The sequence below is a fragment of the Kitasatospora sp. NPDC038210 genome, assembly GCF_055600605.1.
On sequence record NZ_JBVJYK010000007.1, the window covers coordinates 250757 to 308427 of the forward strand.

General features: G+C 72.5%; 41 protein-coding genes and 1 pseudogene (2 of these 42 running past the window's edge). 29 read left to right on the forward strand and 13 right to left on the reverse strand.

Annotated elements, in window-relative coordinates:
• On the reverse strand, window positions 1-183 hold the 5' end (the start) of the coding sequence (locus tag ACZ7KX_RS17360) for a sensor histidine kinase (protein WP_470327151.1). Its footprint begins 1314 nt before the window's first position; 183 of the gene's 1497 nt are visible here — the first part of the coding sequence; the start codon lies at window positions 181-183; its stop codon lies off the left edge, out of view.
• An 8-nt stretch (window positions 184-191) separates the two neighbouring features.
• Window positions 192-944, reverse strand: a complete 753-nt coding sequence (locus ACZ7KX_RS17365; RefSeq protein ID WP_470327152.1) for a response regulator transcription factor — start codon at window positions 942-944, stop codon at window positions 192-194.
• A gap of 159 nt (window positions 945-1103) precedes the next feature.
• Here ACZ7KX_RS17365 and ACZ7KX_RS17370 point away from each other — a divergent pair, with 159 nt between their 5' ends.
• Together ACZ7KX_RS17370 and ACZ7KX_RS17375 are read left to right on the forward strand one after the other, a co-directional pair.
• Window positions 1104-1538, forward strand: a complete 435-nt coding sequence (locus ACZ7KX_RS17370) for an SRPBCC family protein (RefSeq protein WP_350525806.1) — start codon at window positions 1104-1106, stop codon at window positions 1536-1538.
• Between the two features lie 255 nt (window positions 1539-1793).
• Window positions 1794-2189, forward strand: coding sequence for an SsgA family sporulation/cell division regulator (locus ACZ7KX_RS17375; protein WP_350525807.1), 396 nt, complete (start codon window positions 1794-1796; stop codon window positions 2187-2189).
• A 67-nt stretch (window positions 2190-2256) separates the two neighbouring features.
• Here the strand turns inward: ACZ7KX_RS17375 and ACZ7KX_RS17380 are convergent, their stop codons facing one another.
• Window positions 2257-3141: a winged helix-turn-helix transcriptional regulator gene (locus tag ACZ7KX_RS17380; RefSeq protein WP_470327153.1), complete on the reverse strand. Its 885-nt coding sequence runs from the start codon at window positions 3139-3141 to the stop codon at window positions 2257-2259.
• 133 nt (window positions 3142-3274) lie between these two features.
• Here ACZ7KX_RS17380 and ACZ7KX_RS17385 point away from each other — a divergent pair, with 133 nt between their 5' ends.
• Entirely contained in the window at window positions 3275-4576 is a 1302-nt protein-coding gene (locus ACZ7KX_RS17385; protein ID WP_470327154.1) for an MFS transporter, read from the forward strand.
• Between the two features lie 115 nt (window positions 4577-4691).
• Here ACZ7KX_RS17385 and ACZ7KX_RS17390 read toward each other — a convergent pair whose 3' ends face one another.
• Window positions 4692-5354 carry a response regulator transcription factor gene (locus ACZ7KX_RS17390; RefSeq protein WP_470327155.1) on the reverse strand — a complete coding sequence of 221 codons (663 nt, stop codon included), beginning with the start codon at window positions 5352-5354 and terminating at the stop codon, window positions 4692-4694.
• Window positions 5342-6739: a sensor histidine kinase gene (locus ACZ7KX_RS17395; protein WP_470327156.1), complete on the reverse strand. Its 1398-nt coding sequence runs from the start codon at window positions 6737-6739 to the stop codon at window positions 5342-5344. The genes ACZ7KX_RS17390 and ACZ7KX_RS17395 overlap by 13 nt, the downstream gene beginning before the upstream one ends.
• Window positions 6740-7068: 329 nt before the next feature.
• Here ACZ7KX_RS17395 and ACZ7KX_RS17400 point away from each other — a divergent pair, with 329 nt between their 5' ends.
• The 8 genes from ACZ7KX_RS17400 to ACZ7KX_RS17435 all read left to right on the forward strand — a co-directional run bounded on the left by ACZ7KX_RS17400 (window position 7069) and on the right by ACZ7KX_RS17435 (window position 28783).
• Window positions 7069-8490 (forward strand): glycosyltransferase 87 family protein, encoded by a 1422-nt coding sequence (locus ACZ7KX_RS17400; protein WP_470327157.1) that lies wholly within the window; start codon window positions 7069-7071, stop codon window positions 8488-8490.
• 128 nt (window positions 8491-8618) lie between these two features.
• Entirely contained in the window at window positions 8619-9860 is a 1242-nt protein-coding gene (locus tag ACZ7KX_RS17405; protein ID WP_470327158.1) for a glycosyltransferase family 4 protein, read from the forward strand.
• A gap of 133 nt (window positions 9861-9993) precedes the next feature.
• On the forward strand, window positions 9994-12540 hold the full coding sequence (locus ACZ7KX_RS17410; RefSeq protein WP_470327159.1) for a hypothetical protein: 2547 nt from the start codon (window positions 9994-9996) through the stop codon (window positions 12538-12540).
• Window positions 12533-17227, forward strand: coding sequence for a DUF6603 domain-containing protein (locus ACZ7KX_RS17415; RefSeq protein WP_470327160.1), 4695 nt, complete (start codon window positions 12533-12535; stop codon window positions 17225-17227). The genes ACZ7KX_RS17410 and ACZ7KX_RS17415 overlap by 8 nt, the downstream gene beginning before the upstream one ends.
• Window positions 17228-17246: 19 nt before the next feature.
• Complete coding sequence (locus ACZ7KX_RS17420; protein WP_470327161.1) at window positions 17247-18419, forward strand: Kelch repeat-containing protein; 1173 nt, start codon at window positions 17247-17249, stop codon at window positions 18417-18419.
• Window positions 18416-21685 (forward strand): hypothetical protein, encoded by a 3270-nt coding sequence (locus tag ACZ7KX_RS17425; protein ID WP_470327162.1) that lies wholly within the window; start codon window positions 18416-18418, stop codon window positions 21683-21685. Before ACZ7KX_RS17420 ends, ACZ7KX_RS17425 begins: the two co-directional genes overlap by 4 nt.
• Window positions 21667-26952: a hypothetical protein gene (locus ACZ7KX_RS17430; RefSeq protein ID WP_470327163.1), complete on the forward strand. Its 5286-nt coding sequence runs from the start codon at window positions 21667-21669 to the stop codon at window positions 26950-26952. Before ACZ7KX_RS17425 ends, ACZ7KX_RS17430 begins: the two co-directional genes overlap by 19 nt.
• Window positions 26945-28783, forward strand: a complete 1839-nt coding sequence (locus ACZ7KX_RS17435) for a hypothetical protein (RefSeq protein WP_470327164.1) — start codon at window positions 26945-26947, stop codon at window positions 28781-28783. The genes ACZ7KX_RS17430 and ACZ7KX_RS17435 overlap by 8 nt, the downstream gene beginning before the upstream one ends.
• Window positions 28784-28898: 115 nt before the next feature.
• Here ACZ7KX_RS17435 and ACZ7KX_RS17440 read toward each other — a convergent pair whose 3' ends face one another.
• Window positions 28899-30059 (reverse strand): iron-containing alcohol dehydrogenase, encoded by a 1161-nt coding sequence (locus tag ACZ7KX_RS17440; RefSeq protein WP_470327165.1) that lies wholly within the window; start codon window positions 30057-30059, stop codon window positions 28899-28901.
• A 135-nt stretch (window positions 30060-30194) separates the two neighbouring features.
• On the opposite strand from ACZ7KX_RS17440, the gene ACZ7KX_RS17445 reads away from it, so the two are divergent.
• The gene (locus ACZ7KX_RS17445) at window positions 30195-31163 is read left to right on the forward strand and encodes a LysR family transcriptional regulator (RefSeq protein ID WP_470327166.1); all 969 of its coding nucleotides are present in this window, start codon (window positions 30195-30197) and stop codon (window positions 31161-31163) included.
• A 79-nt stretch (window positions 31164-31242) separates the two neighbouring features.
• On the opposite strand, the gene ACZ7KX_RS17450 is transcribed toward ACZ7KX_RS17445, so the two are convergent.
• The gene (locus ACZ7KX_RS17450; RefSeq protein WP_470327268.1) at window positions 31243-33171 is read right to left on the reverse strand and encodes a putative Ig domain-containing protein; all 1929 of its coding nucleotides are present in this window, start codon (window positions 33169-33171) and stop codon (window positions 31243-31245) included.
• A gap of 1157 nt (window positions 33172-34328) precedes the next feature.
• Between ACZ7KX_RS17450 and ACZ7KX_RS17455 the strand changes: the two genes are divergently transcribed.
• The 4 genes and pseudogenes from ACZ7KX_RS17455 (at window position 34329) to ACZ7KX_RS17470 (ending at window position 39090) form a co-directional block, all read left to right on the forward strand.
• A complete protein-coding gene (locus tag ACZ7KX_RS17455; protein ID WP_470327167.1) occupies window positions 34329-34724 on the forward strand; it encodes a hypothetical protein in 396 nt (131 codons plus the stop codon).
• A 633-nt stretch (window positions 34725-35357) separates the two neighbouring features.
• Complete coding sequence (locus tag ACZ7KX_RS17460) at window positions 35358-36119, forward strand: bestrophin-like domain (protein WP_470327168.1); 762 nt, start codon at window positions 35358-35360, stop codon at window positions 36117-36119.
• Window positions 36120-36184: 65 nt separating this feature from the next.
• A pseudogene (locus ACZ7KX_RS17465) lies at window positions 36185-37438 on the forward strand (GH1 family beta-glucosidase); the annotation flags it as partial.
• Between the two features lie 65 nt (window positions 37439-37503).
• On the forward strand, window positions 37504-39090 hold the full coding sequence (locus tag ACZ7KX_RS17470) for a recombinase family protein (RefSeq protein WP_470327169.1): 1587 nt from the start codon (window positions 37504-37506) through the stop codon (window positions 39088-39090).
• Between the two features lie 855 nt (window positions 39091-39945).
• On the opposite strand, the gene ACZ7KX_RS17475 is transcribed toward ACZ7KX_RS17470, so the two are convergent.
• The 3 genes from ACZ7KX_RS17475 to ACZ7KX_RS17485 form a co-directional block, all read right to left on the reverse strand.
• Window positions 39946-40098, reverse strand: coding sequence for a hypothetical protein (locus ACZ7KX_RS17475; protein ID WP_470327170.1), 153 nt, complete (start codon window positions 40096-40098; stop codon window positions 39946-39948).
• A gap of 95 nt (window positions 40099-40193) precedes the next feature.
• Entirely contained in the window at window positions 40194-40730 is a 537-nt protein-coding gene (locus ACZ7KX_RS17480; protein ID WP_470327171.1) for a GNAT family N-acetyltransferase, read from the reverse strand.
• A complete protein-coding gene (locus ACZ7KX_RS17485) occupies window positions 40727-41989 on the reverse strand; it encodes a helix-turn-helix domain-containing protein (RefSeq protein ID WP_470327172.1) in 1263 nt (420 codons plus the stop codon). Before ACZ7KX_RS17485 ends, ACZ7KX_RS17480 begins: the two co-directional genes overlap by 4 nt.
• A gap of 216 nt (window positions 41990-42205) precedes the next feature.
• Here ACZ7KX_RS17485 and ACZ7KX_RS17490 point away from each other — a divergent pair, with 216 nt between their 5' ends.
• From ACZ7KX_RS17490 to ACZ7KX_RS17530, 9 genes are all read left to right on the forward strand, one after another.
• Window positions 42206-43201, forward strand: a complete 996-nt coding sequence (locus ACZ7KX_RS17490; RefSeq protein WP_470327173.1) for an NAD-dependent epimerase/dehydratase family protein — start codon at window positions 42206-42208, stop codon at window positions 43199-43201.
• A 32-nt stretch (window positions 43202-43233) separates the two neighbouring features.
• Window positions 43234-44202, forward strand: a complete 969-nt coding sequence (locus tag ACZ7KX_RS17495; RefSeq protein ID WP_470327174.1) for a thymidylate synthase — start codon at window positions 43234-43236, stop codon at window positions 44200-44202.
• 5 nt (window positions 44203-44207) lie between these two features.
• On the forward strand, window positions 44208-45926 hold the full coding sequence (locus ACZ7KX_RS17500) for a carbamoyltransferase family protein (RefSeq protein WP_470327175.1): 1719 nt from the start codon (window positions 44208-44210) through the stop codon (window positions 45924-45926).
• Window positions 45923-46978: a glycosyltransferase family protein gene (locus ACZ7KX_RS17505; protein WP_470327176.1), complete on the forward strand. Its 1056-nt coding sequence runs from the start codon at window positions 45923-45925 to the stop codon at window positions 46976-46978. The genes ACZ7KX_RS17500 and ACZ7KX_RS17505 overlap by 4 nt, the downstream gene beginning before the upstream one ends.
• Entirely contained in the window at window positions 46975-47817 is an 843-nt protein-coding gene (locus tag ACZ7KX_RS17510) for a radical SAM protein (protein ID WP_470327177.1), read from the forward strand. The genes ACZ7KX_RS17505 and ACZ7KX_RS17510 overlap by 4 nt, the downstream gene beginning before the upstream one ends.
• A gap of 83 nt (window positions 47818-47900) precedes the next feature.
• Window positions 47901-48410 carry a P-loop NTPase family protein gene (locus tag ACZ7KX_RS17515; protein ID WP_380390594.1) on the forward strand — a complete coding sequence of 170 codons (510 nt, stop codon included), beginning with the start codon at window positions 47901-47903 and terminating at the stop codon, window positions 48408-48410.
• Between the two features lie 34 nt (window positions 48411-48444).
• Window positions 48445-49245 carry a class I SAM-dependent methyltransferase gene (locus tag ACZ7KX_RS17520; protein ID WP_470327178.1) on the forward strand — a complete coding sequence of 267 codons (801 nt, stop codon included), beginning with the start codon at window positions 48445-48447 and terminating at the stop codon, window positions 49243-49245.
• On the forward strand, window positions 49242-50024 hold the full coding sequence (locus ACZ7KX_RS17525) for a phosphotransferase (RefSeq protein WP_470327179.1): 783 nt from the start codon (window positions 49242-49244) through the stop codon (window positions 50022-50024). The genes ACZ7KX_RS17520 and ACZ7KX_RS17525 overlap by 4 nt, the downstream gene beginning before the upstream one ends.
• Window positions 50021-50479 (forward strand): NUDIX domain-containing protein, encoded by a 459-nt coding sequence (locus tag ACZ7KX_RS17530; protein WP_470327180.1) that lies wholly within the window; start codon window positions 50021-50023, stop codon window positions 50477-50479. The genes ACZ7KX_RS17525 and ACZ7KX_RS17530 overlap by 4 nt, the downstream gene beginning before the upstream one ends.
• Here ACZ7KX_RS17530 and ACZ7KX_RS17535 read toward each other — a convergent pair.
• Entirely contained in the window at window positions 50443-50658 is a 216-nt protein-coding gene (locus tag ACZ7KX_RS17535; RefSeq protein ID WP_470327181.1) for a hypothetical protein, read from the reverse strand. The two genes, ACZ7KX_RS17530 and ACZ7KX_RS17535, sit on opposite strands and share 37 nt — an antisense overlap.
• Before the next feature lie 595 nt (window positions 50659-51253).
• Here ACZ7KX_RS17535 and ACZ7KX_RS17540 point away from each other — a divergent pair.
• From ACZ7KX_RS17540 to ACZ7KX_RS17550, 3 genes are all read left to right on the forward strand, one after another.
• Window positions 51254-51520, forward strand: coding sequence for a hypothetical protein (locus ACZ7KX_RS17540; protein WP_470327182.1), 267 nt, complete (start codon window positions 51254-51256; stop codon window positions 51518-51520).
• A gap of 336 nt (window positions 51521-51856) precedes the next feature.
• Window positions 51857-51985, forward strand: coding sequence for a hypothetical protein (locus ACZ7KX_RS17545; protein ID WP_470327183.1), 129 nt, complete (start codon window positions 51857-51859; stop codon window positions 51983-51985).
• Window positions 51986-52067: 82 nt separating this feature from the next.
• A complete protein-coding gene (locus ACZ7KX_RS17550; RefSeq protein ID WP_470327184.1) occupies window positions 52068-52292 on the forward strand; it encodes a hypothetical protein in 225 nt (74 codons plus the stop codon).
• Window positions 52293-52793: 501 nt separating this feature from the next.
• Here the strand turns inward: ACZ7KX_RS17550 and ACZ7KX_RS17555 are convergent.
• Window positions 52794-54440, reverse strand: a complete 1647-nt coding sequence (locus ACZ7KX_RS17555; RefSeq protein ID WP_470327185.1) for a hypothetical protein — start codon at window positions 54438-54440, stop codon at window positions 52794-52796.
• A gap of 497 nt (window positions 54441-54937) precedes the next feature.
• Between ACZ7KX_RS17555 and ACZ7KX_RS17560 the strand changes: the two genes are divergently transcribed.
• On the forward strand, window positions 54938-55129 hold the full coding sequence (locus ACZ7KX_RS17560) for a hypothetical protein (protein WP_470327186.1): 192 nt from the start codon (window positions 54938-54940) through the stop codon (window positions 55127-55129).
• Window positions 55130-55291: 162 nt separating this feature from the next.
• Here ACZ7KX_RS17560 and ACZ7KX_RS17565 read toward each other — a convergent pair whose 3' ends face one another.
• Window positions 55292-57671, reverse strand: partial view of an NACHT domain-containing protein gene (locus ACZ7KX_RS17565; RefSeq protein ID WP_470327187.1) — the 3' portion only. It continues 77 nt past the right edge of the window; 2380 of the gene's 2457 nt are visible here — the last part of the coding sequence; its start codon lies beyond the right edge, outside the window; it ends in the stop codon at window positions 55292-55294.

Genomic DNA, 57671 nt, shown 5'->3' on the forward strand with positions numbered 1-57671 from the left:
GGTGTCGGCGGCGACCAGTGCGCGCACGCTCGGCAGGACGGCGGTGGCCCGGTCGGCCAGCCGGGCGTCCTGCTGGTGGCGCAGGTCCCGGCCGACCAGCGGCAGCAGCAGGAGTCCGGCCAGCACCACCAGCAGCGGCACCACGGCGGCGGCCCACAGGGCGATCCGGGTGGAGAGCTTCACGGCGGCCGCTACCCGTTCGCGCCGGGCAGGCGCAGCACGAAGCCGACGCCCCGGACGGTGTGGATCAGCCGGGGCCGGCCGTCGGCCTCCAGCTTGCGCCGCAGGTAGCTGACGAAGGTGTCCACGGCGTCGCTGCGCACCTCGAAGTCGTACCCCCAGACCCGTTCCAGCAGCAGCTCGCGGGAGAGCACGATGCCCTGGTTCCGGGCGAGCTGGGTGAGCAGCTCGAACTCCCGCCGGGTGAGCCGGAGTTCGCGTCCGTCGAGGCGGGCCTCCCGGGTGGCCGGGTCGATCGCCAGCGGCCCGGCCAGCACGCGGTCGGTGGGCAGCGGCGGGCGGCGGCGCAGCAGGGCGCGCAGCCGGAGCACCAACTCCTCCAGGGCGAAGGGCTTCACCAGGTAGTCGTCCGCCCCGGCCTGGAGCCCGGCCACCCGGTCGGCGGGTTCGTCCAGCGCCGAGAGCATCAGGACCGGGACGTCGTCGCCCCGGGCGCGCAGGGTCCGGCAGACCTCGGCGCCGCTGAGGCCGGGCATCGAGACGTCGAGCACCAGGACGTCCGTCGCGGCGGGCGGCGGGGCGTCCGGGTCGGCGGGCAGCAGACGGGCGAGCGCCGTCTCGCCGTCCTCGGCCAGCGCGACGGTGAACCCGCTCAGTCGCAGGCCGCGTTCCAGGGTGCGCCGGATCGCCGCGTCGTCGTCCACCACCAGGACCCGGCCGCCGCCGGCGGGGCCGTCGCCGCCCGCGGACCCGTTCCCGTTCATCGGCTCCTCCTCGTGTTCGGCCGCCGACTCTCTCACACCTCCGGATTCCGGTCTCCGCGGGGGCCGCGAGGACGTGTGCATGCCCGGCGGGGATCGGGGCACGCGGTCACCACGGGCCGCCGCCGGGCGTGGCGGGGCCGGGGAGGACGAGGAGGAGCGATGGGACGGATCGAGGAGTCGGTCGAGGTGCTGGCCCCGCTGGCCACGGTGTACGAGCAGTGGATCCGGTGCGAGGAGTTCCCGCACTTCATGCGCGGCGTGGTGAGCGTCGACCGGGACGCCCCGGGCAGCAGCAGCTGGGTGGTGAGTACGGCGGCCGGCCGGCGCGGGTTCGAGGCGGTGACCACGGAGGTGGTCGAGGGCGAGCGGGTGGCCTGGGACGGCGGGGACGGGTCGGTGAAGCACTCCGGCGTGGTCACCTTCCACCAGGTGGACGACCGGACCACCCGGGTGATGCTCCAGCTGGAGGTCGAGCCGCACGGGCTCTGGGAGCACCTGGCCGGCGCGCTCGGTTTCGTCGACCGGCGGGTCATCGACGACCTGGCCGACTTCAAGCGCCACGTCGAGGCCAGCGCCGGGCCGCCGGTCGACTGAGCCTCCGTCGGGGCGCTTCCCGTGGACCGACACGCGGGCGGGTTCGCGCAACGGCCCACCGGGACGGGAGACTCGTCACGACGTGCACGCGAGAGCGGAGGTACGGGGACGAGGGCGCGGAACGCCGGGCGCGGCGCGGCACGGCACGGAACGCACGGCACGGTACGGCGGCGCCCGGCACGGCACGGAACGCACGGCACGGTACGGCGGCGCCCGGGGCGCCGCGACGAACGCCCGAGGAAGGGGACCCGCTCGATGGAACGTCTCACCGCCCGGATCGGCATGCGGCTGATGACCGGCGACGAACACAGCCGGGACCTGGACGTCGACTGGTCCTACCGGCCCGACGACCCCTACGCGATAGACCTGGACTTCAGCGCCTTCCAGGCGGGCACGGTGTGGACGATCTCGCGCGACCTGCTGACCGCCGGCATCCACGCGCCCGTGGGCGAGGGCGACGTCCACGTCGCACCCTTCGACGACACCCGCCTGCTCATCGCGCTGGCCGGGAGCGAGGGCGTCGCCCTGCTCGCGACCTCCGCCGCGGAGGTCGACCGGTTCGTGGGTGCCACGGCCGAGCTCGTGCCGGCGGGCTCGGAGCACACCCGGATCGACTGGGGCGACGGCCTGGAGGACCTGTTGACCTCCTGACGTGGCTGCCCCCTGACCCCCTGACCCCCTGGCCTGCTGGCCTGCTGTCCGCCCGTCGGCCGGGCGGTTACGCGCCGGCGAGCCGGTCGAGGAGGGTGAGGGCGTCCTCGACGGAGCCGGCCGGGTCGACGACGGGGTAGAGGACGCCCCGTACGGTGCGGGTGGCGTCGAGGACGAGGGTGAGCCGCTTGAGCCGGTCCACGCCGGCGGCCCGGAAGGTGGGCAGGCGCAGCGTGGCGGCCAACTGCAGCTCGGCGTCGGAGAGCAGCGGGAACGGGATGCGCGCGTGCTCGGCGAACGCGGCCAGTTGGTCGGGGCGTTGGGTGCTGACGCCGTAGACGCCGGCGTCGCGGGCGGTGAACTCGGCCATCCGGTCGCGGTAGGTGCTGGACTCCAGGGTGCAGCCGGCGGCGCCGGGAATGGTGCCCCAGCCGGGCGGGTAGTCGTGGCCGCCGGGCGGGTAGGCGCCGGGGTAGCAGTAGAGCACCGTCCAGGCGGCGCCGGCCGCGACCGGGTCGACGGGCTCGCCGGCGGCGGAGGCGAGTTCCAGCGGTGGCAGCCGGTGGCCGGCCAGGGCGTGGACGCGGCGGGTCTCGGCGGAGTCGGCGGGGCTGGTGGCCGAGAGTGATCCGTCGCCCAGGACGTAGCGCCCGCCCCAGTCCTGCAGGGCGACCAGGACGGGCAGCAGGCCGCGGCCGGTCGCCGTCAGGTGGTACTCGTAGCGCGGCGGGTGCGGGTGGTAGAGCCGCTTCTCCAGGATCCCGTCCTCGACGAGCGCCTTGAGCCGTTCGGTGAGCACCCGGCGGCTGATCCCGAGCGCGGTGCGCAGGCCGTCGAAGTGGTGGGTGCCGCCGGCGATGTCCCTGATCAGCAGCAGGGTCCAGGTGTCGCCGACCACGGTCAGGGCCTGGGAGATCGCGCAGTCGGGGTCAGCCGCTTCGGTGTGCCGCATGAGTATCGATTATAGTGAGTTCCAAAATGAGACTCACTCGCCGGACTGCTCGCCGGCGCACCCGCCGGATCGGCCTGCCGGAACGGCGCACGGGGGCGGTCGCGGCGGGAGCGGCGGACGGGAAGGGGTGGACGTGGCGACGCGCACAGCGGTTGCGACGGGACGCGGGACGGAACGGGGGAGCGGGCACGGGCCGGAGGAGGGCAGTCGGCGCGGGGCGGAACGCGAGGGCGGGGCGGGGGTGTTCTGGCGCTACTGGAGCGCCTCGACCGTCAGCCGTTTCGGGGACGAAGTCACCCGGGTGGCCCTGCCGCTGATCGCCGTCGTCACCCTGCACGCCACGGCGCTGCAGGTCGGTCTGATCACCGGAGCGGCCTACGTCGCCTGGCTGCTGGTCGGACTGCCGGCCGGCGTCCTGGTCCACCGGCTGCCGCTGCGCGGCACGCAGGTCGCGATGGACCTGGTCCGCGCGGCGGCCGTGGCCTCGGTGCCGCTGGCGGCCGCCTTCGGGGTACTCGGGCTGCCGCAGCTCGTGGCGGTGGCACTGGTCATCGGCCTCGCCAGCGTGGTCTTCGACGTCGGCAACTCCACCTTCCTGCCCTCGATCGTCGCCAAGGAACAGCTGACCGCCCGCAACAGCCTGCTCTCCGGCACCTCCGCCGCGACCGAGCTGGCCGGCCCCTCGCTCGGTGGCGTGCTGGTCCAACTCCTCGGCGGTGCCGCCTCGATGGTGCTGGACACGGTCAGCTACCTGGCCTCGGCCGTGCTGCTGGGCAGCCTGCCCCGCGCGGAACAGCCGACCGCACGGACCCCCGGGGCGGGCATGCGCGAGCAGATCCGCGAGGGCTGGCGCTACGTCACCCGGCACCCGGTCATCGGGCCGTGCGCCGCCGACGCCACCGCCGTCAACTTCGTCTGCGGCGGCCTGATGACCCTCACCCCGGTGTTCCTGGTCCGCACCCTCGACGCGCCGGTCGCCGCAGTGGGCGCCCTGATGGCCACCGGTGGGCTGGGCAGCCTGCTCGGCGCCGCCGTCACGCCCCGTCTGGTCGCCCGGATCGGCAGCGGCGGCGCACTGCGGTGGGCGGCGCTGTTCGCCGCGCTGTTCGCCTTCCTCCTCCCGGCGGCCGGCTCCGGCTGGGCGACGCTGGTCTTCGCCGTCGGCAACGCCGGCTTCTCGGCGGGCGTCGTGGTCACCAGCATCGTCACCCGCACCCACCGTCAGACCCAGACCCCGCCCGACCTGCTCCCCAGGGTGATGGCCACCGTCCGCTTCGTCTCCTGGGGAGCCATCCCCGTCGGCGCCCTCGCCGCCGGTGCCGCCTCCACCGCCTGGGGCCCCCGCACCGCTCTGCTCCTGCTGGCGGTCGCCAGCCTGGCCAGCCCCGCGATCCTCATGGCCGGCCCGATCCGCCGGCTGCGCGAACTTGCCTGACACGGCGGGCGGATGCGCCGGGGCGGCCGGGGGACGGGGGTCTCCGGCGGCCCCGGCCACTCCGGCCACTTCGGCCGCCACGGTCGGCCCCGTGCGGCCGGTGCGGGCCGTCGGATCAGCCCGCGCCGCCCCGCAGGTGCGCCAGCACCGCCAGGACCCGGCGGTTGCCCTCCGCCGGATCGAGGTCCAGCTTCATGAAGATGTTGCCGGCGTGCTTGACCACCGACGCCTCGGTGACGCCCAACCGGGTCCCGATCGACTGGTTGGTGCAACCCTCGGCCATCAGCCCGAGCACCTCGCGCTCGCGCGGAGTGAGCCGGCTCAACGGCCGCGCCGCCGTCTGCTGGGCCAGCAGCACCCGCACCACCTCCGGGTCGATGACGGTCTGCCCGTCGGCGACCCGGCGCAGCGTGTCCAGGAACTCGGAGACCTCGCCGACCCGGTCCTTCAACACGTAACCGAGGCCGCCCTTGCCCCGTCCGTCGCCGCCGAGCAGCTGTGTCGCGTACGCCGTCGCCACGTACTGGGAGAGCACCAGGACGGGCAACCGGTCGTGCCGGGCGCGCAGGTCGAGGGCCGCCCTGAGGCCCTCGTCGCGGAAGCCGGGCGGCATCCGGACGTCGGTGATGACGACGTCCGGCCGGTGCTCCTCCACCGCCCGGGCCAGGGCCTGCGCGTCCCCGACCGCGGCGACCACCCGGTGGCCGCTGCGGTCGAGGATCTCGGTCAGGCCCGCCCTGAGCAGGACGGCGTCTTCGGCGAGCACTATGCGGAGCACGGGACCTCCACCCGGAGCTGGGTCGGACCGCCGACGGGACTGGAGACCGTCAGCCGTCCGCGCAGGATCGCCAAGCGGTCCGCGAGGCCGGACAGGCCGGTACCGGCGCCGGGATCCGCCCCGCCCCGCCCGTCGTCGGTGATCATCAGGATAAGCCGGTCGTCCACCAACCGGCCGGTGATCCCGACCCGGGAGGCCCCGCTGTGCCTGGCCGCGTTGGCCAGCGCCTCCGTCACCGTGAAGTACGCCGTCGTCTCCACCAGTGGCGGGAGGCGGCGCGGCAGGTCGATCGCGGCCTCGACCGGGATCGGTGAACGCTGCGCCACCTCCGCCACCGCGGCGGCCAGCCCGTGGTCGGTCAGCACCTGGGGGTGGATGCCCCGCACCAGGTCGCGCAGCTGCTCCAGGGCCCGGCGCGCCTCGCCCCGACCCCGGGCGACCAGCGCGGCCGCCTCCGGGGCGGAGTCCTTCAGCTCCAGCTCGGCCAGCCCCAAGGTCATGGTGAGCGCCACCAGTTGCTGCTGCGCGCCGTCGTGCAGGTCCCGCTCGATCCGGCGCCGCTCCGCCTCGAAGGCGTCCGCCAGCCGCGCCCGGGAGCGCGTCAGCTCGATCACCCGGTGGTGGTCCGGATCCCTGCGCGGCCCCAGCAGCATCCGGGCCGTCCGTACCTGGCCCGCCGTCAGCCAGCCCGCCGCGTAAGCGGACAGCGCCACCCCGGCCAGACCGGCGAGGCCGAACGGCAGGGCGGACAGCGGACCGGGGACCGCCCGGCCCGGGATGATCATCACGGTCTCCGGGGCCAGTGCCCACACCACCACCGGGCTTGCGACCAGGATGCAGGAGAACGCCAGCAGCGCCAGCACGCCCAGCCCGGCCCCGGTGAAGACGATCGCCAGCAGGGCGGCGTACCCGGACTCCCGCCACGTGGCCCGCTCCGTGAACCGGTGCCGCAGCCGACGCCGCAGACCGTTCCGCAGCCCGTCCTCGGGCACCGGCGCGTGCGGGTCCGCGAGCCGAACCGGCTCCACCAGCCGCAGCCGACGCCGCTCCAGCCGGGCGACCGGGATGCCCAGCAGCGGGACGCAGGCCAGCACGAGCAGGCCGACACCCGCCACCGAGAGCGGGATCCCGACCGAGACCAGCACTGCCAGGGCGAGCAGCACGCCCAGGCCGAACAGCACGCCGCCCAGCTGGTGCAGCCAGCACCGCAGCGGCCAGGTCGAGAACAGGAAGGCCGGCGGCCGGCGGCCGAGCGCCCGCCGGACGGCGAGGTCGGGCGCCGCCGTCCCGTCGGGCGCCGCCGTCCCGTCGGGCCGGGCCGGGGAGTCCGGCCAGGCGGTGTCGTCCGGTCCGGCCGTCGTGCCGGCCTCATCCGCGCGGGACATCCCGTGCCTTCCGTCCGATGGGCGTTCGATGATCATCAAGAACCCTAGCCCGGACGGCCGTCCCCGTCGGTAGGGAAAACCCGCCCCCCTGCCCTCCGCGCACGGTCCACTGCGTACCGCCTCCGGCAGAAGCTCAACTCCCCGTACCCGTAGGGGAGTCGGTGCCGGTGCAGCGGCCGGCCGTGCGCTCGTCACCGGGCAGGGCCGTGCGCCGCCCCCCGGGCCGTGGTCGGGGAAACCCGACCACGGATCCTCGACCTACCTGTCATGACCGCGCGCCCCCGTCCGACTGGAATGGAGCGGTGCCGAAACGACTGGTTGCAGCAGCGATGACGACGATCCGCCCCGCAAGCACGGGAGGTGCGGCGCGGGGCGGGCCCGCCGCCCGGCGCGCGCTCGGGATCGCCGGCTGGCTCGGAGCGGCAGGGTTCGCCGCCGCCCTCGCCTCCCTCTCCGCCCTGGCGCCGCACCGTGTCTGGGGTTGGTGCGCCGCCGTCGGCTACCTGACGGCGGCGCTCGCCGGCCGGCTGCCCGCCCGACTGCGCCACGCGCCGAGCGCCGGGTCCGCGCTGCCCGTCGGCTGCGCGCTGGTCGGTGCCGTCCTGGTGCCGCTCGCCGTCCTGCTGGCGACCGGTCGGGCCCAGAGCGAGGTCCTGGTGATCGAGCGATCCGCCGCGACCCTGCTGCACAGCGGCACGCCCTACCCGGCCGATCCGCAGGCCGTGACGGACTACGACCCGTACCTGCCCGGCATGGCCCTGTTCGGCATGCCCGCCCGGCTGTTCGGCGACGGCTCCGCCGCGCTCCGACCGGTCGGCGACCCCCGGCTGTGGTGCGCCGCCGCCCTGGTCGCCTGCCTGGCCGCCGCGCACGCGGTGCTGCGGCGCGGCACGACCCCGGGAACCGCCCCCCGCTCCCTCGGAGCCGGGTACGCGACCGCCGTCCTCGTGGCCTCCCCGCTCGTCGCGCTGCCGCTCTGCGTCAGCGGCATCGACCTCCCGCTCACCGGACTCCTCGCCCTCGCGCTCGCCCTCGCCGCCCGCCACCGGCCGGTCGCGGCCGGACTCGCCCTCGCCACCGCCTGCTCCCTCAAGTGGACCGCCCTGCCCGCGGTCGCGGTCGCCGTCGCGCTCGTGGCGGCCGGCCGGGGGCGAGGGGCCGCCGTCCGCTGCGCCGCCGTCTGGGCGGGCGGCACCCTCGCCCTGGTCCTGCCCGCACTGCTGGTCGCGCCCGGCCGGCTGGTCGAGCAGGTGTTCCTCTTCCCGACCGGACGCGGAGCCGTCCCGACACCCGCCGCCAGCCCGCTGCCCGGCCGACTGCTCGCCGAGCTCGGGCCGGCCGGTTGGTGCGCGGCCGTCCTGCTCCTGCTGTGCGGCGGGGCGGCCGTCGCCGTCTCCCTCGTCGTCCGCCCGCCCCGGAGCCTCGCGGCCGCCGCCGACCGGCTGGCCGTCGGCCTCTGCCTCGCCTTCCTCCTCGCCCCCGCCGGGCGGTTCGGCTACTTCGCCCTGCCGCTGCTCCTCGCCCTCTGGGCCCGCCGCGCCCCGGCCGGTCCGCCCGGCCGGCGGGCGGTCCGACACCGGGTCCGGACGGTTCGCGTGCCCGGCGTCGTGCCGGTGGCCGTTGCCGTACGCGTCGGCGTTCCCCCGCTCACCGCGACCCCGCCCCGCCGGGCCCGGCCGGTCGGCCGCCGGGCGGTTTCCCCCTCGTTCACCAGCGCCGGCGCGGCCGCCGTGACCGTCCCTCCGCCCTGACCACCCCTCCATCGTGACGACCCCTTCCTCGCACGACGCTCCTCCATCGCACGACGCTCCTCCACCACGACCACCCCTCCACCGCACGACGCTCCGGCGCCCGCCCGGAGCCCGAGAAAGGCCGCCGCATGGGCACCACACTGATCGTCACCAACGACTTCCCGCCCCGGCAGGGCGGCATAGAGACCTTCGTGCACGCCATGGCCACCCGGGTGCCCGGGGACGACGTGGTCGTCTACACCTCCTCCGAGCCCGGCGACGCCGCGTTCGATGCGAGCCTGCCGTTCCCCGTGTTCCGGGACCCCGCCCGCACCCTGCTGCCCACCCGCAGGGTCACCGAGCGCGCCGTGCGGCTGGTCCGCGAACACGGCTGCGACCGCGTCTGGTTCGGCGCGGCGGCCCCGCTCGCCGTGATGGCGCCCGCGCTGCGCCGGGCCGGTGTGCGGCGGATCGTCGCCACCACCCACGGTCACGAGATCTGGTGGGCCCGGGTGCCCGGGGCGCGTCGGCTGTTGCGTCGGGTGGGCGACGGCGTCGACGCGGTCACCTACCTCGGCGAGTACACCCGCGCCCGGATCGCTCCGGCGCTGGGGCCCCGGGCCCGGCTCGCCCGGCTGGTGCCCGGGGTCGACCCGGCCGCCTTCGGGCCCGAACCGCGCGCGGAGCAGGGCCGGGAGGTCCGTGACCGGTACGGGCTGCACGGCCGCGAGGTGGTGCTGAGCGTGGCCCGGCTGGTGCCCCGCAAGGGCCAGGACGTGCTGATCCGCGCCCTTCCGCTGATCCGCCGCGCCGTCCCGGGGGCGGTGCTGCTGATCGTCGGTCAGGGCCCGGACGAGCGGAGGCTGAGGAGGCTCGCCGCCCGGCTGCCGCAGGGCTCGGTGGTGTTCGCCGGCGGCCGCAGCCACACCGAGACGCCCGCCTACTACGCGGCCGCCGACGTGTTCGCCGTGCCCTGCCGCACCCGCCGGGCCGGGTTGGAGGCCGAAGGGCTCGGCATCGTCTATCTGGAGGCCGCGGCCGCCGGTCTGCCCGTCGTGGCGGGGGACTCCGGCGGTGCGCCCGACGCGGTGCTCGACGGCGGTACCGGCGTCGTCGTCGACGGCCGGGACGTCCACGCGGTCGCCGGGGCCGTGATCCGGCTGCTGACCACCCCGGAGGGCGCCGCGATGGGGCGGGAGGGCCGTCGTCGGGTCGCCCGCGAGTGGACCTGGGAGGCCTCCGCCGACCGCCTGACCCGGCTGCTCACCCCGGGACCCGGGGCACCGGAGCTCGATTCACCGGAGCTCGGTCCACCGGAGCTCGATCCACCCGGCTCCGATTCGCCGGAGCTTGATTCACAAGAAAATAGTGTCCGATCATCGATCGAATGAAAATTACCCGTTCAGGGCATTGACTCGATAATTCTCTGTATTTGTCAGTGCCCATCAGTATGGTTACGGATCACCTGCTCCGGTATCGGCTCCGGTGGGCCCAACTCGTGGACGGCAGACAGGAGAAGCCTCCGTGACCGACCTCGATCTCCTCCTGTTTCCGCACTGCGACTTGCACATGGCCCTGAGCGGCACACCGCCGCTCGTCCTGACCCTGGCCACGCGCAAGGAGGCCACGCCCGCGACGAACGGCTTCGTGATCACCGCGGTGCCCCCCGGCCAGTGCGAGTTCGACTTCTTCGCGCCGTTCAACGCGAAGGAGCACCGATTCGAGGGGCTGCCGACGTTCGACAAGGCGACCGGGAAGGTCACGGCCACGACTCCCGGGGTCTTCCTCTTCCAGGCCCACGTCGGGAACCAGTACCTCGTCGGCCGGCTCCAGGTCCACCGGTCCGTCGTCGGCTGGTGGTTCGGCAACGACTCGGTCACCACCGCGCTCGACGCCACCGTCGCGCACGCCCAGCCGTCGCTGTACGCGAAGTTCAGCGACGACGCGGGAGCGGGGACGGACCTGATCGGCGACATCACCGGGCACGGGTACGTCCAGCTGGTGCCGGCCGACACCCGGCAGCTCGTCGTGTCGCCGACCGGCCGGGTCCGGGGCGTGCTGCCCACCCAGCCGGGCACGCCGTGGGTGCTCTCCGGCCTGTTCCCGGGCCTGGGCGGCGCGCAACTGCTCAACGTGTGGGTGACGGACTACACCGCGCAGCACGCGCTGACGTGGGAGCTGGGAGGGGGTGACCCGGCGGCCCTCGGCGACAAGCACAACGTGCTGTTCCTCGCCGAGGGGTTCCGCGAGCAGGACCGCGCGAAGTTCGACGAGATCGTCACCCGGACCGTCCACGAGATGTTCGAGAAGCCCGCGCACGAGCCGTACGGCATGCTGCGCGCGAGTTTCAACGCCTTCAAGGCCTTCACCCCCTCCCAACAGCACACCGTCACCTGCGGGTTCCGGGTCTCGGCGGGCGAGGAGACGGTCGAGGCGGGCCGGGCGACGGGCTCCGGCTACCCGATCCCGACCAAGCGGATCGGCGGCGGCACGCTCTACACGCTGGAGGAGCTGGTCCGCCGGGTCGGGCTGCCCATGCGCGGGGACAGCCGGAGCAACCTCCCGGCGACGTGGCAGGACCAGGACCTCGACATCGACCCGCACAAGATCACCGAGGACCTCGTCCAGGCCTGGAAGGCGCACCAGTCGGCCGGCATCCTGCACGCCCGGGACACCTTCTTCGGCTTCCACCTGGGCAACCGGCCGGCCGACCGGGCCTCGGGCACGGACCCGGTGCCCAAACCCCCCGACGACGCCAGGCACTCCGCGGCGGTGACGGCCTTCGTCGCCAGGCTGCAGGAGTTCTACCAGAACGAGCCGACCCGCAACCTCACCCTCGACCCGCGCCGGCACCCGCCCGAGCTCTACATGGACGGGTCGCACGTCAATCCCGCCAACACGCTGCTGCGCTTCGTCGGCGGCCTGAAGCTCACCGGCTCCACGGCCCCGGTCGGCGCCCAATGGCTGCCCGACGGTTCGCGCTTCCAGCCCAGTCGGGGCCTGATCGCCCTGATCGTCAACGACGGCCTGATCGGCGGGACGAACCTCAACGGCCGCACGGTGACGGCCCAGACGATGAACAGACTCCCGCAGCTCTCCTACGTCTACGCCAACGCGACGGACAAGCGCGAGCAGCGCCGGGACCCACCGCCCGACATCGAGGTGGACTACGACGACATCGTCCAGACCGTGGCGCACGAGTTCGGCCACAGCTTCAACCTGTCGGACGAGTACGAGGAGTTCGACGGCGACGGCACGGACGCGAAGCAGTCGGCGGACCTGTTCGGCGACAACGTGTCGGTGCTCGGCTTCCTGCGCGCGGGCGACGACCCGGACCGGCACATCGACCCGGCCAAGGTCAAATGGCTGCAGCTGCCCCGGATCCGCTCCGCCGCGGTCCTGCTGACCGACTCGGTGAACGTGACCAGTCCGGTCCAGGGCATCAAGATCACCATCGGCTCGCGCAACATCGCGGAGTGGCAGCTGGCCCAGAAGCTCTTCACCGAGGTGCGGCTGCGCAACTTCGGCATCGAGCCGTTCGGCCGGCAGCTCCCGCTGGACGTCAGCGCCGCGCACTACCTGGAGGGCCTGATCGTCGGCCGGGTCCTCCCGGCGGAGGGCGCGATCATCCTCACCCGGGCCGGGACGGCGCCCTTCCCGACCTTCGTGAAGGGCTCGATCGCCTTCGTCCCGCTGAAGGACAACCAGCACCAGCCGCTCCTGGTGGTGGAGCCGGACGTGCTCAAGTACCTCCGGGACCACCGGGATCCGCTCAACCAGAACCCGGACCACGTCCAGAAGAACGACAAGGAGGACGACAACCCCGTCGACATCCCCGACTTCAGCCCACCCTGCAAGTCCGCCCGGACGATCGGGATCTTCGAGGGCGGCGCCACCTTCGCCGGCGCCCACTACCGGCCGACCGGCCGCTGCAAGATGCGCCGGGGCTCGACGGACTTCTGCCACGTCTGCGCCTGGCTGATCGTCAACCGGGTCGACCCCACCTTCCACGCGCTCCTCGACAGGAAGTTCTACCCGGAGTCCAAGAAGGAGGCGAAGAAGCATGAGTGAGCCGGGCACCTTCGAGCGGATCCTGGCGGAGGTCGGGCAGGCGCTGCTGCCGCTGCGCGACGGGCTGGCCACCCCCGCCGCGTTCACCGCGCTGCTGCGCCGCCTGGGCTGGATCGCGACCGACGTCCCGCAGCCCTTCGTCGACCTGCGCTACGCCGTCGAGACGCTCTACGACAGCCTGCACACCCTGCTGGGCGACGGCGGGCTGAACGTCGACGGCACGGTCGGCGACGGCGGCGCCTCCGCGTCGGCCTCCTTCTCGCCGGATGACGTGAAGCGGGCGCTCGGTGCCGTCCAGGCGCTGATCAAGGGCATCCACGCGATCACCGACGCACCGCCCTCGTCCATCCCCGACGCCCTGCGCGCGGACGGCTTCCTCACCCTCTTCCCCGGCCAGCTCCTCGACTTCCTGATCGTCGGCTACCTGCAGCGCTACCACCCCGACCTCGGCTTCGCCCTGCGGAGCCTCGGCGTGATCAAGGCCGGGTACGCCCCGGCCGCCGGCAACCGCCCGCCGTACATGCACCTCGGCCTCGACCTCGGCGACCTGCCCCGGGCGCTCACCGACCCGGCGCAGGTACTGAAGGACGCCTTCGGCTGGGGCACCGCCGACTTCGACCACCCGGCGCTGCTCTCGCAGCTCGACAACCTGCTGCGGACCATCGGCGCCGACGTCGAGACGGGGACGGTCCCGCCCTCGACGGCGCTGGCCGTCCAGGGCTCCGCTCCGGACCCGCTCGCGCCGGATCCGAAGACGCTCGCCGCCGTCCTCTTCCAACGCGTCCAGCCCACGGCCGAGATGACCGCCGCCGTGCGCCTGCTGCCGCTGCCCGCCGCCGCCGGCGCCCCGCCCGGGCTCGCGCTCATGCCCTCCTTCACCGGCCGCCAGGGCTTCCGGTTCGACCTCGGCCCGGACATCGCCGTCACCATCCGCGGCGACCTCGACCTCCAGGGCGGCGTCGCGCTGCTGGTGCGGCCCGGCCGGGGCATCGAGATGGTCCTCGGCTTCGAGTCGTCCACCGGGGCGGTCCACGCCAAGGGGTCGATCGACGTCCGGGTGGAGCGGTCGGGCCCGGCCGACGCCCCGCGGGTGCTGTTCGGCAGGGCCGACGGCACGAGGCTCCAGCTGCGCCGGATCTCCGGCGCGGGCGGGGTCCGGCTGGTCGGCGAGGCCGTCGAGTTCTTCGCCGAGTTCGGCCTGGAAGGGCTGGAGTTCGTCTTCTCCCCGGCCGGCGCGGACGGCTTCGTCGGCGCCGTCCTGCCCAGCGGCGGATTCACCCTCGGCGCGGACCTCACCGTCGGCGTCTCCTACCGGCAGGGCTTCTACTTCCGCGGCACCTCCAACCTGGAGATCCAGCTCCCGGCGCACCTGGAGCTCGGCCCGCTGGAGATCCAGGGCCTGACCATCTCCGCCTCGCCGAACGCCGACGGGCTGCCCATCGGCCTCGGCGTGTCCTTCCGCGCCCGGCTGGGCCCGGTCACGGCCGTCGTGGAGCAGATCGGGCTCAACGCCGACGTGGCCCTGCGGCCCAAGGGGGACGGCAACCTCGGCCCGGTCGACCTCTCCTTCGGCTTCAAGCCGCCCAAGGGCGTGGGCCTCTCGGTGGACGCCGGGCCGGTCAAGGGCGGCGGGTACCTGTACTTCGACCCGGACCACGGCGAGTACGCGGGCGCCCTGGACCTGGAGTTCGCCGGACTGGTCGAACTCAAGGCGATCGGTCTGATCAGCACCCGGATGCCCGACGGCAGCGACGGCTTCTCGCTGCTGATCGTGATCACCACCGACTTCGGCGCCACCGGCATCCAACTGGGCTACGGCTTCACCCTGCTCGCGGTCGGCGGACTGATCGGGCTCAACCGCGCGATGAACCTGCAGGCCCTGGCGGAGGGCGTGCGCACCGGCGCGGTCGAGTCGGTGATGTTCCCGCGGGACGTCATCGCCAACGCCCCCCGGATCCTCTCCGACCTGCGCCGCTTCTTCCCGCCCGAGGAAGGCCGGTTCCTCATCGGGCCGATGGCGAAGATCGGCTGGGGGACACCCACGCTGGTCAGCGTCTCGCTCGGGGTCGTCATCGAGATCCCACCCGGGAACATCGCCGTCCTCGGCGTGCTCAAGTGCGTCCTGCCCAGCGAGGACCTGCCGCTGCTGGCACTCCAGGTCGACTTCGTGGGCGCGCTGGAGGTCGACAAGTCGAGGCTCTGGTTCTTCGCCGAACTCTTCGACTCGCACGTCCTCATGATGACCATCGACGGAGGCATGGGCCTGCTGGTCGCCTGGGGCGACTCGCCGGAACTCGTCCTGACGGTCGGCGGGTTCCACCCCTCCTTCAAGCCGCCGCCGCTGCCCTTCCCGGTGCCCAAGCGGCTCTCGGTGGACATCCTCAACCGGCCGGGCCAACTGATCCGGGTCTCCGGCTACTTCGCCGTCACCAGCAACACCGTCCAGTTCGGCGCGGCGGCCGAACTGCGGCTCGGCTTCGGCGGGTTCGGCATCGAGGGCCACCTCTCCTTCGACGCGCTGTTCCGCTTCTCGCCGTTCGCGTTCACCATCGCGATCTCCGCCGGGGTCACCCTGAAGGCCTTCGGCGTCGGCGTCTTCGGCATCGACCTGAACTTCGAACTGGAGGGCCCCTCGCCCTGGCGGGCGCACGGCCGCGGCTCCATCTCCCTGCTGTTCTTCGAGATCTCCGCCGACTTCGACATCTCCTGGGGCGAGGAGCACAACACCACCCTGCCCCCGGTGGCCGTGCTCCCGCTGCTGGCCGGCGAGTTCGCCAAGACCGAGGGCTGGCAGACCAGACTGCCCTCCGGCGGCGCCAACGCCCTGGTCACCCTGCGGCAGCTGCCCGACACCGACCAGCTGGTCCTCCACCCGCTCGGCACGCTCTTCGTCCGCCAGCGCGCGATCCCGCTGGACGTCCGGCTGGACCGGATCGGCGCCCAGCGGCCCGGCGACGGCCGGCGGTTCAGCATCGCCCCCGCGCCGGACAGCGGCCTGACGCGGGTCTCCGTCACCGGCGACAAGTTCGCGATGGCCCAGTTCCAGGACCTCGACGACGCGGCCAAGCTCTCCCGGCCGGCCTACGAGAACCAGGACGCCGGCCTGGAGCTGACCGCGGCCGCCGGCACCCTGCTCTCACCGCGCGTCGTCCGCCGCAGCGCCCGGTACGAACTGCACGTCATCGACAGCGGGGTGCCCGCGACCGCCGCCGCCGCCCGGCGGGTCGTCCCGATGGCGGCCCGCTCCGCCGTCGCCGCACCCAAGCGCTTCCACGACGTCAGCCCCGCCGTGTTCAACCAGCTGCTCCAGGGCAGCGCCACCAGCCGCTCACCGGTCTCCCAACGGGAGGCCGGGCTGCGTCGGCCGTTCCCGGCCGACGAGACCGTACGGCTCACCGACCGGCGCTACGTCGTCGCGAACCTCCGCAACAACGTCCAGGCCCACCCGCCGACCGGGAGCCTCGCCGCGGCGACCTTCCGCAGCCGGACGACGGCGGAGGACGCCCTCGCCGACTGGATCCGCCACGACGGCAGCCTCGCCGACCGGCTGCACGTCATCCCGGAGGAGGAGGCGGTGGGCACCCCGGCCACCCCGGGGAGCTGGTCCGCCGCCGGGAGCCCGCCGACCGCCGCCCGCGGCGTCGAGGCCGTCCGGCTGACCAGTGGCAAGGTCCTGGTGGCCGGGGGAGGAGACGCCACCGGCGGCGCACTGGCCGCCGCCGCCCTGTTCGACCCGGTCTCCGCCACCTGGACGGCCGCGCCGCCGCTGGCCACCGCCCGCCACGGGCACGGCACGACCAGGCTCGGCGACGGCCGGGTGGTCGTCACCGGCGGCCGCTCCGCCGACGGCGGGGTCCTCGGCACGGCCGAGCTCTTCGACCCCGCCCCCGGCACCTGGACGCCCACCGCGAACGCGCTGACCACCGCCCGCCACGGCCACGCGGCGACCACCCTGACCGACGGCAGGCTGCTGGTCACCGGCGGCACCGACGGCGCAGGCCGGGCGCTGGCCACCGTGGAACTGCTCGACCCGGTGACCCGCACCTGGTCCGCCACCGGCCCGTCGATGACCGATGCCAGGACGGGGCACCGGGCCGTCCTGCTGAAGACCGGCGAGGTCCTGGTCGTCGGCGGCGCGCTGCCCACCGGCGGCCCGGACGCCGCCCTCGCCCACTGCGAACTCCACGACCCGGGGACGGGCTCCTGGACCCCGACCGGCAGCCTGCTGACCGCCCGCAAGGGCCACCAGGCCACCCTGCTGGCCGACGGCCGCGTCCTGGTCACCGGCGGCGACGCGGTGGCCGGCCCGGATGGCCACGACCCGCGCAGCCTCGCGACCGCCGAGGTCTACGACCCGGCCACCGGCACCTGGACGGCCCTCGGCCCGATGCCCGGCGGCCGCCGCGCACACCGCTGCCTGGCCCTGCGCTCCGGCCTGGTCCTGCTCGTCGGCGGCACCGGCGGCCCGGGCGGCGAGGCGGGCCACCGCAGCGTGACCGTCCTCGACCCCGCCCTCGGCACCTGGACGGCCACCGGGCGCCTGGCCACCGGCCGGTCCGACTTCGCCGCCGTGGAGCTGACGGACGGCCGGGTCCTGGTGGCCGGCGGCACCGCCCTGGCGGGCGCCGCCGCCCCCGGCCCCGACCCGGTCGAACTCGCCGCCACCGCCGAGTTGTACGTCCCCTGACGACGGAAGGTTCGACACCATGACCAGTCCCACCGTGGTGGCCGCGGCGAAGTGGACCACCGCCCACGACCTCACCGGGGCCACCGCCTGGTACGGGCAGCACGACGGACCGGTCGTGCTCAAGGGCACCACGAAGGTCCTGGTCGTCGGCGGCGCGGACGCCGGCGGGGCCGCACTCGGCCGGGCCGCCGTCTACAACCCGGCCGACGACACCTGGAAGGCCACCGCCACCCAGCCCTCGCCCCGGCGGCTGCACACCGTCACCGCCCTGGCCGACGGCAAGGTCCTGGTCACCGGCGGCATCGGCGGCTCCACCGCACCGGGCCTGGCCTCGGCCGAGGTCTACGACCCGACGGCCGACACCTGGAGCCCGGCCGGCACCATGAACCAGGCCCGCTGGGGCCACAGCGCCGTCCTGCTGCCGAACGGCAAGGTCCTGGTCGCCGGCGGCACCGCGGTCCGGGCCGGCCGGACCACCCGGGCACTGCGCTCCGCCGAACTGTACGACCCGGCCGCCACCACCGACGCCACCCGGTGGACGACCGTCGGTGACATGACCGACGCCCGCTCCGGGCACCCCGCCGTGGCGCTCAAGGACGGCAAGGTGCTGGTCGTCGGCGGCACCGCCGCCGTCGGCACCGACCGGGACCCTGCCCTCGCCTTCTGCGAGCTCTACGACCCGGACCGCGCCACCTGGACCCCGACCGGGAACCTGCTGCGACCCCGCGCCCTGCACCAGGCCACCGCGCTGTCCGACACCACCGTGCTGGTGACCGGCGGCCGCGCACCGGGCGCCGGCGACGACGGCACCTTCGACCCGCTCAGCCGACGGACTGCGGAGACCTACGATCTCGCCACCGGCGCCTGGACCGCCGTAAGGGACATGCCCGCCGGGCGCGCCCAGCACCGGGCCGTCGCCCTCGGCCCCGGCAAGGTCCTGGTGGTCGGCGGCACCGGCAGCGACCCCGACGAGGCCGGCTACCGCAGCGTCGTCGCCTACGACGCGGCCTCCGACACCTGGACCGCCCGGGCCGGCCTGCTCACCGGCCGCTGGGCCTTCGCCGCCGCGGTGCTCCCCGACACCAAGGTGCTCGTCACCGGCGGCGCCACCCGCTCCGGCCTGGCCGCCGCCGACCCGACGGCCACCGAACTCACCGCCGCCACCGAGCTGTTCGACGGGAGCGGCGCATGACCGCGAACGGCTACTCCTTCCTGCCCTGGCTGCGCTCCGGCCTCTCCACCCGGATCACCGGCGACCCGGGCAGCTCGTCGCGCGCCACCGTCCCGGTCAAACTCCTGCTGAGCGGCGAGGCCCTGGACGGCTCCCCGCTGTCCCGGCCCGTCGAACGCCCCGTGCAGCTCTACGGGCCCGGCGACGTCGTCGGCGTCGAGGCCCGCGCGATCTCCCGGCGGGAGCCGCAGCCCGGCACCACCAACGTCGAGCCGAACTACCTCGCGCACATCGAGTTCTACGACGAGGACTTCCCCTGGCGCTACAGCCCGGCCGGGCCCGACGGCTCCACCGACCGCCTCGCCCCCTGGCTGGCGCTCGTCGTCCTGGCCGCGAAGAGCGACCCGTCCGGCGCCCCCGCGGAGTTCGACGAGGGAAGCGGCGGCGCACCCCTGCCGTACGTCACCGTCAAGGACCCGAACGCCCTGCCCCCGGCGGACCAGCTCGGGGCCTGGGCACACGTCCACGTCCACGGCTCCCTGGACGACCAGGTGGCCAGGGAGCTCGCCGGCCCCGGCGACCAGGTGCTGCAGACGCTCGCCGAGGTGCTGCGCACCGACCCGGACCGCGCCTGCTCCCGGCTGGTCTGCCCGCGCCACCTCCAGCAGGACCGGACGTACGAGGCGTTCCTGGTGCCCGCCTTCGAGACCGGCCGGCTCGCCGGGCTCGGCTTCGACCCGGCTCTCGCCCCCGGCGCGCTGTACTCCGCCTGGGGCCCGCACTACCCCGACCGCAAGGGCGAGGGCCGACTGCCCTACTACCACCGGTGGTCCTTCACCACCGGCGCCACCGGCGACTTCGAGTACCTCGTCCGGCTGCTGCAGCCGCGCCGCCCCGCCCCCGACGTCGGCCGCCGGGACATGGACGTCCACCGCCCGGCCGGCCCCGGCCTGCCGCCGATCACCACCCCGGCCTCGATCGGCGGCGTGCTGCGGCTCGGCGGCGCGCTCCAACTGCCCGAGCAGCCGGTCGACGACTGGGAGAACTGGGACAACTGGTACGCCGAGCCGGCGCCCGCCGCGCCCTACCCGCACCCCTTCCAGCAGGCGCTCGCCAACCTGGTCAACCTGGCCGAGGCCTACCGGGACCGCACGCCGGCGGCCGCCCACGCCGCGCTTCCCGGCGACCAGGCGCAGGCGCTGTCCGCGGGGGTCGACCCGGTGATCACCCCGCCGCTGTACGGCCGCTGGCACGCGCTCACCTCCCGCCTGCTGATCGACGACGTCGGCCACCCGCTGCCCTCGCCGGCCAACCGCGCCTGGGTGCACCGGCTCAACCTCGACCCGCGCTACCGGGTCGCCGCGAACTTCGGCACCCGGGTCGTCCAGGCCCGGCAGGACGAGTTCATGGACGCCGCCTGGGCCCAGATCGGCGACGTGCTGCAGGCCAACGCGCGGATCCGCGAAGCCCAGCTCGCCCGCGAGGTCGGGCACCGGCTCCAGGTCAGGCACCTGGAACCGCCCGCCGCACCGGCCGGCGCGGTGGCGCCGCCGCCCACCGGCAAGTACCTGACCCTGACGGCGCCCGCACACCCCCGGGTCACCACTCCGGCGACCACCCCGACCGGCCGGCCCGCCGGGACGGGCCGGGCGGACGCGTCGGACGGGACCGACGCGGCGGACGGCGCCGCGGAGCAGCTGGCCGTCGGCTTCCAGGTGGCGGCCAGCCGGGTCGCCGCAGCACCGCTGTCCGCCCCGATGCGGCGCCTCACCCGCCCCGGCGCCCGGCTGATGCGCTCGCTCACCTTCCCGCCGGACCAGCCGCGCGAGGCACTGGTGCCGCGGATGGACGCCGCCACCGCAGCGGTCACCGCCGCCGCACCCAAGGTCAAACCGGCTGCCCTGGTGACCCCGGGCCAGCTCGACCAGGTGCTGCACCCCGTGGTCGGCGCCCGGGCGGCGGCCCCCGCCGACCCGGTCGGCTCCCTCCCGAAGAGCCCGGACTTCGTCATCAAGGAGATCGGCGACCCCGTCCCGCCGACCACCGGCGGCGACCGGGACAGCCCCGAGGCCCAACGGTTCAAGGGCGCGCTGAACGAGCTCTACGCGGGCTGGGACGCGTCCGCCGCGGTCGGGCAGCCGGCCGTCCGGGAGCGGCTCGGCGTCGCCGGGACCACCGACGCGGTGCTGTCCCGGCTGCGCTCGGACACCACCGTCCCGAGGAGCCTGCTCGGCTCGGTCGACCTGCCCGACCGACTGCGGCCGTTCGCCGAGGAGTTCATCGAGGCGATGGCCTACCCGGTGATCGACCTGCCGATGTACCAGTCGCTGATCGACCTCTCGGTGGACGTGTTCGCGCCCAACCTGAACCTGATCCCGGCGAACTCCATCACCCTGCTCGCCAACAACCGCCGCTTCATCGAGTCCTTCCTGGTCGGCCTCAACCACGAGATGGCCCGGGAGATGCTCTGGCGCGAGTACCCGACCGACCAGCGCGGCACCCCGTTCCGCCAGTTCTGGGACCCGCGCGCCGTCCTCTCACCGCCCGGCGAGACCCCCGAGCAGCGCCGCGAGCGGCTGTACGACATCCGGCCGATCCACCGCTGGGGCCCCGCCGCCCTGCTCGGCCAGAACGACAACCGGCAGCAGCAGGGCACCACGCAGAAGGAGGACCTGGTGCTCGTCATCCGCGGCGAGCTGCTGAAGAAGTACCCGAACGCGGCGGTCTACGCGCACCGGGCGGTCTGGCCGCTCGACGACGACGGCAACCCGGTCACCACCGGCGAACGCGTCCCCGCCCCGCTGCCCGACGAGGACCACCCGACCGCCGATCTGGTCCGGCTGCCGCTCTACGAGGCCAAGGTCGAACCCGACATCTACCTGCTCGGCTTCGACCTCGACGCCGCCGAGGCCCGCGGCAAGCCCCCCGGCGACCTCGGCTGGTTCTTCGTCCTCAAGGAACGCCCCGGCGAACCCCGCTTCGGCGTCGACGAACCCGGGGGCCCCCTGCCGCCGGTCGAGGTGTGGAACGACCTCACCTGGCAGCACGTCGATCCCGACCACCTCGGCTTCGTCGAGTTCACCGACGCCACCCACGTCCCGCTCGCGCCCTTCGACGGCTCCGAGGACGACCAGGAGAAGCAGCAGCAGCGCACCGAGGACGACGCGCTGCCGCTCTGGTACTCCCGGCTGAGCTCCGCCGACATCGCCTACATCCTCTTCCAGGCGCCGGTCATGGTCGCCGTCCACGCACAGGAGATGCTCCCGGTATGGCCGACAACGACCTGAGCGACGACTACCCGGTCCTGCTGGGCCCGGTGCGGATCGAGACCAGGTTCACCGCCACCGAACTGCTGGTCCGCGTCTTCCCCGACGAGTGGTCGGTCGACTCCTTCGAACCGCGGCCCACCGAGGCCGAACTCGGCGCACTCGACGCCTACTGGACCGCCCTGTGGCGCACCGGCGGCGCCGCCGTCGGCGACCGGGCCGCCTGGCACGAACTGGTCGGCCGGATCGCCGCCGGCCGCGCCGCCTGGCTGCTGCGCGACCACCGGCCGGCCAACCCCGCCGACCGGCCGGTGCCCGTCCCCGCCGGCACCGCCGTGCTCGTCGTCCTCAGCGACACCGCCCTCCCCGCCGACGACCGCGGGCCCACCGCCGACTACTGGACGGCCGTCTGGCGCGCCCACGGCGACCGCGTCGCACTGCGCACGGCCGACGCCGCGCTGCTCGCCGCCGTCGGCCCGACCAGGGCGGCGGCGATCCGCGCCCGCCGACCCGCCGGCATCGAGGCGGCCGCGGTCGCCACCGGCGACACCGCCCTGGTGGCCTTCCTGGTCGTGCCCCGCCCGCCCGCCTCCGGCATCGCTCCGCAGTCCTGGACGGTCGCGGCCCGCGCCGGCCTGCTGCCCGACCACTTCCGCGTCCTCGGCTGGGCCGGCGGCCGCAAGGTCGTCGACCTCGACGGCGAACCCGTCCCGGCGAGCCTGCCGGTGAGCCCCGACCCCGGCTCCGACGACCACCTGACGGTCGACGAGACCACCGGCGTGATGACCGTCCCCGACGAACTGCGCTGGCTGACCGACTTCGGCCGAGCCGTCACCGTCGGCATGGGCTTCCGGATCCAGCTCACCGCCGACCTCGCCGGCGGCCTCGACCGGCTGGTGGTGCTCGGCCTGCGCCGGCGGTCCACCCCGGACCAGTCAGCCGCCGACCTCACCGCCCAGCTCACCCGCCAACTCCGCAGCCCCGCCGGGCTCAGCCTGCTGCCCCAGGGCACCCCCACCAACAACACGGCCCAGGCACCCGCCGGCCTCGACCGCGTCCAGGAGGCCGACGCGGGCCTGCGCTCCGCCAGCGGTCTGCGGGCCGCCGAGGCCGGCACCGACTGGACGACCCGCACCGACGGCCAGTGGTTCGCCGAACTGCTCGGCCTCGACCCGGCCGACCTCGCCGGCATGCCCAACGCCGACGGCACCGACCAGCGCGACGCCCGCGCCGCCGACACCGCCCTGTGGCCCGCGACCTGGGGCTACCACCTGCAGACCACGCTCCACCCGATCCTCAGCCGCGCCGTCGTCGACCGGACCCGGCAGTTCTACCTCCGCCACGTCTCCGGCCGCGGCCCCGTCCCCGCGGTCAGGATCGGCCGACAGCCGTACGGAATCCTGCCCACCACCGCCTTCTCCCGGCTCGCCTGGCCGGACACCGCCGCCACCGCGACCCACCGCCGAGGCCTGCACACCGTGCTCCAGGCCGCCGCCGCCGACTGGCAGGCCGCCGCCGCGAAGGTCGCCCACCTCGGCGGCCGGGCCGACGACGCGCACCAGCACCTGCTGGACATCCTCGCGCTGCACCCCACCTCGGCCGAGTACCACCAGCGGTACGCGCAGAGCGTCGAGGACATCTTCAACCGGGAGAACCTCGGCGCGCTCGGCCCGAGCGTCCTGACCGCCCTGGAACGGCAACTGCACATGCCCGACCCGATTCGCGCCCTGCTGACCCGCCTCGGCCACCCCGACAGCGGCCCCGCCCAGGACCCGGACCTGATCCGCCGCCTGTTCCTCGACACCCAGCACCCGCTGCTCGCCCCGGCCGTCGACGACCGCCCGCTCTCCGAGACCGACCCGGTCCGGCCGTACACCACCGACGGCTCCAACTACCTGCAGTGGCTCGCCGCCCACGCGCGCACCGACCTGGAGACCGTCCGCACCGAGGCCGGCTTCCCCGAGGACGACCGGCCCTCCGCGCTGCTCCACCTCCTGCTGCGGCACGCGCTGCTGCTCGGCTGGGCGGACGCCGCCACCGAACTCGCCATCGCCGCCGGCGTCGCCACCCCCGCCGAGATCGCCGCCGCCGACCCGGCGTTCATCCACGTCAGGATCCCGCAGCCCGGGCAGAGCATCCCGAGCGAGAGCCGGTTCCGGCGGCTCTACTCACCCGCGCCGGAGATCACCGGAAACCCGGACCGCCTGGTCGTCGACCACATCCCCCGGGTCCTCGGCACCGCCCCCGGAACCGCCCGCCTCGCCGAACAGGCCGACGCCCTCGACCTGCTGGCCACCCTGCCCACCGCCCGGCTGGAACGCGTCCTGGCCGAGCACCTGGACTGCGCCACCTACCGGCTCGACGCCTGGCGCCTGGGCCTGGCCAACGAACGCCTCGCCGAGCTCCGGTACGGCCCCGACGGCACCGCCCCCGCCGCACGCGGCCTCCACCTGGGCGCGTACGGCTGGCTGGAGGACGTCCGCCCCCGCGAGCGGCAGCTCACCGACGTCACCCTGACCGGCCCCCTCGCCGACGTCTTCCGCGGCAGCCGGCCGCTGATGCACGACGAGAAGAACGGCGGCCACCTGCACGCCCCGTCACCCGCCCAGGCCCGCACCGCCGCCGTCCTGCGCGCCGGCTACCTCGCCAACGGCTCATCGCAGAACCCCGGTTCCTTCGCGGTCAACCTCAGCTCCGAACGGGTCCGGATCGCGCTCGGGCTGCTCGACGGCATGCGCCAGGGCCAGTCCCTGGGCGCCCTGCTCGGCTACCGGCTGGAGCGCGCCCTGCACGACAGCCACGAACGGGCCGAGGTCGACTTCGTCATCTCCGCCCTGCGCCTGAAGTTCCCCCTCCGGGCCGGCCGGATCGCCCAGACCGTCCCGCACCAGGCCGACCAGCCGGACCCGACGAAACCCCTCGCGATCGAACAGATCGAGGCGCACAACGTCATCGACGGCCTCGCCCTGGTACGCCGCGTGACCCGCGGCGACGCCCCGAACACCTACCCCTTCGGCCTCGACGGCCTGCCCGGGCTCGACGACACCCAGCAGGGCGTCGTCGACCGGGCCGTGCTGGGACTGCTGGACGTCCACGACGCCCTCGCCGACCTCGCCGTCGCCGAAGGCACCCACCAGGCGCTGCTCGGCAACCCCGAACGCGCCTCCGCGACGCTCGACGCGTACGCGAAGGAAGGACTGCCCCCCGAACCCGCCGTCGTCGCCACACCCCGCAGCGGCACCACCCTCACCCACCGCCTCGGCCTGCGCCTGACCCCCGGGCTCCCCCCGGACGCCGGCGCACCGCCGCTGTCCCACAACACCCCCCGCGCCCAGGCCGAACCCGCCGTCAACGCCTGGCTGCCCGCCCTGCTCCCGGCACCCGTCACCGTCGTCGCCCAGGTCACCTGGACCGACCCGCTCACCGGACAGCCCCGCAGCCGCGCCGTGACCCAGGCCGACACCGGCCTGCAGCCGATCGACTTGCTCTGGGCGCTGCGCCCGGTCGGCGAAGGCGCCATGACCGACCTCGACGACCGCATCGTCGGCGTCGTCCTCGCCACCGACAACCCCCGGCCCGACGCCGAACTGACCATCCGCTACACCGACCGGGTCGCCGGCCGGATCACCTTCTTCGAACTCTCCCCGCTGATCGCCGGGTTGCGCTCGCTGCTGACCACCGCCCGACCGCTGCGCCCCAGCGACCTGGTGCCCGCCTCCGGCCCCGCCCCCGCCGACCGGGCCGCCGACACGGCCGTTTCGCTGCCCCGCGAGCGCCCCGCCGCGGTCCGGGCCTCCCTGGACGCCCTGCGCAGGAACGTCGAGAACTACCTCGCCACGCTGGCACCGCTCTACCCGGCCGACGCCCAGCCCCAGCGCGACCGGATCCTCGCCGCCGTCGACACCCTGCTCACCGGGTACGCCGGACTGGTCACCACGGCCTCCGGCTTCGGCATGGTCCGCAGCGGCTGGGGCGAACTCGCGATGTGGCGCCGCGGCGCCTTCACCGACGTCCTGGCCGCCGTGGCCGCGGCCGCGGACCGCATGACCGGGGCGCTGACCAGGGCCGACGCGCTGCTCGCCGCCTACGACGCGCTGCCGGCCGCCACCTCCGCCGCCGAACGGTTCCGGCTGCTCCAACAGGCGGAACGTCTGGTCGCCACCAAGCCCACCGCACCGCTGCCCGCCCAGCCGGCCACCATGCGCGCCGTCGTCGCCAGCCGGCGGCAGGCCTTCAACGCCAAGCTGCAGTCGCTCAGGTCCGAGGCCAGGACCACCCGGACGACCCTCAGCGGCCTGCTCGCCGAAGTCGCCGCCAAGCTCCCGCTGACCGACTTCGACCCGACCGACCTCAGCCTCCGGCCCTTCCAGGACCGGGTCGTCCTGCTGGGGCGCGACCTGCTGGACCGCGCGACCGCGCTGCGCACCGAGGTCCTCGCCCGGCTCGCCGCCGCGGACACGGCCCTCGCCGCCCACGACGCGGCCGTCACCGGGCCGGACCGGGTCGGGGCGGCGACCGACGCACTCAAGGCCCTCCTCGGCCAGGACGTCCTCGCCGTACCGGAGTTCACCCCCGACCCGCAGCTCGCCGAGGACTGGAAGAAGGCCCGCGCCGACAGCGGCAAGCTCGTCCAGCACCTCACCCAGCCGCCGTTCGGCCGGGACTTCCCCGTCGACGACTGGGCGCACGGAATCGCCCGGGTCCGCGATAAGCCCCGCCTGTGGGAGAAGGCCGTCGTTCTGAGCGACGCCCTGCGCGGGCCCGGCGGGATCCTCGGCGACCTACTGCAGTCCGCCGAACCGCAGCTGGTGCCGATCCAGCTGCCGTACCGGCCGGACGACCACTGGCTGGCCATGGAGTTCAAGCCCGGCACGGTCATCACCGAGGACAAGGTGCTGTTCACCGCCCACTACGCGTCCGACCCGTTGATCCCCCCGCCCACCCAGGTCGGCCTGCTGCTCGACGAGTGGACGGAGGTCATCCCCGCCGAGCGCGAGACCACCGGGATCGCGGTGCACTACGACGGACCGGACTCCGAACCGCCGCAGGCGATGCTGCTGGTCGTGCCGCCGGTGCGCACCGGCGCCTGGAACACCGACGACCTGATCGCCGCGATCGGGGAGACCCTCGACCTGGCCAAGTCCCGGGGCGTCGAACCCGAGCACCTCGACGGCACGGCCTACGCCCAACTGCTCCCGGCCACCGTCATGTCCGCCACCCGGCAGCCGATCACGATCTCCACCGACCTCGCGATCGCCAACCAGCGCTGGAAGGCCGCCCATGCCTGAGCCCCGCATCGACAACCTGGCCGAGGCGCTCGCCGCCCGGGACCGTCCGGCCGTCGGGGTGTGGAACCGGCTGGAGGGCCGGCCGCGCACCACCGACTTCGAGCGGGCGCTGCGCGCCGAAGTGCGGGACCCGCTCTGGCTGCTGACCCGGCAGTGGCAGCTCGGCGAGTTCCGCGGCAGCGACGCCGGTTCGCCGGTCACCGCGACCTACTCGATCGCCGTCGCCCGGCCCAGCCGCTTCCGGCCGGCTGGCGGGACGCCCGAACCGCTGCCGCCGGACCGGCCGTTGGAGGCGCTGGCCGAACGGCGTCCGGTGCCGTTCGTGGCGGGCGCCGACCGGATTGCCTTCGACCTGCGGCTGGCGATCGGGCGGCGGTGGCTCAAGCTGCTGGGCCGCTCCCCGGTGCTGGGCAGCGTGGCCTTCGACTTCCGCGGCCAGTACGTCCGGCTGTACCCGATCGCGCTGCCCGACCCCGCCACGGACGCCGACGCCCCCCGGGTCGCCGACCCGGAGGTCTGGTCGACCCTGCAGGCCGTCGCCGGGCGCCGGATGGACGGCTACCTGCTCTACCGCCACCTCAAGGACGGCGGGCACGCATCGGACGGCATCAGCGACCTCCTGCACCTGCACCGCCCCGCGCTCGACGCGCTCGGCGACCGCCTGGTCGCCTGGTTCGACGACCTGATCGACCAGCCGGACGCCGACGGCGCCTGGGACCCGCGCCGGCTGGAGCACCGCTTCTCGGTGGCCGGCTCCGCCCCGGGCGGCGGCGAGAAGGTCCTCACCGCGCAGGAGTACCCGGGCGGCGAACTGGACTGGCACGCCTTCTCGCTCGACCCGGCCGCCCCGGTCGGGGGCACCGAGCCGCCGCTGCCCCCGATCAACCGCACGGTGTTCCCGGCGCCGCTCCGGTACGCGGGCATGCCGCTGCCGCGCTGGTGGGCGGTGGAGGACGGCGCCACCAACTTCGCCGCGGTGTCACCGGACAGCACGGACCTGGCCCGGCTGGTCTTCCTGGAGTTCGCGCTGGTCTACAGCAACGACTGGTTCCAACTCCCGTGCGAGCTGCCGGTCGGCACCGTGGCAACGATCCAGGGCCTCGCCGTCACCGACGTGTTCGGCGAGCGGCTGTGGATCACCCCGGCGGGCACCGGGCTCGACGACGACTGGCAGCGCTGGTCGATGTTCACCCTCGACACGATCGACAGCGCCCCCGGCACGGTCGCCGACACCGGCCTGTTCCTGCCGCCCAGCGTGCCGAAGGTCGCCGACGGCCCGGCGCTGGAGGAGGTGTCGCTGATCCGCGACGAGAACGCGAACCTGGTGTGGGGCATCGAACTGACCGTCCCGCGGGCCACCGGCGAGGGACGCCGGGGCAGCGAGGTCGCCGCCGGGATCCAGGCCCGGCACCTGCGGCTGCACCCGCCCACCGCACCGGGCGGCCCGCTCGCGCCGATCGCGTACGAGGCGATGAACTCCGTACCGGAGAACTGGATCCCGTTCATCCCGGTGCACGTCCCCGGGGACAACCGCACCATCCAGCTCCAGCGTGCGGCGATGCCGAACGTGGTCGACGTGCTGCCGCCCGTCCAACCGCGGACCTCGCTGCTGCGCGAGGGCCTGGACGCGACGCCGCCGCAGTCGTACTTCGTCAACCAGGAGGAGGTCCCGCAGTCCGGCACCCGGCTCGCCGTCGCCTACAACCGGACCCGGTGGCGGGACGGGCGGGTCTGTGTCTGGCTCAGCGCCAAACGCGGCACCGGCCGCGGCGAGGGCTCCAGCGGCCTCGCCTTCGACCTCCTCGTCGACACCCCGGCGACGGCGCACTGACGCGGCTGCCCCGGCCGTGGCACCCCGATGCGTTCCGGTCGGGGTGCCACGATGCGCTCCGGCCGGGGAGCCCGGTTGCGCTCCGGTCGGGGCGCAACGGGGCACGGCGTCCCGGTCAGCCGTAGATCCGGGCGTAGAGGTCCTGGATCTGCTCGGCGGTCGGGACGACGGGGTTGTTGGCGGGGGAGCCGGACGCCAGGGCCTGCTCGGCCATGAGGGGCGTCAGCCGCTTCCAGGCGGCCTCGTCGACGCCGTACACGCGGGGCGTGGGGACCTCCAGGTCCCGGCAGAGGACGCGGAGCGCGTCCACGAGCTTGTCGGCTGCCGCGTCGTCGGAGTCCGCGGCGGTCGCCGCGCCCAGCGCGCGGGCGCAGTCGGCGTACCGGCCGGGCGCCGCGGACACGGAGAAGGCGGTCACCGCGGGGAACAGCATCGCGTTGGACAGGCCGTGCGCGACGTGGAAATGGGCGCCGATCGGGCGGCTCATGCCGTGCACGAGGGCGACGCTGGAGTTCGAGAAGGCGATGCCGGCCTGGGTCGCGGCGAGCATCATCGCCCCGCGGGCCACGGCGTCGGAGCCGTCCGCGTAGGCGCGGCGCAGGTGGCGGCCGATGGTGCCGATCGCCGTGAGGGCGAGGCTGTCGGAGAAGGGGTTGGCCTTGCGGCTCACGTACGCCTCGACGGCGTGGGTGAGCGCGTCGATGCCGGTGTCGGCGGTCAGCCGGGGCGGCATCGACATGGTCAGCTCCACGTCGACCACCGCGGCGAGCGGCAGGAACGCCGGGCCCAGGCAGAGCATCTTCTCGTCGGTGGCGCTGTCGGTGATGATGGTGAACTGGGTCGCCTCCGATCCGCTGCCGGCGGTGGTGGGGACCGCGATCACCGGCAGCGCCGGCCCGACGTTGACGCGCGGCGCCTTGAAGTCGCGCATGTGGCCGCCCTGGACCCCGAGCAGGGCGAGGGCCTTGGCGGTGTCCATGGGGCTGCCGCCGCCGAAGCCGATGACCGAGTCCGCCTCGTGCTCGTCCAACGCCTTCACCCCCGCGGCCAGCGAGGCGGTCGTCGGGTCGGGCACGGTGTCGGAGAACACCCGCGGATGCAGACCGGCCTTGTGCAGAGTGGCCGTCAGGCGCTCCGCCGCGCCCGTCCCGACCAGGAACGCGTCCGTGACGACGAGGGGGCGGTTCAGCCCCAGCCCGAGGATGACGTCGCCCAACTCCTCGGCGGCACCCGGGCCGACGCGCAGGATCCGGGGCAGGGAAAGGCTGGCAACCATGGAGAACCTCTCGACGGTGGGGGAGGGTGGGTGGGCGCTCCGCCCGGCGCGGGTTCGACTGTGACGCCCGCGTGTTGTGCGTTCAATCGTCAATCGCGCAGACCTGGTGTGCAGAAATGCAGATACGCTGGCCGGGTGCACCCCCGTTCCGGCCCGGTCGGCGAGGATCCGGCCCCACCGCCGCAGCCGGACCGCGGCGGGCTCGACCCGCGCAGGCTCCGCGCGGACGACCTCCGCTACCTGCTGGCCGTCGCCCGCACCGGGCGCCTGGTGGCGGCGGCCGACGCGCTCGGCGTGGACCACACCACGGTGTCCCGCCGCATCACCGCGCTGGAGCGCAGCCTCGGCGTGCGGCTGATGGAACGCGGCACCGAGGGCTGGGCCCTGACGGAGGCCGGAAAGGCCGTCGCCCAGGGCGCCCGCGCGATCGAGGACGCCCTCGTCCACGTCGTCGACGCGGTGTCCGGTCAGGACGCGCCGTCCCTCCACGGCACCGTCCGGGTGAGCGCCCCGGACGGCTTCGGCACCCTCGTCGTCACCCCGGCACTGGCCCGGCTGCGCCGGCACCACCCCGGACTTCAGGTCGAACTCATCACGGCGACAAGGCAGTTGACCCTGCGCCCGGCCGGCTTCGACCTCGCCCTGGCGATCGGCAGGCCGCCCAGGAGCCGGTTGGTGACCGAGCACCTCACCGACTACGCGCTGGGCCTGTACGCCAGCGAGGAGTACCTCGCGCGCTGCGGGTCCCCCGGGACGGTCGCCGACCTGCGGGACCACGCGCTGGTGTTCTACATCGAGTCGATGCTGCAGGTCGGCGACCTCGACATCGAACGCCATCTGCCGGGTGTCACCCCCGCGTTCTCCTCCACGAACGTCTTCGCACAGCTCGAAGCCACCCGCCTGGGGTCCGGCATCGGCGTGCTGCCGGCCTTCCTCACCGGTCGGGCCGGGCTGCGGCGGCTGCTGGCCGACGAGGTCGACATCCGCCTGCCGATCACGCTGGCCGTCCGGCGGGAGGCGGTCACCCACCCCGCCGTACGGGCGGTGCGCGACGCCCTGCACCAGGAGGTCGCCGACCGCCGCGCCGAACTGCTTCCGGAGTAGCCGGGCCCGGCCGGGTGGTCCGGACGGCATCGGGGGCCGCGGCGTGTGCACGCCGCGGCCCCCGCTTGCTGTCGTCGGGTCAGGAGGTGGTGAGGGCGGTGTCGTCGAGCACGAAGCTGGTCTGGAGGGAGGAGTCCTCGGTGCCGGTGAACTTGACGGTGACGGTCTGGCCGGCGAACGCGGACAGGTCGTAGCTGTGCACGGTGTAGCCGGCGGCCGCGTTGAGGTTGCTGAAGGTCGCCAGGGCGGTGGAGCCGGCCTGGACGGTCAGCTTGTCGTACTGGGTGGAGGTGGTGCTCTCCGCGGTGTCGATGTGCAGGTAGAAGCTCAGCGTGGCCCTGCAGCCGGCCGGCACGGTGACCGACTGGCTCAGCGTGTCGGTGTGGGTGCTGCCGTAGCCGTCGAGCCAGGCCTTCCAGCTGCCGCCGTGCGCGGGTTCACCGCTGGAGTTGTCGATCACGCCCGAGCTGGCAGTCCAGGGCGAGGCGCTGCCGGTCTCGAAGCCGGGGTTGCCCAGCAGCTGGGTGCCGGTGCAGCCGCCGCCCGTGCCGGTGACGGTCCAACCGAAGGTGGTGGAGCCGCTGGCGCCGGTGCCGTCGGTGGCGGTGACCGTCACGGTGGAGCTGCCCGCGGTGGTCGCGGTGCCGGTGATCAGGCCGGTGGAGGCGTTGATGGACAGCCCGGCCGGCAGGCCGCTCGCACCGTAGCTCAGGCTCTGGCCGGTGGCCGAGTCGGTGGCGTGGATCTGCAGGCTGGCCGAGGAGCCCTGGGCGGTGCTCTGGCTGCCCGGGTTGGTGACGGTGACGGTGTTGCCGCCGGTGCTGCCCGAGGTGAAGGCGGCGGTGCCGTTGGGGGTGCCGAGCCCGGTCGGGCCGTCGTAGCCGGCGCCGGCGGTGCACAGGTAGGACGGCGAGCAGCTGCCGTTGGCGCCGCTGGTCACGTCGAACAGGGAGCCCGTGTGCGCGTACGGGTAGGAGGCCGGGGCGGTGCCGGAGGCCGGGGCGCCGGCGAGGGCGTAGACCGCGGCGATGATCGGGGAGGAGGCGCTGGTGCCGCCGTAGACGTTCCAGCCGGAGCCGCCGTAGGTCTGGTAGACCGCGACGCCGGTCGCCGGGTCGGCGACGGCCGAGACGTCGGCGACGGTGCGCTTGCCGCAGCCGGAGTCGTGCTGCCAGCTGGGCTTGGCGTCGTAGGCGGAGCAGCCGGCGCCGGCGCCGTCACCGCCCGAGCTGCTGCCCCACACCGACTCGCTCCAACCACGGCTGTTGGAGGCGTGGTTGAGGCTGGTGCCGCCGACCGCGGTGACGTACTGCGAGGCCGCCGGGTACTCGACGCCGTAGCCGGAGTCACCGGAGGAGACGGTGATCGCGACGCCCGGGTGGTTGAAGTAGTTGGCGTCGGAGGTCGGGTCGGTGGTGTCCTCGGACCCGCCGTAGCTGTTGGAGACGTACTTGGCGCCCATCGAGACGGCCGTGTTGACCGCGGCGCCCAGGTTGTCCATGGAGGCGTCGTCGGACTCGACCAGCAGGATGTGGCAGTTGGGGCAGACCGCGCTGACCATGTCGACGTCGAGCGAGATCTCCCCGGCCCAGCCGCTGTCGGCGGTCGGGTAGCTGGTGCCGCCGCGCTGGTCGACCTTCTTGAAGCAGCCGGTCGCGGTGGTGCACGCCGGCAGGTTGTACTGCGAGCGGTAGGTGGCGAGGTCGGACTCGGCGTTGGGGTCGTCCTGGGCGTCCACGATGGCGACGGTGGCGCCGGAGCCGGCCGAGGCGGGGAGCTTGTACGCCGAGGCGAGGTCGCTCGGGCCGTACCCGGACGGGTTGATGTCCGGGGCCAGCGTCAGGTGCTGGGCCAGGTCGGTGCGGACGAGGGCCAGGCAGGCCATCTCGCCGGGGTGGCTCGGGGCGGCACAGACCCGCTTGGTGGCGGCGCCGACCGTGGGCGCGGCGCTCTGGGCGTTCGCAGTCGGCGCGGCGATCGCGAGCAGACCGGTCGCGGCCATGGCCATGGCCGGCAGGGCGGCGAGCAACCTGCGCGCCCTGGGCGGGCGCAGGCTGCTGCTGGGGGAGTGGGAGCGCAAGAGTCGACCCTCCGTGGGGGACGAGGGCGCGGCCGGTGCCGGCAACGGGGTGTTCGCCGGTACGGGGTCGGGCCCGTGCTGACGGATCGCGGCATGTGCTCGCCGGCCCCGGCGGTGGCCGCGGACCGGCGTGGTGCTTGCGCTGTACGGGAGGTGGGGGATGGCCCCGGAATGCGGCATGTCATGCGCATGCCATCGAAGGTGGCATCGGGGGGCCGCACCGCAGGCGTTCCTTGTCGCACGGTGTCGCCCCGAGGTTACTGACGGGTCTTCCGACGCCTCAAGGCGTCGCGCGCAGCCTTTACCGGGCTTTGTCCATGAATTGCCCAGCGAATGAAGCGAGTTGACACCCGCTCCTCAGTGGTCACGCAGGCCCTGCGACGATTCCCGTCCGTGGGGCGCGTTCGCGACGGTGCGGGGCTGCGACCGCGGTGGTGACCCTCGGGTGCCGCCGATCCGGCGGGCCTGGCGCCCGGTGTGCGTGTGCGCCGCACGGCGAGCCCCGCTGCCGTTGCCCCTGTGGGGTGATCGGCGCGGGTCGATACCCCCGGACGGTGTGTCAGAAGGAGCGCGGGCCACCCCCAGGCCATAACTAGATCATATGCCTGGCTGGAAATCGTCCTTCTGTGCGGCTGTCGCCGGCCTGGTGCTGGCCGGCTCGGTCGCCGGTCAGCCACTGGCCAACGCATTCGCCGGCCTCGGTGAGTCGGAGGCCGGGCAGTTGGAGCTGTCCGTGACCGTCGACGGCCGATCAGGCACCCCCGTGGTGAAGGCCGGCGACCAGGTGCGGGTGAGCTACCAGCTGCGCAACGACGGCGTGTCCCCGGTGACCGACGTGCGGATCGCCGACACCCTCGCTCCCGGGGCCGAGCCACACTGCCAGGACGGCGAGGCAGGAAGCATCCCCCGACTCCACCCGGTCGCCACCATCGTCTGCACGGCGACCCTGCACGCCCTGCCCGGTGAACACCAGGGCCTGGTCACCGCCCACTGGGCGACGGCCTACGGCCACCGCGCCCTCTCCCGTACGGTGCACTCGGGCTACACCGGCGTGGAGGCCAACCCGGCACCACCCTCCGGCGCGGGTGCACAGGCTCCGGGCGCACCGCCCCCAGGAGCGACGACGCCGGGCGCGAGCGGGTCTGCGCCGGGAGCTCCGGGAGTTCCGGGAGCGGCTGGAATGGCTGGAGTACCTGCGTGCGGAGTCGGGGCCCCAGCACCCGAGGCTCCCCCGGGCGGAGCAGGGGAGCCTGGTGGTCCTGTGCCCGGTGGTTCTGTGCCTGGTGGCGCTGCGCCGGGTGGTCCTGTACCTGGCGGTCCGGCGCCTGGTGGCGCTGTGCCTGGTGGTTCTGTACCGGGTGGTCCTGTACCTGGCGGTCCGGCGCCTGCTGGCGCTGTGCCGGGCGGTCCTGTGCCCGGTGGTTCTGTGCCTGGCGGTCCGGCGCCGGGCGGCCCTGCAGGCGGAGCGAGGGTACCTGTAGGCGGGGGCCTCGTCCCCGGGGCTCCTGTACCCGCACCACCCGCAGCCGGGGCACCTGCACCCAGTGCACCTGCGCCCAGCGCACCTGTGCCCGGGGCCGCTGCTCCTGGAGCGCCCGCGGGCGGGGCTGCCGCCCCGGAGTCGCTGCGCCCGGGGTTCCGGCTCCTGTACCTGGAGCATCCGCGGGCGTTCCGGGGGCAGCCGGTGCAGCCCCTGCTCCTGGAACATCGACGGGCGGGGTAGTCGGCGCCGGAGTTCCCGCAGTCGGGGCCCGTGCACCCGGGTCGCCTGCATCCGGGTCCCCCTCGGGCGGACCGAGAGCACCGAGGACCGGCGCTTCCGGTGCCGGGACGCCGGGCAACGGGCACAAATCCGGGCAGGCCTCACCGAGTGGCGTCGGCGGCGCGTCGTCCACGACACCGACCCCCTCCGGCTCCCCGGGGCCACTGGCAGGGGGGAACCACGTGTCGTCACCCCTTCTGCACTCGGGACGGTTCGGCCACGGCACGCCCCCGCTGCTGCACGGATTTCTTCTGTTCTTCCTGCTCCTGTTCGTTCCTGCGACGGCCGCCGCAGCCATCGCATGGCGTCGCCGGAGGCTGCGGCGCCGGACCGACCCGACCTCGGGAGCGCCATGGAACACGTGATCGCCGTGATCGGCATCGTCGTCGGGTTCGTCGTGGTGGCCGGCGGCGCTGTCCTGCTGAACGGCCGTAGGGCGAGGCGCTCGGCGCGGGAAGGCATGGTGCGCGACGACACCGCCGAGTACCTGACGATGATGGTCGGCGTGTTGTACGCCTTGGTGCTGGGCCTTGCGCTGGTGACGGTGTGGGAGGCGAAGTCGGACGCCGACACCAACATCAGCGCCGAGGCGGGGGCACTGCACCAGACCTATCTGCTCGCCGACGGGCTGCCACCGGCCGCTGCCCAGCGGGCCCGCGCGGCGGCCGACACCTACGCCGCCTACGTCCGGAACGACGAGTGGCCCCTGATGGAGCAGGGCAAGCCGCTGGGCACGCGTGGCTGGACGCTCCTGCGCGACGTACAGAACGCCTGGACGTCCTTCGAACCCGCCACCAATGCCCAACAGCAGGTCGACCAGCTGGCGTTCGGGCAGATCTCGGTCGCCTACCAGGCGCGCCACGGCCGTGAGGCGGACGGGAGGCGGGGCATGTCGGGCGTCATGTGGTTCGGCCTGCTCGCCGGCGGCGCACTCACCCTGGGCCTGATGTTCCTCTTCGGCATCGAGCGCACCGGTACGCATCTCGTCCTGGCCATGGGCTTCACCAGTCTCATCGCCTTCATGGTCGTCCTCGTCTACGCCCTGAACTCTCCCTTCGGGGGCCCGCTCGGCCTGAGTCCCGTGCCGTTCGCCGATGTCGCTGTCGGAGGCTGACCGGGGGCCGGCGGGTTCGGCGTCGGCGGTCGCTCCCCCTGGTGTTTCGGCGTGACGTCAGTAACATGAGCCTTCCTCATATTCACGCCCGGGAGGCTGATGTGCCGGACCGCTACGACCTGCCGCCGGGGTTCCGCTGGGGTGCCGCCACCGCCGCCTACCAGATCGAGGGGGCGGTGGACGAGGACGGGCGCGGCCCCTCCGTGTGGGACGCCTTCGTCGCCCGGCCCGGGGCCGTGCGCGACGGGCACACGGGGGCGGTGGCCTGCGACCACTACCACCGCTATCCCGAGGACATCGAGCTGATGCGCGGCCTCGGCCTCGACGGCTACCGCTTCTCCATCGCCTGGCCCCGCATCCAGCCCACCGGCGCGGGTGCCGTGAACCCCGCCGGCCTCGCCTTCTACGACCGCCTCGTCGACGCCCTCCTCGACGCCGGCATCACCCCGCTGCCCACGCTCTTCCACTGGGACCTCCCGCAGGCCCTCGAAGACCGTGGCGGCTGGCTCCACCGCGACACCGCGTACCGCTTCGCCGAGTACGCCACCGTCATGGCCGACCGCCTCAGCGACCGCATCCCCACCTGGATCACCCTCAACGAGCCCTTCGTCCACACGGTGTTCGGCTACGCCCTGGGCACCCACGCCCCCGGCCGCGCCCTGATGTTCGAGGCGCTCCCCGCGGCCCACCACCAGCTCCTCGGCCACGGCCTGGCCGCCGCCGCCCTCCACGAGCGCGGTCTCGCGGTCATGCTCTCCAACAACCTCACCCCCGTGCAGCCGGCCTCCGCCTCGGAACCCGACCTGGCCGCCGCCGCGGCCTACGACACTCTCCACAACCGCCTGTTCACCGACCCCGTCCTCCTCGGCCGCTACCCCGACCTCTCCGGCCTGGGCGTCCCCGACGACATCTACGGCGCCGTCCGTCCCGGCGACCTGGAGCTCATCCACACCCCCGGCCTCGACAGCCTCGGCGTCAACTACTACAACCCCACCCGCATCGCCGCCCCCGCCGACCCGGCCCTCCCCTTCGACCTCGTCGACATCCCCGACGTCCCCCACACCGCCTTCGGCTGGCCCGTCGTCCCCGACGGCCTCACCCGCCTCCTCCTCGACCTCCGCGGCACCTACGGAAAGGCCCTCCCACCCCTCACCATCACCGAGAACGGCTGCTCCGTCGACGAGACCGCCACCCCCGACCACCCCCGCATCGACTACCTCGCCACCCACCTCGACGCCCTCGCCCAGGCCGTCGCCGAAGGCGTCGACGTCCGCGGCTACTACACCTGGTCTCTCCTCGACAACTTCGAATGGGCCGAAGCCCGTCGAACGTACTGTCATTCGACGGCTGCGCCCAGTCGCGGTCCTCCCGGAGGATCCGGTCCATGCCCGCGTACCACCACGAACCACCGATGCAGCACCCGTCGACAGACCCGGCCGAGTGGCCGGAGATCGACCTCTACCTCCGCAAGTCCAAGGTCGTCCGGGACGGCGACAAGCGGGACATCACGTCCATCCGTGCCCAGGAGTCCGAGGGCCGTGAGTGGGCAGCGCGGAACCACTACTGCGTCCGGAAGGTCTGGGTCGACAATCTCTCCGCCTGGTCGGACATCGCCCGCCCCGGATTCGACAACGCCCTCGCGGCCGTTCTCGACGACCAGGTGCCCGCCCTCTGGTGCTTCGCGCTCGATCGCTTCACCCGCAAGGGCATCGACGACATCGGACCGGTGCTGGGCAAGGCCCGGGTCATCTTCCACTGGGAGCGGCTCGACAGCTCCGACCCCAACGACCGCCGATGGATCATCGACCGGGCGGAGCAGGCGCGGGAGTACTCGGAGCGACTCAGCTACAACATCAGGGTCACCAAGAAGAACCAGCTCAAGAACGGCCAGTGGTCGAGCCGCCCTCCCTACGGCACCGAGGCCACCAAAGACCGCAAGCTGACGAACGGGACGCTCTGGCCGGTCGTCCTGCACATCTTCCGGAGCCTCGCCGACGGCATCAGCGCACGCTTGCTCTGCAAGGCGCTGAACTCCGGGCCGAGTCCCGTCCTCTCACCCTCGGGCGGCGAATGGGGTGTGTCGACGATCTCCTACATGATCCACAATCCTCTCTACGAGGGCTGGCAGACGATCAAGCACCCCAACGACCCGCGAACCCCCATCCCGTACCGGGACGAGAACGGGGAGCGCGTGCGGGTGTGGGTCGACGGTTCCGATCCGATCCCGAACGAACTCGCCGTTCGTGCGCGGCAGATGCTCACCGCTGGCAACTTCCCGAACCGTGAGTCCGTGGACAACCGGAAGCAGCACCTGCTCACCGACACCACCCGGTGCGCCGGCTGCCGCGGCGCCGCGTCGGCCGACGGCCGGAACCACCTCTGCAACCGCCACAAGGCCGGCCAGAACTGCCTCGCGCCGGTTTCCGCCAGTCGAAAGCTTCTGGAGGACTGGGTGGTCGAGGCCTGGTTCTCCAGGCTGAACGGTGCCGACATCGACGACCCCCTGCTGGTCATCGCCGCAGAGCGGTGGACCGGCTACCAGCAGCCGGAGAACGCCGCGAAGCTCGCCGACGCGGTCGCCGGCCTCGCGTCCGCCGAGGGCACCGTCCGCCGCCTGGCCAAGCAGCAGGCCGACGGGTTCTTCGACCCGCCCTTCGATGCCCACCTCCCCAAGCTGCAGGCAGAGGCCCGGGCAGCTCTGCTCACCGCGAAGGAGAAGGTGGCCGCCGCCACCCCCAAGCAACTCGACGTCACCTGGCTGCTGGAGGACGCGAGCATCCGCAAGGCCTGGAACGGCGCCGGCCACGAGCTCCGAAGGGAGCTGATCAGGCTCCTCGTACGACGTGTGGTCGTCTCCAAGGGGCACCGAGGAGTTCCGTTCGACGGTGAGTCCCGCATCGAGATCCACTGGCTCGACGAGCCGGACCCATGGGCTGACACGCCTGAGCCAGCAGTGGTGGGAAGCCGCTGAAGCAGTCCCACGCAGTGGTTGGGCCCGGGCAGGCCGAGACATCGAACTGCCTGGGCTCTTCGTCTTCCGGGAGTTGGGCACCGTACCGATGACGTCCGGCCGCAACAAGTCGCCTCCGCTGCGGACCATGGAGGAGCCCTGTTCCTTGGACTCCCGGAGGCCGCATTGTCCTCAGCAGCCACCATCCACCCCGCGACCTCTGCTGCGTGCGACGAGGCACACCTCCGCGATCCGAGTGCTGGAGCGGCAGTAGGTAGGTTCCACCTGGGCGGACCCTCACAGAGGACGCTATCTGGAGGAGGCGGTTGGTTCGTCTCCACGACATCGGAGGAAGTGGCAGGAGCTCTGACTCGGATGCTGGACCTGTCGCCCGACACGAGTTCTGCGAGTAGTGGAGTGATTCATGAAATCGACACCCACCGAACCGAGTTCCCCATAGTGCTCGATGGGCCTCAGTCTCTTTCCCTCGGGATGGTCATGAGGGGGCGCAGCGGAATGCAGATCTGCGGCGCGACTCACGTGCCGGAGGCGGCAGCTCTCGCAGGAGTCACGTGCGGTTGTCCGCTCACTTGGGGCGAACGACGTGCGCTGTCCCGCGCTGGGCGCGGGCCGAAGCCAGCGATCGCTGTGAGGTTCAGGTTGGTCGAGGAGCCGGCGCTTGGGAACTTCGACCTCCTGTCCTCCTCATGGGCGCTGATGGAGGATGCTCACGTCGTGGCCCCAGCTCTGGGCACGAAGGGCAGCCCGACGACAGCCGTCCTACGCGTTGATCAGCTCGCCGTTACTACCGCGGATGGCGTGGAGGTCATCGGCCGTCGTCCCAGTATCCAGCTATCACGTCGCTGAATGTGATTCTCAGTCCTCGACCCGCAGGAACCGTGCAGGTTCCCAGGTGTAGAGCCGCCAGGTGCCCCCGTCGAGCGGGACCGGCATGGGGCCGCCTGATTCGTCCTCGCGGATCCACCTCAGGCCGATGAGCTTGGACTTGCCGTCGGCTCGGTAGTCCAATCGCAGATGCTAGCCACCTGGAGGCCGACCGACCAGGAGTTTGTTCGGCCGGGCCGGGCGGGATCGGGGACTGCTCCTCAGGTCCGTTGGGAGGCTCAAACCACGCACCCCCGGATCATCGCCACGAGCGGCGGTGCGTCCGGGTTCGGCTGGACCTCGTTGACGGCCGAGTAGCCCCAGGACTCGTACAGAGCCAGCACCTTGCCGTCGCCGGCGGCCGGGTTCACCATCAGGGTGATCCGCTTCTCGGGGCGGTTGCCTGCGAGGCCCTCGTGGATGCGGCGGGCGGCCCCCGTGCCGCGCCACGGTGCGCGGACGCCCAGTTCCTTGAGTGCGAACACCGGGTCGGCGATGAGGTCGGGGGCCATCGGCTTGGACATCCGGGTCCACCAGCGGTCGCCGGAGCGGATGGTGTTGCCGTAGGCGTAGCCGATCGGCTCGTCCCCGTCGTAGCCGATGACGGCTTCGAAGCCGGGCTCGCCGCTGTGGCGGTCGAGACGCTCGGCGAACGTGGCGACGGCGTAGTTGGGGAGGTGGAGCAGTGGCGCCCGGACGTCCGCGTACAGGTCGAGCAGCGTCCGGCGCGCGAGGGGGGTCAGCTCGGTGAAGTGGCGCAGGTCCGGCTCCGTCACGCGGATGTCCTTCGATTGTCGTGAGTGTACTGGTCCCAGAGTTGCGCATGGGGGCTGTTCGGCGCCACGTCCAGCAGGGCGGAGCCGAAGCGGTCGAGCATGCCGGCGACCCGCGGGTGCGCGGCCAGCCCTGCCGGGACGGCCATGGCGGTGGTGACGGCGGGTTCGAGGTCGCCCTGGCCGAGTTGGGCACGGGCCAGTCGGGCGTTGGTGATGGCACGGCTTCGCTGCATGTGGGGACGGAGCAGGCCGAGGCTCCGGTGAGCGTGGAACTCGGCGTCCTCGTAGCGGCCGAGCGCCAGGTGGGCGGCGAGCGCGAGGGAGTCCAGCTCTGCCTGGTCGTAGTGCGCGGCCAGCCAGACCGGGCGGACGTCGCTGGTGCCCGCCCGGTCGAGTGCGTCCTGGGCACGGCCGACGGACCGGCGGACGGCGTTCACGTCACCGGTCAGGCCGTGGATCGCGGCATGTCGAGCGTGGCCGAGGGAGGCGAAGAGAGGATCGCGGCGGGCGATGGGGAGGTTGCGGGCGGCATCGTTGGCCGCGAGGGCTTCGTTCGGCTTGCGCAGGTGCCGGTAGAGGCTGCCGGCGTGGGACCAGATGCGGAACTGGATGGCGGCATCCCCGGACATCGCGGCCAGGCTCGCGGCTCGCTCGTGGTGGCGCAGTGCGGTGTCGAAACGTCGGCCGTCGATGGCGGCCCACAGGGCGGACGACATGAAGGACGCGGCGCAACCGAAGAGCGCGGCGCGGACACGTTGGCTGGCAGCTCCGCGCTGCTGGAGATCGAGGGCCTCGTCGGCGAGTGCTTCCGCGCGCGCTTCGATGCTGAGCCTTCCCCCGTGCCGGTGGTCGCTGGCGATCACATCGGCGAACCGGGTGTTGAGCCGCTCCACGTCGCTGTGGCCGACCCTGCGAGGCGCTGCCGCGGCGGCGGAGCCGACCGCGACGGCGGTTCCGGTCACGGCGGTCATGAAAGATCGTCGCTTCACATCATCCTCCGGGTGCGGGCGATGGCCTCCCTCGGGTTGGACGAACCCGAGGTCTGGACCAGTACACCCGAATACTGCCCGGAGTGCTTCCCGGTGTTTGACCGGCGGCCAGCTGGTCTTACCTGTAAGCCAGTTGTAGACCGTCCGCTCCGATACGGTGCCCGGCTTTCCTGTCAGCCGGCCGATCTCCAGGTTGACGCGATGGGCCAACTCGGCCTGGGTCAGGCCGGGATCGTCCATGAATCGGCGAAGTACGAGGTTGTCCGCCATGTGCACAAAGTAGCGCCGCAACTACCAGGGTGCAGGTTTTCGAGTAATGGAAAGGTCAAGTTTTCCGGTCGCCCGCGAGTACGGGCCGCCGAGTTCTTCCTGACCATCGGCGCTCCGGGGGTCGTTGACTGGAGGAAGCCGTCCGGAGCCCCGTCGATCAGCGGACCTGGGCGCGCGTTCCTGCGGCACCAACTCAGACTGCACTCAGGAGACTTCATGAACGATCGCCACGGCGTGGAACGCCGCGGACTGAAGAGGGTCGTCGTGACCGGAGCGGCCGGCTTCATCGGCTCGCACGTGGTCGACGCACTCCTCGCCGAAGGCGTCACCGTCGTCGGTGTGGACCGCCGCGATCCCGGGGTCGATCCGGTGGCGACGGCCAACCTCGCGGTCGCCCGGGGCTGCCCGGACTTCACCTTTGTCGTCGCCGACCTGAGGACCTGCCCGCTCGCGGCGCTGTTCCTCCAGGCCGACGCTGTCTTCCACTTCGCCGGCCTGCCGGGGGTGCGCGGGTCCTGGGGCGAGCGGTTCGCCGAGTACACCGCCTGCAACGTGTTCGCGACCGAGCGGGTGCTGGCCGCCTGCGAGGAGGTCCGGGTTCCGCGACTGGTCTACGCCTCGTCGTCCAGCGTGTACGGCAGCATCCTCGAAGGCGCGTCCGGCGAGAAGCGGACGCCGACGCCGGAGTCGCCCTACGCGGTCAGCAAACTGGCCGGCGAGCAGCTGTGCCTCGCTCACGCGGGCAAGGCCTCGTCGGTGGTCACCGCGGTGGCGCTGCGGTTGTTCACCGTCTACGGCCCGCGTCAGCGGCCGGACATGCTGATCGGCCGCGCACTCGTGGCGGCGCTCGGAGGTCCGGCCCTGAACTTGTACGGGAGCGGTGACCAGCGCCGGGACTTCACGTACGTCGGCGACGTCGTCCGGGCCGCCATCGCTGCCGCGACTGCCGGGATCGGGAGCACCGTGCTCAACATCGGCGCGGGTGTCAGCACCAGCGTGCTCGATGTCCTGGCCGCGATCGAGGAGCTGACCGGACACCCCGTGCGGGTCAACCGGTTGTCGGCCGAGGCCGGCGATGTGGACGCCACCCTCGCGGACCGCTCCCGGGCCGGTGAACTCCTGGGATGGAAGCCCCGCACCGCCCTGGTCCAGGGCATCTCCCGGCAGCTCGCCCACCTCACGGCCAACTCCCCGCAGCTCGCGAACGCCTGAACGGTCCCGTCCCGACGTCGAACGGAGTCACTGTGTTCGTCACCGCCGCCGACAGCGCGAACGCGCTGTTCACCCGTGCCGGCAAGGCCATCCTGAGCCAGGGCCGCAGTGTCGCGCCGCGCGGCATGGCCACGGCCGAGCTCATGGGCGCCTACCTCAAGCTGACCGACCCCACCGCCCGGCTCGTCCACCTGGACCCGTACCGGGTGCTCAACCCGGCGTTCGCCGCCGCCGAGACGGTCTGGATCCTCTCCGGTTCCAACGCCGACTGGATCCACGACTTCAACAGCCGCCTCGCCGCCCTCACCGACCACGGCGCACTCCAGGGCGCCTACGGGCCGCGGCTGCGGCGCTGGCACGGGCAGCTGGACCAGCTCGACTACGTCCGGTGCCAGTTGACCCGTGACAGCGAGAGCCGTCGGGCCGTCGTGCAGATCTTCGACCCCGGCAGGGACACCGCCGGCCACAAGGACGTCCCCTGCACCCTCGGCTACCGCTTCTACCTGCGCGCAGGCCGCCTGGAGATGCACACCAGCATGCGAAGCCAGGACGTCTGGCTCGGCCTCCCGTACGACCTGATCACCACTACCGTCCTGCACGAGCTGATGGCCGGCTGGCTCGGCGTCGAGGTCGGCCACTACCACCACCACGTCGACTCCCTGCATCTGTACGCCCAGCACCAGGAAACCGCCTGGCAGTTGCCCGCCGAGGAGGAGGCCTCGCGACGGTGGCAGCCGGTCGGCATCCCGTGGGACGACTTCGACCCGGTGCTGAAGCAGGTGATGGTGGGCGAGGCCGTCGGCCATCCGGTCTGGGACGGCTTCGCCGCGGTCCTGGCCAGCTACCGGCTCTGGAAGAACGGTCGGTACGACGACGCCCGAGCCCGGGCCTCTAAGGCGAGCGGCCCACTGCCCGAGGCGATGGGGCTCTGGTACGACCAGCGCGAGCAGAAGGTCCCGCTCGCCCCGATGCCGGCGCCGGCGATCCCGGCGAAGAGGTGACGGCGATGACCGCGAACCGCAGCACCGTGCTGGGCCTGTGCTCCTACACCCACGACTCGGCGGCCGCCCTGGTCGTCGACGGAGAGCTCGTCGGCTTCGTCGAGGAGGAGCGGCTCAGCGGCGTCAAGCACGACAAGCGCTTCCCGGCACGGGCCGTGGAATGGCTCCTGGACGAAGCCGGCCTGGCCCGCGCGGACGTCGACACCGTCGCGTACAACTTCGCGCCGCAGCTCTATCTGAGGGCGGTCCCGGCCGCACTCGCCCACGCCGTGCGGCCGGCGTCCTCGGCCAGGGCGTTGCCGCGGGCCCGCTCGTTCGCCAGGGTCGCGGCCAACACCCGAGGGCGTCTGGCACGCCTGGCCGGAGCCTTCCCGACCGCCTCCGTGCAGCCGGTCCTCCACCACCGGACCCACGGGCTGTACGCCTTCGCCGCCTCCGGTTACGAGGATGCCGCCGTACTGGTGGTGGACAGCCTGGGGGAGGTGCAGGCCACCACGATCGGGCATGCCCGACGGGGTGCGACCGGCTGCTCGTACCGGATCGTCCACGCCCAGGACGACCCGGCGTCGCTCGGCTACGTCTACGGTGCGGTCACCGAGCACCTGGGTTGGCGGCGGGGCGACGAGGAGGGCACCGTCATGGCGCTGGCCGCCCTCGGCGATCCCCAGCGCTTCCGGGCCCTGTTCGCCAAGGCCGTCCGGCTCACCACCGACGGCTTCGCCCTCGACCACCGGCTGATCGGGTTGCGGGTCATGGACAGCCGCTTCCCACGGCTGACGGCTGCCTTCACGGCGCTCACCTGCCCGCCCCGACGGCCGGGTGAGGACGTCGATCCCGTACACGCGGACCTCGCAGCCGGCCTCCAGGAGCGCACGGAGCAGGTGATGCTGCACCTGGCGCGGATCGCCCGCGAGCGGACGGGCGCCCGGCTGCTGTGCGTCGGCGGGGGAGTCGCGATGAACTGCGTCAGCATCGGAAAGATCATCGCTTCCGGGCTGTTCGACGAGGTCGCCGTCCCGCCTGCCCCGGGCGACTCCGGCACGGCGATCGGCGCCGCGGCCGCCGTACACCTCGCCCGGCACCGGAACCTTCCGGCCGGACTGGCCCGGTCCTGCTACCTCGGGCCGGCTTTCCCCGGTGTGGAGCTGCAGTCCGTGCCGCTCCCCGGCATGACTGCCCGACGGCTGCTCGATCCGGCCGGACACGTCGCCGGCGAGCTTGCCCGGGGGACGATCGTCGGGCTCTTCCAGGGGAGCGGGGAGGCCGGGCCGCGCGCGCTCGGGAATCGTTCGATCCTCGCGTCGCCGCTGCGGGAGGGCGTTGTGGAGCGGCTCAACGCCACCGTGAAGTTCCGGGAGCCGTTCCGCCCGTTCGCGCCGGTCGTGCTGGCCGACCGGGCTGACGACTACTTCACCCTCGGCCAGGATGCGCCGTTCATGTCGATGGCCTCGCCGGTCACCGACCTGGCCCGCGAACTGATCCCGGCCGTCGTCCACGCCAATGGGACCGCTCGGGTGCAGACGCTGGCGTCCAGGGACAACCTGCTCCTCGCCCGGATCCTGGCGGCCTTCGCCGAGATCACCGGCGTGCCCGTGCTGATCAACACCTCCTTGAACGTCAAGGGCAAGCCGATGTGCGGCACCCCGGAGATGGCGCTCGACTGCCTGGCCGAGTCCGGGCTGGACGCGCTCCTGATCGAGGACTGGTGGGTGACCAAGACATGAGGATCGGTTACAGCTTCTGGGGCTTCCTCGGCTCCGGCGTCACCGACACTCCGGACGGAGGACGCAGCCACCGCCGCACCCTGCTGGACGGGCTCACCGTCCGCGGCCACGAGATCGTCCTCCTGCAGGCCGACCGAGACCTGCTGGAGGCCGGCACCGACCTCTCCACCAGCTACGAGTGGGACGGCGGCCTGCCCGAGATCGACGCGCTGTTCCTGGAATGGCGCTGGCCGATTTCGGGGCGCAATACCACCCGATGCGGCAGCGAAGGGCACACCTGCGACCTCCATCGGCAGCAGGAACTCCTCGACCACTACACCCACCACCACGGCGTCCGTACGCTGATCTGGGACAAGGACCGGCAGTTGCCCGCAGACAGCTCGCTCCGGGCCCTCGGCCACGTGCAGGTCTGCGAAGCGGCCCTGCACCCCTCGCGGGGAACCGAGAGCCTGCTGTTCCCGGTCGACGACGACGCGCTCGACCGGGCCCACCCTGCGGCACTCGCCGCCCACGGGCGTCCCGTGCCGCTGGTGTACATCGGCAACCAGTACGACCGGGACGTTGCCTTCGACCGGTACTTCTCCCCGGCCGCAGCCCGGCTGCCGCACCGGGTGGCCGGGAAATGGACCGACACCGCCCGATGGCCGGACGTGAACTTCACCGGACGTATCCCCTTCGACGAGGTCGCCCCGCTCTACGCGGCCTCGGTGTCCACCGTATTGCTCGCCCCGGCGCGGTACGCCCGAAGCGGCCAGTTCACCCAGCGGATCTTCGAGTCCGTCCTCGCCGGTTGCCTGCCACTGGCACCGGCCACCCTCCGGGGTGCCGAGGCGGTCGTGCCGCGGGAGCTGGTCGTCACCAGCGGCCCCGACGTACTGGCCAAGGTCACCGCGCTCACTCGCATCACCGGCAGCCAGGCCCACGCCGACCTGATCGCCCGCTGCATCGACGGACTCGACCGGTTCCGCCTCACCCGCCAACTGCGCACCTTGGATCGCGTGCTGAGCGGTACGCCGGCCGTGCTCCCACCGACGGAAGGAAACCGCACGTGAACCAGCTCCCTCCTGTACTCCCCGGCATCCAGCGGGTCGAGAAGCTCTACCTGGAGCTGCTCTTCCGTTGCGACTTCTCCTGCACCACCTGCTACCACGGCGAGGACCTCAAGCGGCCCGACACCGTCACCGTCGACCAGGCCGCCGCCGCCCTCACCTACTTCCTCGCCCGCTACGACTGCCGCGACGTGTGCCTGCTGGGCGGGGAGCCCCTGCTCTTCGAGGGCCTGCCGACCGTCCTGGCCGTCGCCAAGTCGCTCGGCTACCGCACTGAGATCTGCACCAACGGCTACAAGCGGCGGGCCTTCCTCGCCCGCGCCGCCGAGCACCTCGACATGCTGCGGGTCTCGCTCGACGGCGGCACCGCCGAGGCCCACGACCGGATCCGACGCCCGGGCTCCTTCGACGCCGCCTTCGACACCCTCACCTGGGCCCTCGGCCGGAACCTCCCCTTCGGCGCGACCTGCACGCTCACCGGGGAGAACATCACGACCGTCCCGGCGCTCGCCGAGCGGCTGCGCGACCTCGGCGCCCGCGACCTGCTGCTGCACCGCGTCCGTCCGGTCGGCAACGCCGCCACCAGCGGAGTCACCACCGTCACCTGGGAGCAGACCCAGGACCTCCACGAACGGCTGACCACCATGGACCTGGGTGGGATGAAGGTCAACACCGACATCCTGCTGCCCGAACGGTGCCCGCCCCCCAGCGACGTCGTGGAGAAGCTGGAGATCGCGCCCGACGGGCGGGTCTACCTGTCCTGCGCCGAGGTCGCCGGCCCCGGCCGGGAGGTCCGCTTCGACTTCGACCGGGCCGTCCTGGTCCCCGTCGAGGCGCGGTGAGCGAGTCGGCGCACCCCGGCTGGGGCCCGGCCGGTGCCCGAGTGCGACCCGGTCGATCACCCGGCTCGGTAGCCTGTAGCGGCATGGACAGGATCGCCATCATCGGCTGCGGCGGCAGCGGCAAGACCACTGTCGGACGCCAGCTCGCCGCCAAGATCAACGCCCCCGTCACCCACCTCGACGGCGTTTACTACGACTCCGACTGGAACACCTTGCTGCCGGAGAAGTTCGCGGCGATCCAGGAGGAACTGGTCGCCGAACCGCGTTGGGTGATCGACGGGAACTTCGCCTCGACCCTCCCCATCCGCCTCAAGCGAGCCGACACCGTCGTCTTCCTCGACATCCCCCCGATCGTCTGCCTCTGGGGGATCCTGCAGCGCCGACGCCGCTACCGCGGTGGCCAGCACACCGAGCAGGGCGTCTTCGACCGCATCCACTGGGGCTTCATCCGCTACGTCCTCGGCTACCGGCGCCAGATGCGGCCCAAGGTCCGCGCCCTGATCGCCGAGCACGCCGGCCACGCCCGTGTCGTCACCCTCACCAGCCGCCGGGCCGCCCGCCGCTTCGTCGAGGGCGTGCCTCCTCGAACATGATCCGACCCCCTCCCCGGGAAGGCTCCACCTGTCCATGACCGCCAACCCGTTTCTCGACGCCGACCGCGTCCGCGGCACCCTGTACGCCGAAGCAGGCCGCCTCGCCCAGCGCACCACCGCACTCGCTCGTGCCAAGACCGCCGGTCGGCACCCGGCCGCCGTGATCGCGGACCTCGCCGCCGCCGGGCCGCGCGGTACCGTCCTCGACATCGGCTGCGGGCGCGGCACCACAACCGTCGCGCTCGCCGAGCGCCTCGATCCCCCGAAGCTCATCGCCTTCGACCAGTCCGCCGCCCTGCTCGCCGATGCCCAGCGGCGACTGGTCGGACGGATGGGCGTGCGGTACATGCGCGGCGACTTCCACGCCATCGCCCTGCCCGACGCCTCGGTCGCGGTCGCCGCGGCCGCGTTCTGCCTGTACCACTCGCGGAGTCCGGCGGCCGTGGTCGCGGAGATCGCCCGCTGCCTGGCACCCGGTGGGCTGTCGATCACGGTCACCAAGTCCGCCGACAGCTACCGGGAACTGGACGAGCTGCTCGCCGTCAGCGGCCTGGACCCGGAGGCGGCCGACCGGCCGAGCCTGTACGAGACCTTCCACAGCCACAACCAGGCCGACATCGTGAGCACTCACCTCGATGTCAGGGAGATCATCCACCACCAGCACCGCTTCCGCTTCACCGACGCTGACCACATCGCCGCCTACGCGGCCACCAACCCCAAGTACCAACTCGCCTGTGATGAGCCGGGGATCGCCGAGAGGCTGCGGCAGACGGTCGGCGACGACCCCCTGGAGACCGCCTCGACCGTCACCTACGTGGTGGCCGCCCGCCGATGAGGACCTTCACCAAGTCCTACGACCACCCGCTGCTCCAACAGCGCTCCCTCGCCCACCAGTGGTGGCTCGCCGACGTCAACCCGGACGTCCGCACACCGCGGGTCGTCGAACAGCGTCCCGGGGAGATCGTCTACGAGCACCTCGACGGTCGCCACGCCGGTCCGGCCGATCTGCTCGTCCTCGCTGACCTTCTCGGACACCAGCACACGACCGCTTACTTCCGCGAGTTGGCGGATGCTCGCCTGGACGCGTCCTTCACCAGCGGCGGCACCACGACCATCGACGGGTTCGTCGCCGGCCGACGCGAGCGTCTCAGGCACCTCCTGACCTCCGGAGCCGTGCCCGAACCCGCCCTGACACTCGAAGCGGTCGAGGGCTGGCTCCAGAAGGCCACCGACATGCCGGCCGCTTTCTACAAGGACGCCAATCCGCGCAACTTCCTCATCACCGACGCCACGGTGGCCGTCATCGACTTCGACTCCCTCACCCTCGCGCCCTTCGGCTATGACCTCGCCAAGCTCGTGGTCAGTACCACCATGACCAACGGCCCGCTGGTTCTGGAGACCGTTCAACAGGCCCTCGACATCTACAACGACCACCCACGCACTCGCGGCCTCCCAGGCTGCACACGGCGCGCGTTCGCGGCCTGGTGCGAGTTCCACCACGCCCTCACCGCTCCGTACCTCGGTACCAACGGATACCGTTTCGGCTGGCACACGGCCAGACCGGGCTGGACCACGGACATCCTGCGGCATCCCGACGAGGAGCTCGCACCATGACGATCAGTGCCGTCATGAACAGCCGGAACGCGGTCTGCGTGATCGTCCATGACAAGGGCACCGACCGCATCGCCGCCCTGCACTACGCCGGTCCCAACTGGTCCCCGCAGCCGGCCTGGACAGTGCCGGGCGGGAAGGCCGAGCCCGGGGAAGCCCTCGACGAAGCGGCTGCCCGCGAGCTCGAGGAGGAGACCGGCCTCCTGGTCGATCCCCTGAACCTCGAACTCGTCCACGTCGTCCACGTCGAGCAGAGCTACGACGGACTCGGGCAGTTCATCCTCTTCGTCTTCGCCACGGACCGGTGGACCGGCGAACTGGTCAACACCGAGCCGGACAAGCACCTGGCCGCCGAATGGGTCGCCGCCGCGGACCTCCCCGAACCGGCTTTCCCGACTGCCAGAATCGCGCTCACCGCGTATCAGGAAGGTGGTCCGTCGTTCTCGCGATTGAGGTGAGGTCCGTCCCGTAGCCACCAGAACGACCAGCTGCTGCCGCCCGATCTCACGATCTCGGGCGGCAGCAGCTGGGTCTTCTCGGTGGAGCGCTTGAGCAGCAGGACGGCGCCGATGACGTAGTCGGTGCAGAGCCGCTTCGCGCCGCCGAAGGGTGCGAGGACGTACCGAAGGGCCTGCATCCAGCAGGCCGCCATCGGAGGCGTCCCAGGTCTGGAGTCCAGAGCGCCGCGAGGGCTCCCCGAGTGTTCGGCGAAACCTCGGCGAACACTCGGGGAGCCCTCCAACGGCCGCACGAGCCCTTCCCGGCGTCCGCCGCGCAGATGGTGCCGGGCACCGCCGAAGCAGTCGCCTCAGTGCCCGAGGTCGAGCGCAAGGCAGTGCCCATTCCCGTAAAACCGCAGGTCAGACGGAATTCGTCGAATCCTCCCCGAAGGTTCGGCGAACCCTCCCGGAGTCCTCGGCGCCTGGATCTAGGATCTTGGATCCTGGATCTTCTTTTCCTACGGGACGCGATGCGCCCGACGGGGACACCCTCTTGGGCGGCCAGCTGATCGGTGAGTACACCGGCACCTGAGCCGAGCGCCCGCGGGCGGGGTGCTCGGCCGCCTCGGCAAGGTCGTCCATGACCGTACGGGGCACCTGTTTGGCCCGGCCGGGATTCCGGCCTACTGTGCCCGCTCACCAGGCGTGGACCAACCCGGTCGCCGCCGCCTACACCGGGGAGCTGTGATGTGCACCCGCTGCGACCCGCAGGCCCTCGCCGAGGCGCCCGCAATGCTCGACCGTATGGCCCGCGTCCTCGCGTCCCGGGGTATCGAGCAGCACGCGGTCGACACGCTCCCGGATGCTTCGGAGCCACACTCGGCAGAGGAAGCGCCAGCCCTCGGGCTGCTGCCGCGCTACTGCGAGGCGGTCGCCACGAACAAGCACTTCCTGCCATGGGTTCGGCAGGTCGCCGCAGAGGCCAGCATCGGAGTCCGCTGGGATGTGAGCGTCGAGGCGGGACTGAACAGAGCGGCTGGCAGCGCTGACCGGTGGTGAGGACAGCCGAGGTCGCCCCGGTGCGGACCGGCCGGTCAGTCGCGCGATCGCCGCTCCAGGCGATCAGCCGCTTCTGCCCCCGGTCAGTCTGACCAAGCCCTCCGACCTGGGCGGTCATCCGGTCACTCGGTCACCGGCCGACAGGTCGGTGACCGACCGGCGGACAACAGGCGGTTCACCACCGCGACGGTTAGCCTCGCCGAGACGCCGACCAGCCGGTCAGGACCCCGTTCACCGACTTACCACTCACTGACCGGGGACGGTGACCGCCGTCCTGACCTGGACACCGAGGACCTGCCGGCCATTGCCTGGCAGGCCGCGCCGGAGAACGACAGGTTGACCCGAAAGGTGGTCGCCGAGGCGATCCGAGGTCAGAAGATCCCCCTGTCCAACGCCACGCTGACCGAACTGATGGCCCAGCTCCGTCCCCAGTCCGGTCAGCCGGTCACCGCCGGCCGGAACTGACCGACACGCGAGCGCCGGGGTGACCCACCAGGTCACTCCGGCCCGGTCACCCATCCGCAATCCCACCGAACGGGAGCACACCGTGTGCACCACCTTCACTACCGTGGCCGAGGCGGACTCCTGGATCGCTGTCCTCACCCAGCGCGGACACCTCCGCCGCGTCGAAACCGGCCCGGACGGTGCCCGCAGCATCCAGAGCGGCCGGCACTCCCGCCTCTGGAGCCTCCACCGCCCTGTTTCCGCCTTCGACTTCGCCGAAGACCTCCTCCTCGGCATCCGCCCGCGCTGCACCGAGGCCAGCCGATGACCGCACCCGGCCAGGACAGCTCCACACAGGAACGGGAGAACGACCTTAACAATGCTCCTGGCAGAGCAAGTTGTGGGGTAAGGAGTCCTTACCCCGCCCCCGCTCCGAAGGGTGCGGAGGCTCCCCGGTCGGTGGCAGACTCAGGGGGGCCAGTTGCCAGCCGGGGAGTCGGCCCAGGGGTGCCGACGAAGGGGGAGGAGCAGTAGAACCCGCCACCCGCCGAAGGCGTCCGTGTCACTGCACGCCGCCGTCTTCGCCAGCTCGTCCCGCGCGCCAACCGCGCCTGCTCCCGCTTCAGTCCGGTGTCACTGTCGAGCCCCGCAGCTCGACCTCACGGCCGTTGCTGTCCCGCCGGAACACCTTCAGATCCGTCATCTTCGCGCCCTTCCTCAGCAGCTGTACGGATAGGTCAATTCACAAGAGGGATGCTTTGTTCAACTTGTAGGCGAATCCTTCTGTACCGGTCCAGGGTCGTTGGGGGAACTGCTTTGGAAGGGGGCGTCAGGCGGGAAGCTCGCTGCCCAGGTAGCGCACCATGGGGATGTCGTCGGCGACGCGCATGCGCACAGTGGCCTGGCCGTCGCGCTCGAACTCGCGACGGGCTTCGGGCAGGTTCAGCACCCGATCGATGACGGCGGTCTCGACCATGGGGCCGAGATCCACGGGGTTGCCGCAGAAGTCGTAGACCACTTGGCTGTAGACGGCCGCGAATCGGCGCTGGTCGGCGGCGCCAAAGTGGTCAAAGGCATCGGCTTTGACCACGACGACGGACACGGTGCCGCCACTGCGCTGCAGCTGCTCGCCACGGAGAAGTGCGAGGGCGTCCTTGACGTCGCGGGCGTCCCGAAGACTGAAGCCATCGGGGACTGGAAAGAAGTGGCCGGTGTGCTGTTGTAGGGACGCGAGGTCGATGAAGGCCTCGGCCCACTGGAGGGCCTGGTCCGGCGGCATCAGCTCGCCCGACGGCGGTACAGGCTGGCTGATATGAGTATGGCCGCCCATGTGCGTCACGAGCTCCATCACCCGGCCGGGTCGCATCTGTCCCAGCAAGGACAAGGCCGGCACGAACGCGAAGGGCAGGGCTCGGTCCGGAGGGTCGAACGTCATGGTGAGTTGCGTTCGCCGGTGGGGGACGTCCAGCCGCATCCGGACCCGGAGTATGCCGGTCGTGTCCGCCCCGTAGAGATAGCCGCCGTCGGTGCCGGTTGACCGCTCGGTGAACCTGACGGGCAGCGAAGCCGCCGGAAGGCCGGCCTCCGTCCGTACGACGATCGCGCCGTCAAAAGGGTGTGCCAGAGTTTCGTGTTGGCCGCCGATACTGATCATGTCGGGCAGCGCGTCCCCAGCTATACCGAGTTCGGTGGGGGCAACGACGTTGAAGGCGGCCAGGTGCTCCCTGCCCAGTTGTACGTAGCTGGCTCCGAAGCGGATGACGTCGTCGAGGCGCTCCCGCAGGCGGACGTGGTCGGGCTCGCTCTTGTTTAGGGCGATTTGAGCGGTCATCGTTATCAGCTGGTCCGCCGGGATGTGCTCGGTTCTGGGGACGATCTCGATGACCGTGGTCCCATCGAAGTCCGTGGCGGGGCGGAGGCTGTAATGCGGGGAGGCCTCGTCCGCGCGTCGAATCAGAGTCGTGTAGCGGGCCGCGAGGTCGGGAACTGCGTGGAGCATGGCTGCCTGCTCGGCGCACACGTCCTTGAGCATGCTGAGAATCTCGTCGCTGCTGCTGTGCAGGCTGTAGCGAACCAGGTCCGGTCGTTCGGCGAACTGGGAGTTGAGCCAGGTCAGCCCGCGCCAGTGGCGAACGAACTGGAACCGCTCGCGCAGGCTCTCGAACCACTGTAGTTCCGCAGGGTTGGGATCGATAGGAACCAGCAGGTCCCAGTGGTCGGGCTGATGACGTGCCGCGGACACTAGCGATCCGATGACCTGCTGGCGGCGCGAACTGGCCATGCGACCGGTGAACGATTTCACCTCGTAGACGACCAACTCGCCACTCTCGGTGTACTCGAAGAGATCCCGGCCACCGTCGCCTCCCGTGCCGTCGATCGGGACGGCCTGAGGGTGTAGCCGGATGACCAGCATGCCGATCAGTGCTTCGACAGTCTTGGGCTGTGACGCGAGCTGGGCCCAGGGAACTTCGACCATTCGGTCACCGTAGCGCCCGACTCTGACAGACCGGTCCGCGAAGTGCAGATGCCCGCAGGGGCGGGGCCCGGCCCCTTGTGGGCCCAAGTGCAGAACGTCGAAGGTTAGTTATCGACAGTCCACACCTTGTGTGCTAATACTTGATCCGGAACCTGAGCAGGACTCGGGTCTTCCGGGCAGGTCCCGGGAGTGCTACCTGGAGTACCAAACCAGGACGCTTGGCCGCAACGGCTGAGCCACACTGCATGGGAGCCGCAACGGCTCCACCCCGGGTCTTCCCCGCGATGGGGAGGACGGCCCCTTGTGCGGACGGGAGCGCGATGCTCCCTTTCTCAACAAGCGTTACCTGATCTCTCGCAGATCTCAACGAACACACCGCGATGGTGTGGCGCAGCCTCGGGCCCTGCGCCTTTGGCAGGTCATCTGCCCTCGTTGAGGATCTGCTGCCATGCGGACCTCTTCGGTCGGATGACTCCGTACACCGTCGAGGAGAGTTCATGATGTGGTCCGCTCTCGCGGAGCTGGCCTCCGCATCCCCGTGGTTCCTGCTCTGCGTCTTGGTGGTCATGGCCGCCACGCTGCTCGTGTCCTTCGCGATGTGCCTACGCGGTACCGACGCCGGTGAGCGGGTGGCCGTCATTCGGGCGTTCGCCGAACTCGTCCGGTCGCTTCGTGGCATCCGCCGTTAGCGTCGGCTGAGTGGCCCCGCCGGTGGTGGCTCTCCAATCTCAGGTCTGGATGCAGCCGGCGGAGCCGGGGCGGAGCCTTCGGCGGCGAAGCGCAGCCCGCAGCTTCATCGGCTCGCGCGGCGCAAGCGCCCCGGGTCCGACCTGACCTTCTGGCGTTCGCCACTATGCGGTGGCCGTCCAGCGGTGGCCGGCGAAGAGGTCCAGCGCCGCCTCCAGTTCCAGTGGCAGTGTCCTGGTGACTCCGAGTTCCCACAGGCGGATCCAGCCATCGCGGGTGGCGGCTGCCCTCGGTACCTCGCAGCCTGGCGCCACCCTCAGTTCCAGATGGAATCGGGTCGGCAGGACGGTGCTCTCGACACCATGGACCCGTACCTCGGCCACGTTGTCCCAACGGATCCGAACCGTGCGGGCCCGGACGAGTTCGATCGCCTCGGCGTCGATCTTCAGCCTGGTGGCGACTGCCCTCAGGGCGACTGTGCAGAGCAGGAGGGTGGCCACCATCGCAGCGAGGTGGAATCGCAGCCTGACCGCCAGGTCCCAACTCTGCTGCCAGTCACCGAGAAAGCCGTCCCGTGAAGTGACTGGGGAGGCGAAGGCGAGGAACGCCACGACCGGGATCGTCATGCCGAGTCCGCCCCGCCACAGCGCGCGAAGTGTCTGGGCGCTGCTGCGCATGAGGACTGCGCTCGGTGCCTGAGCCGCGGCCGTGAGGCCTTGCGGCCGTGCTTCTCCGAGGCGCTGTCTGAGCTCGGCATGCCTGAATTGGTAGACGCCACCGACCTGACGCAGGACCCCCAGGCGGCGGGCGTCCTCCAGGAAGGTCATGACGTGCCACGGCAGGCGGCCACAGAGGGCCAGTTCGAGCCGGGCGAAGTTCCAGCGCCCCCACCGGCTCATGGCGACGAATGCCGAGGCCGAGCATGACCAAGCGACGAGGAAGGCCCCGAAGGCGAGGAGCGGACGGTTGTGGGTCCAGGGGAAGAACGCTGTCACGGATCCGGCGATGGCGGGTGCGACGATCGCCGCCTCGTCCAGGGCAACCCGCCGCTCGTCGGCGAGCAGCAGTCGAGGCTTGGTGGCCGTGTCGTACCCGGCCTGCCGAGTCAGGAGAACGCCTGAGACCGCGGCGAGGGCGATGCAGAGCAGGACCGTGGCAGCGCCGCTCGGAAGGACCATCCCCGCACCCGCCACGGCGGCGATGAGAGCGGCGCTCAGGATCCGGGTCCGCAGGTCGGCAGGCCTGCGGGGGCGGTCGTCGAGGCCCAGGAAGGAGTGCTGGGCTGCGGTTCGTCCGATGACGGTGGCGATGGTAGCCAGCACGGCTACCAGATTGAGCGCGTCGACCGTGGGTCCGAACGGGGGCTCGAACTGTAGGGGTCCGGCGGTGGAAAGGAGCGCGGCCAATCCGTGGCTTGCCAGCGTTCCCCAACCCGCGACGCCTGCGACAACCAGTCCGCCCCACGCCATCGGGCTGGTGAACGCTCCGCGAAGGTGCCACCAGGCGATGTCCGGAGTACGCCGCCGGATCGACTGGCGTGCCAGGAAGCGGTGGTGCTTCGTTGCTCGCTCCACGCCCCAGTCCCGGACTGGCCCGGGCAGGGAGGCTGGTGCCGGCCCCCGGGAGTAGAGGGCCGGGAGCAGTCCGTCGAGGAGGTGACCCTCGATGTCCCCGGTCCTCGGGAACCTGACGGGGTCGAGCAGCTCGCGGGGGTCGCTCTCCGCTGCTGCGTAGACGTGCGAGGCGAGCCAGAGCAGAAGAGGTGAGGAGAGCGCGGAGGCCACCCGACCGCCGGGATCCCGTTCGGCCTCAGCGAAGACCGCTTCCCAGGAGAGACGTTGGCCATCATCACACCTTCCCCTGAGATAGTTCAGCCCGGCCTGCGGGGACATCGGGGAGGCTCGGATGACCGGGATGTTCCGGAGTTCGGAGGGAGCACGAAGGGCCGCGTCGAAGGCGTCCGGCCGGGACAGGAGAACCAGCGGCTTGTCGACGTCAGCGCGCCACCGGTCGATCGCGATCGCGACCTCCTTCCCGGGGAGGGACATGAGTTCATCGAGGCCGTCCAGAACGGGAATGATCAGCTCGCCGTCCACCAGCGACATCGCGCGGCTTCTCCCCACGCGTTTGGCGAGTTCCTTCCCGTAGTCCTCCCTGATGCGGCGGGTGACCCAGTCATCCAGGCTCTCCTGCTTCCCCGGACTCCAGTCGGAGAGGGAGAGGAGCACGGGAACGGGGTCGCCGGACTTGCGCTGCTTCAGTAACTCCCGTACCAGAAGCACCGCCAGGGACGACTTGCCCGATCCGCCGGGCCCGGTGATGATCAGCCGGATGGGCGTGAGCGCGCGGACCCTGGCGAGGACCTCGTCCCGGCCGGATCGTTCCTCGGAGTCGCGGGCTCCGGCGGTCGCGGGGAGCTGCCGTGCGTCCCACTCGACGGCCATCGGTACCGAGCCGGTCAGACCTCGCACATTGGCCTCGTCGTCCCACTGTTCGCGCACCAGCTTGGCCAGCTCGTCCTCGGCGGGCGGGGGAGGGATGGGA

What these genes read in the sequence shown, in the direction of transcription:
- ACZ7KX_RS17365 (WP_470327152.1), bottom strand. Translation starts at nt 944, where the DNA reads ATGAACGGGAACGGGTCCGCGGGCGGCGACGGCCCCGCCGGCGGCGGC.
- ACZ7KX_RS17370 (WP_350525806.1), top strand. Translation starts at nt 1,104, where the DNA reads ATGGGACGGATCGAGGAGTCGGTCGAGGTGCTGGCCCCGCTGGCCACG.
- ACZ7KX_RS17375 (WP_350525807.1), top strand. Translation starts at nt 1,794, where the DNA reads ATGGAACGTCTCACCGCCCGGATCGGCATGCGGCTGATGACCGGCGAC.
- ACZ7KX_RS17380 (WP_470327153.1), bottom strand. Translation starts at nt 3,141, where the DNA reads ATGCGGCACACCGAAGCGGCTGACCCCGACTGCGCGATCTCCCAGGCC.
- ACZ7KX_RS17395 (WP_470327156.1), bottom strand. Translation starts at nt 6,739, where the DNA reads ATGTCCCGCGCGGATGAGGCCGGCACGACGGCCGGACCGGACGACACC.
- ACZ7KX_RS17400 (WP_470327157.1), top strand. Translation starts at nt 7,069, where the DNA reads ATGACGACGATCCGCCCCGCAAGCACGGGAGGTGCGGCGCGGGGCGGG.
- ACZ7KX_RS17405 (WP_470327158.1), top strand. Translation starts at nt 8,619, where the DNA reads ATGGGCACCACACTGATCGTCACCAACGACTTCCCGCCCCGGCAGGGC.
- ACZ7KX_RS17415 (WP_470327160.1), top strand. Translation starts at nt 12,533, where the DNA reads ATGAGTGAGCCGGGCACCTTCGAGCGGATCCTGGCGGAGGTCGGGCAG.
- ACZ7KX_RS17420 (WP_470327161.1), top strand. Translation starts at nt 17,247, where the DNA reads ATGACCAGTCCCACCGTGGTGGCCGCGGCGAAGTGGACCACCGCCCAC.
- ACZ7KX_RS17425 (WP_470327162.1), top strand. Translation starts at nt 18,416, where the DNA reads ATGACCGCGAACGGCTACTCCTTCCTGCCCTGGCTGCGCTCCGGCCTC.
- ACZ7KX_RS17430 (WP_470327163.1), top strand. Translation starts at nt 21,667, where the DNA reads ATGGCCGACAACGACCTGAGCGACGACTACCCGGTCCTGCTGGGCCCG.
- ACZ7KX_RS17435 (WP_470327164.1), top strand. Translation starts at nt 26,945, where the DNA reads ATGCCTGAGCCCCGCATCGACAACCTGGCCGAGGCGCTCGCCGCCCGG.
- ACZ7KX_RS17440 (WP_470327165.1), bottom strand. Translation starts at nt 30,059, where the DNA reads ATGGTTGCCAGCCTTTCCCTGCCCCGGATCCTGCGCGTCGGCCCGGGT.
- ACZ7KX_RS17450 (WP_470327268.1), bottom strand. Translation starts at nt 33,171, where the DNA reads ATGGCCATGGCCGCGACCGGTCTGCTCGCGATCGCCGCGCCGACTGCG.
- ACZ7KX_RS17460 (WP_470327168.1), top strand. Translation starts at nt 35,358, where the DNA reads ATGGAACACGTGATCGCCGTGATCGGCATCGTCGTCGGGTTCGTCGTG.
- ACZ7KX_RS17470 (WP_470327169.1), top strand. Translation starts at nt 37,504, where the DNA reads ATGCCCGCGTACCACCACGAACCACCGATGCAGCACCCGTCGACAGAC.
- ACZ7KX_RS17485 (WP_470327172.1), bottom strand. Translation starts at nt 41,989, where the DNA reads ATGGCGGACAACCTCGTACTTCGCCGATTCATGGACGATCCCGGCCTG.
- ACZ7KX_RS17490 (WP_470327173.1), top strand. Translation starts at nt 42,206, where the DNA reads ATGAACGATCGCCACGGCGTGGAACGCCGCGGACTGAAGAGGGTCGTC.
- ACZ7KX_RS17500 (WP_470327175.1), top strand. Translation starts at nt 44,208, where the DNA reads ATGACCGCGAACCGCAGCACCGTGCTGGGCCTGTGCTCCTACACCCAC.
- ACZ7KX_RS17505 (WP_470327176.1), top strand. Translation starts at nt 45,923, where the DNA reads ATGAGGATCGGTTACAGCTTCTGGGGCTTCCTCGGCTCCGGCGTCACC.
- ACZ7KX_RS17515 (WP_380390594.1), top strand. Translation starts at nt 47,901, where the DNA reads ATGGACAGGATCGCCATCATCGGCTGCGGCGGCAGCGGCAAGACCACT.
- ACZ7KX_RS17520 (WP_470327178.1), top strand. Translation starts at nt 48,445, where the DNA reads ATGACCGCCAACCCGTTTCTCGACGCCGACCGCGTCCGCGGCACCCTG.
- ACZ7KX_RS17525 (WP_470327179.1), top strand. Translation starts at nt 49,242, where the DNA reads ATGAGGACCTTCACCAAGTCCTACGACCACCCGCTGCTCCAACAGCGC.
- ACZ7KX_RS17530 (WP_470327180.1), top strand. Translation starts at nt 50,021, where the DNA reads ATGACGATCAGTGCCGTCATGAACAGCCGGAACGCGGTCTGCGTGATC.
- ACZ7KX_RS17535 (WP_470327181.1), bottom strand. Translation starts at nt 50,658, where the DNA reads ATGCAGGCCCTTCGGTACGTCCTCGCACCCTTCGGCGGCGCGAAGCGG.
- ACZ7KX_RS17540 (WP_470327182.1), top strand. Translation starts at nt 51,254, where the DNA reads ATGCTCGACCGTATGGCCCGCGTCCTCGCGTCCCGGGGTATCGAGCAG.
- ACZ7KX_RS17555 (WP_470327185.1), bottom strand. Translation starts at nt 54,440, where the DNA reads ATGGTCGAAGTTCCCTGGGCCCAGCTCGCGTCACAGCCCAAGACTGTC.
- ACZ7KX_RS17560 (WP_470327186.1), top strand. Translation starts at nt 54,938, where the DNA reads ATGATGTGGTCCGCTCTCGCGGAGCTGGCCTCCGCATCCCCGTGGTTC.